Source organism: Sinorhizobium sp. FG01, assembly GCF_002531875.1.
Lineage (GTDB): Bacteria > Pseudomonadota > Alphaproteobacteria > Rhizobiales > Rhizobiaceae > Sinorhizobium > Sinorhizobium fredii_C.
Genome location: NZ_NWTB01000005.1, coordinates 56,263 through 110,823 on the forward strand (window position 1 = coordinate 56,263; position 54,561 = coordinate 110,823).

Genomic DNA, 54,561 nt, shown 5'->3' on the forward strand with positions numbered 1-54,561 from the left:
TAGGCCGGCAACGGTGTGCGGGCCGCGAGCGCCATCAGTCCGGCGCTCGGGGTCAGCCCGCCCACGGCGAGTGCCGAGCAGAGTTCGATGCGGTCGGCGCCGCCCTCGACCGCTGCCGCCAAGCCCCTGGCATCGTCGACGCAAACCTCGAGCAGGATGCCGCTCATCGGCCCAGCCCTCCGAAGCCGAGCAGCGCGGCGCCGATCAGGCCCGGCTCCACCCGGCATTCGCCGCGCACCACCAGCGGCCGGTCGAAGCGACGGAGGATGCGTTGACGTACCGCCTGGTCGATCTCGGCAAGAAGCGCCTCGGAATTGGAGAGGCCGCCGCCGACGGGCACGACCGTCGCGCCGGTGATGTTGACAACGAGCGCCAGAGGCGAACTGACGAGGTCGACGAAAATGGTGATCGTCCGCGCCGCCTCGGCCTCTCCGCTCTGCCAGGCGCCAATGATTTCGTGGCTGGAAAGCGTCCTGCCATGGATCGTCGCGTGCAGACGCTCGAGCCCGCGCGCGCCCCCGATCGTGTCGACGCAGCCGCGTTGGCCGCAGCCGCAGTCGAAGGTGGGAATGGCCATGGGCGGGTGCCCCGCATGGGTCGCGGCGACCGGTCCATGGCCCCATTCACCGGCAAAGCCGCCATCGGCATTGATCAGCCTGCCGTCGACCACCAGGCCGCCGCCGACGCCGGTGCCGAGGATCGCGCCGAAGACGATGCGGTGGCCACGGCCGGCGCCGATCCCCGCTTCCGCGAGCGCGAAGCAGTCGGCGTCATTGGCGATCACCACGGGCAGATGCAGCGCTGCCTCAAGCTCGGCCGCCAGTTCGCGGCCGTCGATGCAGGGTATGTTGGCGCATTTGATCCGCCGCGTTTCAGGGTCGATGACGCCGGTGATCGAGATCGCGACCCGATCGGGAAGGCCGCCCGCCTCGTCGAGCACCGATTCCATCGTTACGACGAAGCGGCGGAAATCGTTGAGCGGCGTCGTTCGGCGGGGCAGCGGGAAGATGCGCTCCGACGAGTGGGTGATCGCGCCCTTGATCGCAGACCCGCCGATATCGAAAGAGACGATCATGCCTCGCTCCGGATCAGCGCCTCGAGCGCCAGCGCGGCGGCAAGGAGCCGGTCGTCCTGGTGGTGCGGTGCAGAGATGAGGAAGCCGACCGGCATGCCGGCGGCGCCGGTGCCGCAGGGAATGGAGATGCCACAGAAGTCGAGGAAATTGCCTATCGACGTGTTGCGCAGCGTCTTCGCGTTCACCTTGAAGAACAGATCGTCGTCGGCAAGCAGCGGGTCGATCGGCGGTGCCACATGCGGCAGCGTCGGATGGGCGATCAGTTCGCCGGGCTTAAGGCTCTCGAGGGTCGCGTGGATCAACCGGTCGCGGGCGTTGAGGAGGGCGATATAGTCGCTGACGGCGATTTTTTCGCCGAGGCGCGTACGGACGACGACGCGCGGGTCCATGCGGGCGGCATCCGGCCCGGCAAGCCGCTCGCGGTGCAGCGCATAGGCTTCGGCGTTCACCAGGGCGCCGTGGCGGGCAGTCAGCTCGAAGATCGCGGCAAAGCTCGGGAAGGCCTGGCGCCGCACCCGGACGCCGGCTGCCTCGAGTCTCTTGATCGCCGCCTCGAAGGCAGCGACCACCTCGGCCTCCGCCTCGTCGAAGACGATCGTCTCCGGGATGACGAGCGAAAGATCGGCAAGCTCGGCGCGGCGGATAACCGGCGCCGTCAGGCCGTGCATGGCCGCATCCGCCCAGACGGCGTCCTGCACGCTGTGGCAGAGGGGTCCCAGCGAATCGAGACTCTGGGCGAGCGGAAAGACGCCCTTCATCACATAGCGTCCGCGCGTCGCCTTGTAGCCGACAATGCCGGTCATTGCCGCCGGAATGCGCACCGAACCGCCGGTGTCGGTGCCGATCGCCAGCGGCACGAGCCCGGCGGCGACCGCCGCGGCCGCGCCGGACGACGAGCCCCCGGGAATGCGGTGCACGTCCGTCGAGGCTGGATTGCGGGGCGTGCCGTAATGCGGATTGATGCCGAGCCCTGAAAAGGCGAACTCGCTCATATTGGTGCGGCCGACGCTCACCATGCCGGCGCTGCCGACCGCGGCGACGACCGCCGCGTCTGAAGAAGCCGGCGCATTGTCCTTGAGCACGACCGAGCCTGCGGCCGTGATGCTGCCGGCAACATCGAAGAGATCCTTCCAGGCGACCGGCAAGCCGTCCAAGAGGCCGCGGGAACGGCCGGCCTTGATCCGCTCGGAGGCCGCGTTCGCCTCGCGCGCCGCGCGGTCTCGCGTCAGCCCGACGAAGATCGACTGGTCCGCATGTCCTTCGATCCGCGTCAGCGTATCCTCTGTGAGCGCGAGGGAATCCAATTGTCCCGACTGTACGAGAACAGCGAGGCTGGCGAGCGTCTTGTGCTGGGTCATGGCTTCCCCCTGGTCGATTCACAGTCCGCCGCAACGGACCTGACTTGCTTCCGCTTTAGAATATCGCCGTCCATGGTGTTTGCCAGCGCCGGCCTGTTGAATCGTAGTGCACCGCGAAGGAGTGCGGCGCAAGTGCCTTGCCGCGGGCGACGCGGCTGCCTACATCGAACCCACTTGTCCTTTATGGAGATCGATCATGATCGTCGACTCGGCGCGGCTCGCCTCCGCCAATCTCTTTGCCGCCGAGACGCGCGCGGTTTTCTGGAAGGTCATCGCGCTCACGCTGCTGGCGCTCGTCGCCCTCTGGTTTGCTATGCGCGAGCTGTTCGTCTGGCTGGCGCTGCCCTGGATCGACGTGCTGATGCCCGGCACGCCCGAATGGGCGGGCTGGATCACGTTCGTCGTCGGCATTTTCGCCAGCCTCGGCCTCGCTCTCGCCTTGGCGCTGCTGCTTGCTCCGGTGACAGCGCTGATCGCCGGCTTCTTTCTCGACGATGTCGCCGAGGTGGTCGAGAAGCGCGATTATCCGGCCGAGCCGCCGGGCACCCCGCTGCCGCTTGCCGAGGCGATGATAAGCTCGGTGAAGTTCCTCGGAGTCGTCATTCTCGGCAACATCGTCGCGCTCTTCCTGCTGCTGGTGCCGGGCATCAATCTCATCGCCTTCTTCCTGGTTAACGGCTATCTGCTCGGCCGCGAATTCTTCGAATTTGCCGCCATGCGCCACCGCTCGCCGGCCGAGGCGCGGCTCTTCCGCGCCAAGCACAGGGCGACGGTGTTCCTTGCCGGCCTCGTGATCGCGGCCTTCCTGGCCGTGCCGTTCATCAACCTGCTGACGCCGCTGTTTGCCGCGGGCATGATGGTGCACCTGCACAAGAGGCTGTCGGCACGCGATCCCGGCTTTTCCGCGGTGAACGCCGTCGCAGCCGGGGCACGGGGCTGACTGCCATGCTTGACGGCGCAGCCAGGTTGGTCAATTTGCCCGTCGATAATAAAGAGATGGAGAAGCGCATGAGCGACATGGAGAGCCGGATCGTTCATTTGGAAGAAACGGTGGCGCATCAGGGAAAAACCATCGAGGAGCTTTCCGACCAGCTTGCCGAGCAATGGAAGGTGGCCGAGCAGATGCGTGCCAAGCTCGACCGGCTGACTGAGCGTTTCCTGACCCTCGAGGAACAGGCGCGCGAGGCGATCCCGGTGACACGGCCGCCGCACTATTGAGACGGGCAGCAAAAAGCCGCCAGCTCTTGCGAACCGGCGGCCTTGCGAATGTCTTGCCGATCAGTACGGGCAGGTCTCGTCCGACATGTAGTCGTGCACCTGTACCTTGCCGGAGATGATATCGGCCTTCACCTTTTCCACCGCATCGAGCATTTCCGGCGTGATCAGCGGCTTGTTGTGCTCGTCGAGCGCGTAGCCGACGCCGTCCTCCTTGAGGCCGAGATTGGAGATGCCGAACTCGAACTTGTCGTCCTTAGCCGCCGTGAAGGCGTCATAGACGGCGACGTCGACTCGCTTCAGCATCGAGGTCAGCACCTTGCCCGGCTGCAGCATGTTCTGGTTGGAGTCGACGCCGATGCCGAGCTTGCCCGCATCCGCCGCCGCCTGAAGCACGCCGACGCCGGTGCCGCCGGCGGCGTGATAGACGACGTCCGCGCCCTGGTCGATCTGCGACTTGGCGATTTCACCGCCCTTGACCGGATCGTTCCAGGCGTCCGGCGTCGTGCCCGTATAGGCTTCGAGCACCTTGACGTCTCCGCCGACAGACTTGGCGCCGCCGACATAGCCGCAGGCGAATTTGTGGATCAGCGGGATATCCATGCCGCCGACGAATCCGACAGTCTTCGACTTGGAGGCGAGCCCGGCGAGCACGCCGACGAGATAGGAGCCTTCCTGTTCCTTGAAGACGATCGATTTGACGTTCGGCTTCTCGACCACCATGTCGATGATGGCGAACTTCGTATCCGGATATTCCGCAGCGATCTTTTCGAGCGATGCGGCCCAGTTGAAGCCGGCCATGACGATCGGGCTATTGCCGTCGCTGGCGAAGCGGCGCAGCGCCTGTTCGCGCTGGGCATCATTGGCGATCTCGAATTCGCGGTATTCGATGCCCGATTCGGCCTTGAACTTTTCTGCGCCGTTGAAGGCCGCTTCGTTGAAGGATTTGTCGAACTTGCCGCCGAGATCGTAGATGAGCGCCGGCTTGACGTCGGCGGCCAGTGCCGTCGCAGACATCATCGAGAAAGCAAAGAGACCGAGAATGGGTTTTTTCATCTTGCAGCCCTGTTGTCGCAATTGGATCTTTTCGGGTTTCCGCGGGCGGCGTGAGCCTTGCCTGCGGAGCCCGCCCCTCTTCTGTTTAAGGCTTGGGTGGGCGCATCCTTGCACGGCTTCTTCAAAAAAACATCCAAAATTTTTCAGATGGTAAAAAAGCCGCCGGCCCGCTTTGGAGCGCTGGCGGCTGGCGCAAGCGGACGGACTTCGCTTCAGCCGAACGGACAGCTGACGCCGGTGCCGCGCAGGCCGCAATAGCCGTCCGGATTCTTGGCGAGATATTGCTGGTGGTAGCCCTCGGCGAAATAGAACGGGCCGGCAATTGCGATTTCCGTGGTGATCTCGCGGTCGTGATTGAAGGCCCTGAGCACCCGCTTGAATGTATTGCGCGCTGCATTCGCTTCGGCAAGCTGTTCCTCGTCGAAGACATAGATGGCCGAGCGGTAGGTGGTGCCGATGTCGTTGCCCTGCCGCATCCCCTGTGTCGGGTCGTGCTCCTCGAAAAAGGTCTTGAGCAGGCGGCGGAGCGACAGTTTTTGCGGATCGTAGACGACCAGCACGACTTCGGCATGGCCGGTCAGCCCCGTCGTCGTCTCCTGATAGGTGGGGTTCGGCGTCAGTCCGCCGGAATAGCCGACGGCCGTCACGTGGACTCCGTGGATCTGCCAGAAGAGCCGCTCGGCGCCCCAGAAGCAACCCATGCCGAAAAGCACCTTCTTCATGCCCTCCGGGTAGGGGCCCTTCAGCGACCGGCCGGAGACGAAGTGCGTCGCAGCCGTCGGAATTTCCTCGGCGCGGCCGGCAAGCGCGGTCTCGGCGTCGGGCAGGATGTTCTTCTTGTTGAACATGTCGATCAGAAACATCTGCGGCTCCTTCCGATGACCGAAAGCGTTGAGCGGCGCGGATTCAGGCCGCAAAGCGCCCGGCGGCCGGCTTCTTCTTGTATCCCGCCATCCACAGGACCAGCGCGACGACGACCATGACGGCGAAGGCCGGCTGCATGAAGATCCAGTGCAGGGCGGTCAGCCAGATGGCCGGCCCCGCATCGGTCCGCTGCAGCGATTGCACCCAGTTGAGCGCATCCGGCCCGAGCAGCCCGATCCCTTCCGCAAGCGGCGTCAGCACTGGCTCGGAGGCGGCCACCGACTGGATCGAATCGATGGTGCCCGCAAGCACCGCGGCCATCAGCGCGACGAAGCTTGCAAAGCGCAGCAAGAGCCGCATTCACCCTCCTTGGCCGGGTTCGCCCCTTAAAGCCTGTCGATCGTTTCCAGCCGCCCCATTCCCGCTCGGCGTGTCTTATGGAAAGAGATAGGCTCGCCGCCGGACGAGCGCAATGGCGGAGCGCGCCACAACATCTCACGCAATGTCAACAATCTGTCAGAAACCAGTTGATCCGCCGCCAATCATCAGTATATATCGCGCCCGTCCGCCGGTTTTGCCGGCAGCACGGTGGAGTTCACTCCCCCATCCAGCCGGAGTGACCAACGGCTGCAGACGGATGGACAGGTGGCCGAGTGGTTGAAGGCGCACGCCTGGAACGCGTGTATACGTGAAAGCGTATCGAGGGTTCGAATCCCTCTCTGTCCGCCATATTTTCCTTTGTGATCCTCGGCGCCTCCGCCCCGCTCGATGTTCGCGTGACAGCGGCACCGACCCGTGGCATAGGGGTGCCCGCAACCCCACCGAGCCGTCCCCCACATGATCCGCATCGAGAATATCAGCAAGTCCAACAGTCACCGCATTCTTTATATCGAAGCCTCCGCCGCCTTGAACCGCGGCGAAAGGATCGGCCTTGTGGGTCCGAACGGGGCGGGGAAGACGACGCTTTTCCGGATGATTACCGGCGAGGAACAGCCCGACGAGGGGCAGGTCTCGGTCGAGAAGGGTGTAACGATCGGCTATTTCGACCAGGATGTCGGCGAGATGGCCGGGCGGTCCGCGGTTGCCGAGGTGATGGAAGGGGCAGGGCCTATCAGCGCCGTGGCGGCGGAGCTGCGTGAGCTCGAGGCGGCCATGTCGGATCCGGAGCGGATGGACGAAATGGACGCGATCATCGAGCGCTACGGGGAAGTGCAGGCGCGCTACGAGGAGCTCGACGGCTATGCGTTGGAGGGGCGTGCCCGCGAGGTCCTTGCCGGCTTGAGCTTCAGCCAGGAGATGATGGACGGCGACGTTTCCAAGCTGTCGGGCGGCTGGAAGATGCGCGTGGCACTCGCCCGCATCCTCTTGATGCGCCCGGACGTCATGCTGCTCGACGAGCCGAGCAACCACCTCGATCTCGAAAGCCTGATCTGGCTGGAAGATTTTCTGAAAAGCTATGACGGCGCCCTGCTGATGACCTCGCACGACCGCGAGTTCATGAACCGGATCGTCACCAGGATCATCGAGATCGACGGCGGCGCTTTGACGAGCTATTCCGGCGACTATGGCTTCTACGAGGAGCAGCGGGCGCTGAACGAGAAGCAGCAGCAGGCCCAGTTCGAGCGCCAGCAGGCCATGCTCGCAAAGGAAATCAAGTTCATCGAACGCTTCAAGGCCCGCGCCTCGCATGCCGCGCAGGTGCAGAGCCGGGTCAAGAAGCTCGAGAAGATCGATCGCGTCGAGCCGCCGCGGCGTCGCCAGACGGTCGCCTTCGATTTCCTGCCGGCGCCGCGTTCCGGCGAAGACGTCGTCAATCTCAGGAACGTCCACAAGGCCTATGGGAGCCGGACGATCTATGGCGGACTCGACTTCATGGTGCGCCGGCGCGAACGCTGGTGCATCATGGGCATCAACGGCGCCGGAAAATCGACGCTGCTGAAGCTCGTCACCGGCTCCGCCCAGCCGGACCAGGGCAGTGTGTCGCTCGGCGCCAGTGTCAAGCTCGGCTATTTCGCCCAGCATGCGATGGATGTGCTCGACGGCGACAGCACCATCCTCCAATGGCTGGAGGAACGCTTTCCCAAGGCCGGTCAGGCGCCGCTCCGGGCGCTGGCCGGCTGTTTCGGCTTTTCCGGCGACGACGTGGAGAAGCGCTGCCGGGTGCTCTCCGGCGGCGAGAAGGCGCGGCTGGTGATGGCGGCAATGCTGTTCGACCCGCCGAACTTCCTCGTCCTCGACGAGCCGACCAACCACCTCGACCTCGATACCAAGGAGATGCTGATCAAGGCGCTCTCGGCCTATGAGGGCACCATGCTGTTCGTCTCGCACGACCGCCGCTTCCTGTCGGCACTGTCCAACCGCGTCCTGGAACTGACGCCGGACGGCATTCATCAATATGGCGGCGGCTATCGGGAATATGTCGAGCGCACCGGCCAGGAGGCGCCGGGCCTGCGCGGGTGAGGTTCGGCTGGCGTCGGGGGGATCGCTGCAGGGCAGCTCACTCCTCTTGCGGCGGCTCGACGGGATCCAGAATGTCCGCCGCATCATATTTCGGCGAGCCGACCTTGCGGTCGATCGGCCACATGGTCATCAGCTCCGCTGGAAACGGCCTCATCAGCTCCGCCGGATCCGCTTCCGGCGAAAGCCAGCGTTCATAGTCTTGTCCGTGCAGGATCACCGGCATGCGGTCGTGGATCTTGGCGATCATCTCGTTTGCCGGACAGGTGATGACGCAGAAGGTGCGGATGTCCTCGTCGGTTTCCGGGTCGCGCCAGGTATCCCAGAGGCCGGCAAGCGCGAAGGGCTCGCCGGATTTCATGGCGGTCGCGTAGGGCTGCTTGTTCTTGCCGGTGCCGTAAATGTCCTTCCACTCGAAGAAGCCGTCGACCGGGATCAGGCAGCGGCGCCGGCGATAGGCGTCTTTGAACAGGCCGACGGTCGAAATACCTTCCGAGCGCGCATTGATCGGCGGCGGCCGGCCCGGCTGCGTTTTCGCAAAGCGCGGGATCAGCCCCCAGCGGGCGCTCGCGAAGCTCGGGCCGAACACGTCGGGGTCGCGTATCACCTCGGTGACGATGATCGGATAGTAAAGCGACGGCGCACCGTTATAACGCGGGAACTGGTTGGCCATCCCCTCGACCGCTTCCCGCTCGGCAAAGGAGAATTCGCGCAACAGACCGTCGAGATTGCTCTTGATATAGACCCGCCCGCACATCGCCTCGCCCTCTCTCAAAGCAAAGGTATCGCGCCGGTCTGCGAGGTCAATGACGATGGCGGCACGCCGTTCAGGGTTCGACGAAGGCCTTGATGTTCTGGGCCTGGATTTCCCATCCCTTCTCGTTGCTGCAGATCACTTCCTCGCGCCGCTCCTGCGGCAGGGAGCCGAAGCCCGATTCGGTGATCGTCAGATGCGTACCCTTTGTCGTCGGTTTGAGGTGGAATTCGACGCGCGTCGAAGGTGCATTCGAAACGTCGGCATTCGGATCCTCTGAATGCGGCCAGCGAAAGGCGAAGAGCTGCGACGGCTCCATTCGCTCTGTCACCGAGGTCCATTTGATGCCCTCGTGGCCGGGATAGGTGATTTCGCCGGTGGTGACCTGACCGACCACGAAGGGCCCGTCGAGCTTGACGCGAAACCATTCGCCGAAGGCCTCGTGATCGGTGAGCGCACGCCACACCCTCTCGACCGGAGCCGCCAGTTCGATGCGCTTTTCGATGCTGTCCTTCATGCTCTGCCCTCCGCGCCCCTTGTGCTGCTCAGCCCGCCGCTTCGCCGGGTCGCGCCGTCAGCCGGTTCTCGACGCTCTGGACGCCGATCACCGAGGCCGCCGCCTCGCCGGCGCAGGCAATGTCCGCTTCGCGCGCCACCGTTCCGGACAGGACAACCATGTTGCCGAGGGCGATCACGTCCATGTCGCTCGTGTCTATGAAAGTCGCGTAGCGGAGGAAGCGCAAGACCTTCTGCGCCAGATCGTCATCGGTCAGATGCGGGTCGTCGTCCTTGTGCGAATAGATCGGATGCTCGCTCGACATTCTTTTGACCCCGTCCTCAAGCGCAACGCTTTGTGACGGCTGAATGTTCCGGGTGTAAATGGTCGCAGCCGGCGGCCTTTTCTTGACGGTGTCGCGCGCCCTAATCCGGTACGGTTGAAGGGAGCATGCACTACAGCGCCGCGCGTCTTATCAGACGCGCAAAGGTCGCTGTAGCACTTTGAATTGCTGCATGGCTTTGTCCTTAAATCGAGGTCGATTTAAGGAGACATGCAGTAGGCCGCTGCCTTGCCTCCACCGTCAAAACGGGTCTATGCGTCGGTCTGTCTGCATGAATCACAAATGCGCGGCTCCGGGCGCGCTCCCCTCCGACCCGCTCTCGGGAACCGATCGCAATCAATCGGTTCAAGCCGAACTGTCGTGATAAGGCTCGCGCATGTCCGAAGTCTTTTTGAATGTGCTCCCGATCTTCGTGCTGATCCTCACCGGCTGGCTGATCGTGAAATTCGGCTATCTGAAGCCGGCCGTTGGCGAGGCGCTGGGCGACTTCGTCTTCCGGGTTGCCGTGCCGGTCCTTCTGTTCCGCACCATCGCCGAGGCGGATTTCAAGGAGGGGTCGCCCTGGCCGCTCTGGGTCGCCTATTTCTCCGGCGTCGCCGTCACCTGGACCATCGGCCATCTGGCCGCGACGCTCGGCTTCGGCCGCGACCAGCGCATGGGCGTGCTGGCCGGCGTCTCCTCGGCCTTTGCCAACACGGTCTTCATCGGCCTGCCCTTGGTGTCCCGGGTGGTGGGGGAGGAGGGGATCGTCGCGCTTTCCATCCTGCTTTCGGTGCATCTGCCGGTGATGATGATCGCCGGGACCGTGATGATGGACCGCGCCGACCAGAAGGTGAGCGGCCGGCCGCGGCAGAGCCTATTCAAGCTTTTAGCCGGGGTGGGCCGCAATCTCGCCCGCAACCCGCTGGTGATCGGGCTTGCCTTAGGAGCGCTCTTCCATCTTCTCGGCCATCCGCTCGGCGGTCCGGCCAAGATCGTGGTCGATCAGCTTGCAGGCGTCGCCGCCCCAGCAGCACTCGTCTCGATCGGCATGGCGCTCGACAAATACGGGCTCGCCGGCAATACCGGCCTCGCCGCCGTCACCAGCACGCTGAAGCTCGTCGTGCTGCCGGGCGCCGTCTTCGCCGCCTGCCATCTCCTGGGCCTGAGCGACAGTTGGACCGCCGCCCTGGTCCTGACGTCTTCCGTGCCGACCGGCGTCAATGCCTGGCTGATCGCCAACCACTTCAATGTCGGCCACGGCCTCGCCTCCTCGACCATCACGCTGACCACCGCCCTCGGCGTCGTGAGCGTTTCGGCCTGGGCCTATCTGTTGATGTAATGTAGGTTTTCGCGCTCGCGCTTGCCGCTCATCCCGCTGCCGCGACCTTCTCCCCGCAGGCTGGGAGAAGGGGTATGCCGCACCGGACGAGCCTACTCCTGCATGCGGCGAGAGGGTTCAAGCCGGCGCGGCATCGTCCCTTCTCCCCGTACAAACGAGAGAAGGTCGCGGCAGCGGGGTGAGGGCTCGGAGCCCCCGTTTCGCTAGAACAGCCGGTCGAGCCAGCCGTGGCGGTCCGGGGCGCGGCCGTTCTGGATGTCGAGCAGCGCGGCCTTCAGCTGGCCGGCCACCGGACCGGCGCCGCCGTCGCCGATCGTGAAGTTGCGGGTGCGGCCCTTCACCTTGCCGATCGGCGTCACCACAGCGGCGGTACCGCAGGCGAAGGCCTCGGCCAGCCGGCCGCTCTCGGCATCCGCCTGCCACTGATCGATCGAATAGGGCTCTTCGCGCACCGTGAGGCCGAGGTCGCGGGCGAGCGTGATCAGCGAATCGCGGGTGATGCCCGGCAGGATCGTGCCGGTGAGCGGCGGCGTCTGCAGCGAGCCGTCCTCGAAGACGAAGAAGACGTTCATGCCGCCGAGCTCCTCGATCCAGCGCTTTTCGACGGCGTCGAGGAAGACCACCTGGTCGCAGCCCTCGCGGGTCGCTTCTGCCTGCGCGGCGAGGCTTGCCGCATAGTTGCCGCCGCATTTCGCCTCACCGGTGCCGCCGGGGGCCGCCCGCGTGTAGTTTTCGGAGGCCCAGAGCGTCACCGCCGGAGCGCCTCCCTTGAAGTAGGAGCCCACCGGCGAGGCGATGACGCAATAGAGGTAGTCGGACGAGGGCTTCACGCCGAGGATCGCCTCCGTGGCGATCATGAACGGCCGGAGATAGAGTGAGGCGCCTTCAGCCGCCGGAATCCAGTCGCGATCCGCCCGCACCAGGGCGCGCACGGATTCGACGAACAGCTCTTCCGGCAAGGGCGCCATGGCCAGGCGATTGGCGGAGTTGGTGAAACGGCGCGCATTGGCGCCCGGGCGGAACAATGTGGCGCCGCCGTCCGGCAGGCGGTAGGCCTTCATGCCTTCGAAGATCTCCTGGGCATAGTGCAGCACCACCGTCGACGGGCTGAGATCGAAAGCCTTCCGCGGCTCGATCCGGGCGTCATGCCAGCCGCGTCCCTCGGAATAGCGGATCGTCGCCATGTGATCGGACAGCACGCGGCCGAAGCCCGGGTTCTTGAGCAGGGCCTCACGCTCGCCCGCTGCCATGGGGTTCGGATGTGTCTCGATGAGGAAAGTTCCGCCGCTGGTCATCTATCGTCCGCTCCTTCGCTCCGAATGCAACCGTCCCGCTCACACGCAGAGGGACCAGGCTCCGATCGGATTGCATTTGGTTACATTGTCAGTTGCACAGATATTAGCATCGCCAAAGAAAAATCCGATAGGCGCGGCATCGGCGCGAAGCTTTCCGGCGCTCACCCGGCGGCGACTGATCGGATAGAAAAAGCCCGGTCGATGACCGGGCTCTTCGAAAAGAAATATCGATCGCTTAATGTGCCGGGGCCGGTGCCGGAGCCGCCGCCTGACCGGCTTCCGCCGGAGCCGGGGCAGGAGCCGCCGTCTGACCACCGTCGGCAGGGGCGGCAGCCGGTGCCGCGTCCGTCGCGCCGGTCGCGTCCGCCGCCGGCAGCGGTGCCGGGCTGTCGGCCTTCTCGCGCAGCCAGGCGATCAGATTCGCCCGCTCGTCCGGCTTCTTCAGGCCGGCAAAGCCCATGGCCGTGCCCGGCACGTGTTTCTTCGGCGCCTCGAGGAAGTAGCTCAGGTGGTCGTAGTCCCAGACGACCTTGCCGCCTTCGGCAAAGGTCTTCATTCCGGCGGAGTAGGCGAAGCCCTCATGCGAGGCGACCGGACGGTTGACGAGGCCCCAGAGATTCGGGCCGACCTTGTTCGGTCCGCCCTTCTCGATGGTGTGACAGCTTGCGCATTTCTTGAACACGGCTTCACCGGCGGAAGCGTCGGCCTTGGCGAGCAACGGGCCGATCGGCTCCGACTTTGCTTCTTCGCCGCCGCCCGCACCGGCCTCGGCGGTCGGCTCCTCGGCGACGATCGCGAAACCTTCCTTCTCGGGAGCTTCGGAATGGAAAATGCCTTCAGAAGCAATGGACACGGTCATCAGCACGAAGACCGTACCCAGCAAGGCACCCACACCCATGTTCACATATGGATTCATCTGCAAACGCTCCCTTTGCCACCGGCGCAAACAAAAACCCGGCCCATCTTGAAATCGCGCGGAACCTATGTCTTTTGGCTCTGCGTTGCAACAGAGATTATCGCCCCCGAAGTGAGACCTTTTGACACTTTCTCAGGGGTTTTTGAAGGCATGACGATGAATCGTGAAAATTCGGGCAAAGCCCTCGTGCTCATCCCCGCGCGCATGGCCTCGACGCGCCTGCCGGGCAAGCCGCTCGCCGACATCTGCGGCCTGCCGATGATCGTCCAGGTCGCCAGGCGCGCGGCGGAAGCAGAGGTCGGCCGGATCGTCGTCGCCGTCGATCATGACGAGGTCTACGAGGCGGTGCGCGACGCCGGCTTCGAAGCGGTCATGACGCGCATCGATCACCAGTCCGGCTCCGACCGGATCTACGAGGCGCTGCAGAAGGCCGACCCTAACGGAGAGGCGGAAATCGTCATCAATGTCCAGGGCGACCTGCCGACAATCGAGCCCGGCCCGATCCGCGCGGCCTTGAAGCCGCTCGAAAACGCTGCGACCGATATCGCCACGCTGACGGTGGAAATCACCGACGAGCACGAGAAAACCAATCCGAACGTCGTCAAGGTGGTCGGGTCGCCGCTGTCGGAGAGCCGGCTGCGCGCGCTCTATTTCACCCGCGCGACCGCACCCCATGGCGCCGGGCCGCTCTATCACCATATCGGCCTTTACGCCTACCGGCGGAGCGCACTTAAGACGTTCGTGTCGCTGAAGCCTTCGACGCTCGAGAAGCGCGAATCGCTCGAGCAGCTGCGGGCCCTCGAGGCGGGCATGCGCATCGACGTCGAGATCGTCAATTCCGTGCCGCTCGGCGTCGACACGCCGGCCGACCTCGAAAAAGCCCGCCGCATGCTCTCGGCTTGAAAGGACAGCCAAAGTGACCGTCAAGACCAACAGGATTGCCTTCCAGGGCGACTTCGGCGCCAATTCCGACATGGCTTGCCGCGACATGTTCCCGTCGATGGACCCGTTGCCCTGCCAGACCTTCGAGGATGCCTTTCTGGCGGTCGAGAACGGCGAGGCGGATCTCGGCATGATCCCGATCGAGAACACGATCGCCGGCCGCGTCGCTGACATCCATCACCTGCTGCCCGAATCGCGCCTGCATATCGTCGGCGAATATTTCATGCCGATCCGCTTCCAGCTGATGGTGCTTCCGGGCGTCAAGCACGACGAAATCCGCACCGTGCACAGCCATATCCATGCGCTCGGCCAATGCCGCAAGATCGTCCGCGCCAATCGCTGGAAACCGATCGTCGCCGGCGATACGGCCGGTGCCGCCAAGCTCGTCGCCGAGACCGGTGACCGCTCGATGGCAGCGCTCGCCCCGCGGCTTGCCGCCGACCTCTACGGGCTGGAGATCATCGCCGAAAACGTCGAAGACACCGACAGCAACGTCACCCGCTTCGTTGTGCTGTCGCGCGAGGAGCAGCGGACGACGCGCAAGTCGGACGACGAGTTGATCATCACCACCTTCGTCTTCAACGTGCGTAACATTCCGGCCGCTCTCTACAAGGCAATGGGGGGCTTTGCCACCAACGGCATCAACATGACGAAGCTCGAAAGCTACCAGCTCGGCGGCAAGTTCGTGGCGACGCAGTTCTATGCCGATATCGAGGGCCATCCGGACGACGAGGGCGTGCGCCACGCCATGGACGAGCTGCGCTTCTTCTCGGAAAACGTGCGGATACTCGGGACGTACAAGGCGCATCCGATGCGTGGGGTGCTCTGAGGGCCAGTCGGGAACGATGCGTGGGCGGACTTTCGACCGCTTGCCAGAGGCGTGCATTTGAGAAATATGCAGCGTCCCAGGCAGGTCGCCTGAGTTCGCCGAATGCGGTGTGCTTCAGGAGCGCTTTTGCCCGGGCCTCCATCCCCGTCGTCATCCTCGGGCTTGACCCGAGGATCCATGTTACGCTGGCCAAATCACCGCCAGAACCGGTGCTTGCGATTGGATCCTCGGGTCAAGCCCGAGGATGACGCCCACGACCCATTGCGGCGTCGACAGTCCGGTCAGGCGGTTGCCGCAGCACCTTGTACGGCGATCTCCGATGCCCGCAATTCTGCTGGCAGCGTGTGCCGGATGGACGTCCCGGACCTTCGAAAAACGGCGAATTATCGTTAACCGGCTACGCGTCCAGCGCATGCCTAATTTGCAATCATGGAACTACTGAAATCTTAGGCAAATGCCTATTTGACCTTCGTCAAGAAAAAGAAAATGGAGTGTCAAAAATGAAGATCCGTCAGAAGATCATGGAATATGCAAAATTGCGCCGTGCGGTACGCGAGCTGAACGCTCTGGACGACCACGCACTGAGCGACATCGGTCTTTCCCGATCCCAGATCCAGGCTGCCGTCTACGGCCGCTAATATACAATTGCCCGCGCGTGCATTCTACCCGCGGCGCGAAAGTCTTCCACACCCCGCCGGCGTTCCCGCGGGGTGTGAGCGAAGCCTGCACTTGCCTTTGCATCATTCGTCGTAGAGGCAGACACGCAGGCGATGCCCGTCCGGATCGAGGGCGACGAAGGTCGGTCCGAAATCCATCCTCGTCAGTTCCTGCGCAATCAACAGCCCCATCGCCTGCCATTCCTCATAGTGAGCGCGGACGGCCTCTTCTCCCTCCACCATGAATGCGACTTCGGCCCGGCTGCCTTCGCCGACAGGCTGGGGCTGCACCTTCTCCAGTGCCCAGAGACCCAAGGTGAAGCCTTCCTTGAACTCGAAGGAGCAGAAGGTCGGAAAGGCGGCCGTCGGTTCCTTGCCGAGCAGCTTGCGATAGAATTCGACGCTTGCCAGCGGATCGGCAACATAGAGGACGATGAGATTGGGATTTGCCATGATGGTCTCCTTCTTTCGGGACCTTCAAGCTAGCGGTGCCTGCTGTCAGTTTTTGTCAGCAGTCCGAGCGTGACGGAAAGGCGAACTTCTCAGTCATTCAGACCCCGACAGGGTCGACGCCATGCGTGGCGCGCCAGTCCTTGAGCAGCGCCTGGCGCCGGCGCGGGTAGCGGCTGTCGAGCAGTGCCGCCTCTGCGATCCGGTCGGTCCGGAAATGGCGGAAGCCCTGACGGAGCTCGCACCAGGCGGCGAGCACCCGTGTCTCCTCGAAAAAGCCAAGCGCAAAAGGCCAGACCGTGCGGCGGCTGTCGCGGCCGTCATTGTCGAGATAGCTGAGCTCGAGCTTGTGCTCGGAGCGGATCGCCTTGCGCAACAGGCCGAGATCGACCCGGTCGGCGACCGGTTGACGTGGGCCCACGAGCAGTGTGGAACCGTCGAGCTTCTCCTTGAGCTCGGCCGGCAGCACCGAGCCGATCTTCGCCAGAGCGTCGCCCGCCGCTGTCGCAAGCCTCTTGTCGCCGCGTTTCGCAACCCAGCGGGAACCGAGCACCAGCGCCTCGATCTCCTCCTCGGAGAACATCATCGGCGGCAGCAAAAAGCCCGGCCTGAGGACATAGCCGACGCCCGCCTCGCCTTCGATCCCGGCGCCCCTGGGCCTGCAGGCTGGCAATATCGCGATAAAGGGTGCGGAGGCTGACGCCGGTCTCCTCGGCGAGTGTCCGGCCACTCACCGGCCGGCGGTGGCGTCTCAGCACCTGAATGAGATCGATGAGCCGTTCCGAGCGCGACACCGATTCCTGTCCCTACTCGCTCAGCTGCGCTCCGGCCAGGACAGCCAGTCGCGCATCAACTGGTGGGCGATCGCCCCCTTCGGCGGCGGGATGTGCTCGTCCGGCGTCGTCGCGACCCCCGTCGAACGCTCCAGCATCGCTTCGGTCTCCGCACGGGTGAACCAGCGCACGTCCTCGAGTTCCTGCTCGTCGCGCTTGATGGCGGTCGATCGCGCCTCGGCATAGCAGCCGATCATCAGCGAGTGCGGCAGCGGCCAGGGCTGCGAGGCGTGATAGCGCACCCGGCCGATGCGGATGCCCGATTCCTCGTGCGTTTCGCGGCGCACGGCGTTCTCGATCGTCTCGCCCGGCTCGACGAAACCGGCAAGGCAGGAATACATGCCCGGCGCGAAATGCGGGCTGCGGCCGAGCAGGCAGAGGTCGCGCTCGATGTCGACCGTCAGCATGATGACGACCGGATCGGTGCGCGGAAACACCATATGGCCGCAGGCGGTGCAGATCCGCCGGTAGCCGCCGGCCGCGCCGTCCATCGGCCCGCCGCAACGGCCGCAGAAGCGGTTGTTGGCGTTCCAGGTGATCAGGCTCGACCCTTGGGCGAACTGCCCGAGGAGCTCCTCCGGCAGCATCTGCTGCCGGTAGAGCATGCGCGCATCGGCGATCTTGAAGGGCCCCGGTACGGTCTCCTCGGTCAGGCCGGAAGGAACGGCGAGGCGCGGCTCGCCGTTCGGCAGGAAACCGAGCAGGATCGCCTCGTCGATCGTCGGTTCGAGACCGGCGAGCTCATAGGGCGCGAAAAGCGGATCGATGATCTTCTCGTCATGCTTGACGATCAGCTTCGCGCCGGAAAAGGCGAGGAAATGCGCGCCCGGATGTTTGAGGGCCTTTTCGACGCAATCGTCGGCGCGATGCTCGGACTGCCGGTCCAGATGGTTTTCCGCGAAGGCGACGAAGGTGCTCGGCTCCGGATGGGGGCTGTGAAGATCGAAGATCGTTTTCGTCATGTTCAAAGATTTTCCAATATACGTGCTGCGAATGCCTGATGCGCGCCCTCCGGCCACGGCTCTGCCTTGCCGAAGCCCCAGACCGGACCCGGCCAGTTCAGATCGCCCTCGCGGCGGGCGATGACATGCACATGAAGCTGCCGGACGATGTTGCCGAGCGCGCCGATATTGATCTTCTCTGCTCCGGTGGCCTTCTTGAGCGCCGCCGCCACCATGTTCGTTTCGAAAGTCAGCATCGCTTGGTCGAGCGGCGTGAGGTCGAAGACCTCCGAAACGTCGGCGCGCTGGGGAATGAGGATCAGCCACGGCCAGCGGCGGTCGTTCATCAGGCGCATCTGGCAGAGGCCGATCGGGGCGATGGGTATGCTGTCGCGCTCGAGGCGCTCGTCGAGCGTGAATTCGGTCAAGAAAATCTCCTCGGGATCAAGCGGATTCGCGTTGTATTCTATACCGATAGCAGTTTTTTGGCGGCTTGGCTTGCATTTGCTTCAGATATTGCCGATATGGAAGCCGGGAGGTTGGTGGTGGACGAGCCACTCGCCAACCGGGTCAGGTCCGGAAGGAAGCAGCCCTAACGAGCCCCGGCACGGGTCATCGTGCCAGCCTCCCACCTTCTCCGTCCTGTCGGGACAAGAGTTCGAACAGCGGCAGGGTCGATGAGCGACGAAGCGCCCATTTCATCCCCAGTTTCACCCGTCGAAAAACCGGCCGCCTACCGCGTTCTGGCGCGCAAATACCGCCCCAAGGATTTCTCCGACCTGATGGTCGGCCAGGAGCCGATGGTGCGCACGCTCACCAACGCCTTCGAGACCGGCCGCATCGCCCAGGCCTATATGCTGACGGGGGTGCGCGGCGTCGGCAAGACGACGACGGCGCGCATTCTGGCGCGGGCGCTGAACTACAAGACCGCCGAGATCGACAAGCCGACGATCGACCTGCGCGTTCCGGGCGAGCACTGCCAGGCGATCATGGACGGCCGCCATGTCGACGTCATCGAGATGGACGCCGCCTCCCATACAGGCATCGACGACATCCGCGAGATCATCGAGCAGGTGCGCTACAGGCCTGTCTCGGCGCGCTACAAGGTCTACATCATCGACGAAGTGCACATGCTCTCGACCCAGGCCTTCAACGGCCTGCTGAAGACGCTCGAGGAGCCGCCGGAGCATGTGAAGTTCATCTTCGCGACGACCGAGATCCGCAAGGTTCCGATCACCGTCCTGTCGCGCTGCCAGCGCTTCGACCTGAGGCGCATCAGCGCCTCGGACTTGGTCGGGCTCTTCTCCACCATCCTCGGCAAGGAGGCCGTGCCCTTCGAGCCGGAGGCGCTCGCCATGGTAGCGCGTGCGGCGGAAGGTTCGGCGCGCGACGGCCTGTCGCTGCTCGACCAGGCGATCGCCCATGGCGGCGGCTCGGTCGAGATGGAAACGGTGCGCTCGATGCTCGGTCTCGCCGACCGGGCACGGATCGTCGATCTCTTCGAGCACATCATCAAGGGCGACGCCGCGGCGGCACTCGCCGAATTCGCGGCGCAATACGAGGCCGGCGCCAATCCGACGATCGTGCTTACCGATCTTGCCGACTTCACCCATCTCGTGACGCGCATGAAATATGTGCCCGAGGCGGCGAACGATCAGTCCTTGAGCGAGGTCGAGCGCCGTCGCGGTGCCGAATTCGCCGGCAGCGTCGCGGTCACCACCCTGTCGCGCATCTGGCAGATGCTCCTGAAGGGCATTCCCGAGGCGGAAAGCTCGGCGCGTCCCGCCGGCGCCGCCGAGATGGTGCTGATCCGGCTCGCCCATGCAGCTCACCTTCCCTCGCCGGAAGAGGCTGCGCGGCGTTTGCTCGAGCTTTCGGGCGGCGAGGCAGGCGAGGGGCGCCCTGCGCCGGCCCGCAATGGCAGCGGTACCCAAGCTCAGGCCGCCCAGCCCCCCGTTCAGGCCCGTTCCGTCGAGGCGGCGCCCGTGCAGCGGCCGTCCGGCAACGGCGCGACCATGCTGCGCGCCGTGCCGGATGCCGCTCCCCAGCCGATCGCCGTCGGCCGCATCGAGGAGAAACCGGCGCCGGCAGCCGCCGCCAGGCCGGAGCCGAAGGTCCCGGTCAATTCGGTAAGCGACATCGCCGACCTCTGCGCGAAGAACCGCGACATCAAGCTGAAGACGCTGGTGCGCGGCTTCCTGCGGCTCGTCCATATCGAGCCCGGCCGGCTCGACGTCAACCTCCCCGACGATGCGCCGAAGACGCTGCTCAATGAGCTGGCCGTCAAGCTCAAGGAGTGGACCGGCATCCACTGGGTCGTCAGCTACAGCCGCGAGCCGGGCGAGCCGACGCTGGTCGAGGCCGAGCAGCGTGCCCAGGAACAGCGCGTCAACGACGCCCGCCAGGATCCGGACGTCGCCGCGATCTTGGCGCGCTTTCCGGGCGCGCGGATTACCGACGTACGCATCCGCGCCGCGGAGGAAGAGGCCGAAATGCTCGCCCCGGCGGCCGCCGAATCCGCGGACGGCGATATCGTACCCGGCGACGACATCGAGTAGGCGCCGAGACACGGGGCGCCTTCGAATTCAGGCAGACATAGCAACCGACAGGAGACGACGATGCGCGACATCATCGGCATGATGGGCAAGGTCAAGGAAATGCAGGCCAAGATGGAGAAGCTGCAGGCGGAGATCGCCGCGCTCGAAGTCGACGGCACCGCCGGCGGCGGCCTCGTCACTGTCCGGCTCGACGGCAAGGGCCATATGAAGAGCCTGAAGATCGACCCTTCGCTCTTCAAGGAGGACGATGTCGAAATCCTCGAGGACCTGATCGTCGCCGCCCACAAGGACGCCAAGGAAAAGGCGGACGCGGTGCAGGCGGAAAAGACCCGCGAACTCACTGCCGGCCTGCCGATCCCACCCGGCATGAAGCTGCCCTTCTGATTGGCGGAGATCGCCGTCAAAGCGATTCCGTTTATCGGGGAGATGCGCTAAAAGCCGGCCATGGCAAAGCGAGTCACCGGTCCCGAAATCGAAAAGCTCATTCAGCTCCTGGCAAAGGTGCCGGGGCTCGGCCCCCGTTCTGCGCGCCGCGCCGCGCTGCATCTCGTCAAGAAGAAGGAGCAATTGCTCGGTCCGCTGGCCGAGGCGATGGGCGAGGCGCATCGCAAGGTGAAGATCTGCTCCTGCTGCGGCAATGTCGATACAATCGATCCCTGCACCGTCTGCACCGACGAGCGGCGCGACCAGGCGGTGATCATCGTCGTCGAGGACGTTGCCGATCTCTGGGCGCTGGAGCGCGCCGGGGCGCTGAACGCCGCCTATCATGTGCTCGGCGGCACGCTGTCGCCGCTCGACGGCATCGGCCCGGATGATTTGAACATCAAGGGGCTCGTCGATCGCGTCGCCAAGGGCGGCGTGCGCGAGCTGGTCATCGCCGTCAATGCGACCGTCGAAGGCCAGACGACGGCTCACTACATCACCGACCAGCTCGAGGGCATAGAGGTGAAGATCACCCGCCTCGCCCATGGCGTCCCCGTCGGCGGCGAGCTCGACTATCTCGACGAAGGCACGCTGACCGCCGCGCTTCGGGCGCGTACGACGATCTGAAGGAATGCCGATGCGTTTGAAGTCTCGTATTCGCTCGTGGTTTGCCGGTCCTGCAGGGTCCACCCCCCTCTGCCCTGCCGGGCATCTCCCCCACAAGGGGGGAGATCAGTTTGGAACGAGCGCACAAATTCACAACACCGCCGCCGCACACGCGTCTCTTTCCGCAGGGGGAAGCCCTTGCCGCCCGGCAATCTCCACCCTTGTGGGGGAGATGCCCGGCAGGGCAGAGGGGGGTAAGCCTCGCGCACGCCTAATCCTCGCGACCATCGCCGCACTCCTCGCCCTCAACCTTCCCGCCCACGCCGCCACCAAGGCCGATGTCGAAGCAAAGTTCCGTCAGTGGCTTGCGAAGGATCTCTGGCCGGAGGCGAGACAGGCCGGGATTTCCGCTTCTGCTTTCAAGGCCGCCTTCGCCGATGTGAAGCTCAATTGGGACCTGCCCGATCTGGCGCCGCCGGGCTTTCCGAAGGCGAAGGAGCGCAAGCAGAGCCAGGCGGAGTTCTCGTCGCCCGGTTCCTATTTTTCCGAGAAGAGGCTGCAGGGCCTCGCGGCGACCGGCCGCAGCCTCGCCTCAGCGCATGCCTCGACCTTGAAGCGGATCGAGCGGAGCTACGGCGTTCCGGGACAGGTCGTGCTGGCCATCTGGGGGCGCGAATCCGGCTTCGGCCGGGCGAAGATCCCGCATCCGATCATGGACGTGCTGGCCACCAAAGCCTTCATGTCGACGCGGCCGGAGCTTTTTCGGCGCGAATTGATCGCGGCGCTCACCATCCTTGAGAGCGGCGACGTCAAGGAAAGTGAAATGCGCGGTTCCTGGGCTGGCGCCATGGGCCAACCGCAGTTCCTGCCGTCGAGCTTCCTGAAATATGCGGTGGACTTCGATGGTGACGGCCGCCGCGACATCTGGAATTCCGTGCCGGACAGCCTCGCCTCGATCGCCAACTATCTGTCTGAAAAGGGTTGGCAGAGCGGCCGCGACTGGGGCTTCGAAGTATCGATCCCTAACGGCGTCTCCTGCGCCCAGGAAGGCCCCGACCTGGCGCGGCCGATTGCCGATTGGGCCGGCATGGGAATCGCCCGCGTTTCCGGCAAGGCCTTTCCGTCCGCTGAGCGGTCGGCTTCCGGCATGATGCTGGTGCCGGCCGGCACCCACGGGCCGGGCTTTGTCGTCACGCCGAATTTCTACGTCATCAAGGAATACAACAATTCCGACCTCTACGCCCTCTTCATCGGCAACCTTGCCGACCGCATCGCCTCGGGCGGCGGCGCCTTCCGAGGCGAATGGGGCGATGTCGGCAAGATGCTGCGCTCCGACGTGCTCGGCATGCAGAAGGCGCTGGTCGCAATCGGCTACGATGTCGGCAAGGTCGACGGCTTGCCGGGCTACAAGACCCGCCGCTCGCTCGGCGACTGGCAGGCGAAGAACGGCCTGGCGCCGACTTGCTTTCCCGATCCGTCGCTGAAGGCGAAGCTGCGCTGACTTTGGGTCTGGCCGCAAAAGGCTGAATTCCTCGGGAAAGGCCAAAGAGCCGTTCCGCCAGGAAGCGCAGCTCATCGCGCACAGGGTCTGGTGTTTGATACGGTCCTTGAAACGTCCGCGAACCCCGACGTCGTGGCCGCCGGCCACGGCGCTAGCGATCATCGGTCTGGCCTCTATCCTGAATGGACTACAGTGGACGTGTCGCCGTTCCGTGCCGCATTTTAGCCAGATCTGATACACTACAGCGCCGCGCGTCTTATCGGATGCGCAAAGGTCGCTGTAGCATTTTGAATTGCTGCATGTCTTGGGTCCTTAAATCGAGGTCGATTTAAGGAGACATGCATTAGCAATTGCAGGAGCATGCCAACAATCAAAGGAGGAATGTCATGTTACGCTATGATTGTATCGCCATGCTTGTAGCATACTTCATCTCCATGGCGCCAATGGAAGCTCGGGCCGGTCCTATGGAAGATGTGAAGGCCGCATATACAGCTTGGGACGAGGCCTTTGGAAAGCGGGATGCCAAGGCGGTTGCCACCTTCTATGCGGAGGACGCGCTTCTTCTTCCTCCTAGCCATGATTTGATCGAGGGACCTGCTGGCGTTGAAAAGTTCTTCAGCGGCATATTCGGCATGGGCGCCACCGATCACAGACTTGAGGTGATCAGGGTGGATGGCGACGGAAAGTTGATTTACGGCGCAGCTAAATGGTCTGCCAAGGGCAAGGATGCCCAGGGCAAAGACCAGCCTTGGGGTGGGATTGCCACGCATGTCTTTGAGCGCCAAGCCGATGGCAGTTTGAAAATCAAGCTCCATACGTTCAATTGACTTCAGTTCTGCCGATGAGTGTTCGCAGAATTGAGCATGATCGCACCTGGGCCGTATTGACCACCTGCCTACTCTCGACGGCGATCGTGATCGGCCCGGCGACCTTTCCAGTCGCCAAGCGTGCTCATCGCCAACGGACTCACGGAGCCAATTTTTGCCGTTTCGGCTCCGGTGCTCGGCGTCAGATTTTCGCATCTGTCCCCTCAATGCATCTCCGCCGGCTGCTTGTAGCGCTCGTAATGCCCGGGAACGATCGTCTGGCGCTCGATCAGCCGGTGGACGCGCGGCGGCTGGTCGCCGCGGTGGAGCGCCGTCAGCTTGTCGCCGACGGCCGCGTCCGCCTGCGTGCGCCGCTGGTTGTGGCGGACATATTCGACCCAGGTCGGCACGTGATAGGTCTCGGTCCAGATGATCGGGTTTTCGAGGTCGCGCATCAGCGCCCAATGGCCAGCGCCGTCGCGGATGCGGATGCGCCGCCGCTCCGCCATGGTCGTCAGGAATTCGGGGATGTCCGGCTCGTCGATCTCATAGTCGATCATCACGACGATCGGTCCGCTGCGGGGTTTCAGGTCGAGAGCGAGCAGCGGTTCGTTGAAGCGGTTGAGCGGGTCGAGGTTCAGCGACGTGAACTCCGGCAGCGCGAAGCGCAGGCCGATGGCGATGCCGGTAAGCATCAGAAGACAGGAGCCGATCAGCGCATTCGCGGCGCCGTATTCTTCGGCGGCGACGCCCCAGAGCCAGCTGCCGGCGGCAATACCGCCGAAGGTCGTCGTCTGGTAGAGCGAGAGAGCCCGTCCTACCACCCAGCGCGGCGTCGAGAGCTGCACCGTGGTGTTGAACAGCGACAGCGCCAGCACCCAGCAGGCGCCTGAGACGGTGAGGGCGAGCGAGGTCAGCCATGCCTGCGGGCTGAGCGCAGTGACGATCGCGCTTGCGGCGAAGCCTGCGAAGGCCAGCCGCACGATCGCTTCGCTCGACAGGCGCTCCCGGAGGCGCGCGCTGAGCAACGCGCCGCCGATCGCCCCGAGGCCGAAGGCGCCAAGCATGATGCCGTAGGTGAGCGGTCCACCCTTGACGAGGTCGCGGGCGACAAGCGGCAGCAGCGCCAGGATCGCGCTTGCCGAAAGGCCGAAGGCGAAGCCGCGCAGGAGCACCTTGCCGATATTGGGCGACATCGCCACATAGCGCAGCCCGGCCGAAACCGCTCGGCCCAGCCGCTCGCGCGGCAAGGCGCTTTGTGGGATGCTCGGCCGCCAGCGGGAAATCGCGAACAGGATGGCGAAATAGCTGAGCGCGTTGACGGCGAAGGCCGCGGCCGCTCCGGCGGCGGCGACGACGGCGCCGCCGATCGCCGGGCCGACGCTGCGGGTGATGTTGAAGCCCATGCTGTTCAGCGCGACGGCCGCCGGCAGGTCGTCGCGCGGCACCATGTCGCCGACCGAAGCCTGCCAGGACGGGTTGTTGAGCGCCGTGCCGCAGCCGATCAGAAAGGTGAAGAGCAAGAGCAGCCACGGGGTGATCAGCCCGTAATAGGCAAAGACGGTCAAGAGCGCCGAAACGGCAAGCATGAAGGCCTGGGCGACCAGCATGATCCGCCGCCGGTCGAAATTGTCGGCGAGCGCGCCGGAGACCAGCGAGAAGAGCATGATCGGCAGCGAGGTCGAGGCCTGCACCAGCGCCACCATGTTGACCGATTGGGAGATGGACGTCATCAGCCAGGCGGCACCCACCGCCTGAATGAGGCCGCCGAAGTTGGAAGCGAGGCTGGCGATCCAGATGATCCGGAACGTGTCGTGCCGGAAGGGCGCCAGCGGCGATATGCGGTTCGTCACCTCGTGTCTCTCTCATTTGCCGATGATGCGGGGTGTGGTCTCGTTATAAACCTCGAAATGCGGCACGCCAGCCGCTTAAACTTGCCATTAGACGGGATTTGCCTCATCTGCCGGCCGGGTCTGCCGCAAGCCTTGCAATTTCCGGCGATGCAGCGTATATGAGCGTCAAATTCTTGATCGGTAGATGAAGAGTGGGCCCGTCAGGACCCGCTCTTTTTTATTAGCCGGTCCGACGAGGAGATGATCGTTTGTCCGAACCGACAACGGCTGGAACTGAAAATGAACCGCGGCTGATCACCGAGACCGGCCTCGACCGGCGCATTGCCGACATCATCGAGCCCGTGCTGGTGCAGATGGGTTTCCGCCTTGTGCGCGTGCGCATGTCCGGTCAGAACGGCCTGACGCTGCAGATCATGACCGAGCGCAACGATGGCACCATGACCGTCGAGGATTGCGAGGACGTCTCCAAGGCCATTTCGCCGGTCCTCGATGTGGAAGATCCGATCGACAAGGCGTATCATCTCGAAGTGTCGTCGCCGGGCATCGATCGCCCGATGGTTCGCAAGTCCGATTTCTTCCGCTGGCAGGGCCATCTGATGAAGTGCGAGACTTCGATCATGGTCGACGGGCGCAAGCGCTTCCGCGGCAAGATCGTGTCGGTGGACGACGACGGTTTCCGCCTCGAGCGCGACCAGCCCGCCTATGGCGAAGAGGCCGTCGTCGCCATCCCGTTCACCGCCCTTTCGGAAGCACGGCTGATCCTGACCGACGATCTGATCCGCGACGCGCTGGCGGCCGACAAGAAGGCGAAGGCGGCGCGTGCCGCCAATGAGAATTTCGAAGACGAAGACAGAGATATCGAATGAGGCAGGGCGCGCTTGTGAGGCCCCTGTAACCAGACGGAGACAAGACATGGCAGTCAGTGCTAACCGGCTCGAGCTTCTGCAGATCGCGGACGCTGTGGCACGCGAAAAGGTGATCGACCGCGAGATCGTTCTGGCCGCGATGGCAGACGCGATCCAGAAGGCGGCCCGCTCGCGCTATGGTTCGGAAACGAACATCCGGGCGGACATCAATTCGAAGACCGGTGAAATCCGTCTCCAGCGTCTTCTCGAAGTAGTCGAGAAGGCCGAGGACTACTCGACGCAGATCCCGCTCGAGCTCGCCCGAGACCGCAACCCGGACGCCAAGCTCGGCGACTTCATCGCCGATCCGCTGCCGCCGATGGATTTCGGCCGCATCGCCGCGCAGTCCGCCAAGCAGGTGATCGTGCAGAAGGTTCGCGAGGCCGAGCGCGACCGCCAGTTTGAGGAGTTCAAGGACCGTGTCGGCGAGATCGTCAACGGCACCGTCAAGCGCGTCGAATACGGCAACGTCATCGTCGACCTCGGCCGCGGCGAGGGCATCATTCGCCGCGACGAGATGATCCCGCGCGAGAACATGCGCTACGGCGATCGCGTCCGTTCCTTCGTCTACGACGTGCGCCGCGAGCAGCGCGGTCCGCAGATCTTCCTGTCGCGCACCCATCCGCAGTTCATGGTCAAGCTCTTCACCATGGAAGTGCCGGAAATCTACGACGGCATCATCCAGATCAAGTCCGTCGCCCGCGACCCGGGCTCGCGCGCCAAGATCGCCGTCGTCTCCAACGATTCGTCGATCGACCCGGTCGGCGCCTGTGTCGGTATGCGCGGCTCGCGCGTCCAGGCGGTCGTCGGCGAACTCCAGGGCGAGAAGATCGACATCATCCCGTGGTCGCCCGATCCCGCCTCCTTCATCGTCAACGCCCTGCAGCCGGCCGAAGTGACCAAGGTCGTGCTCGACGAGGACGCGGAGCGCATCGAGGTCGTCGTGCCGGACGAGCAGCTGTCGCTGGCGATCGGCCGCCGCGGCCAGAACGTTCGCCTTGCCTCGCAGCTGACCGGCTGGGATATCGACATCCTCACCGAACAGGAGGAGAGCGAGCGCCGCCAGAAGGAATTCAACGAGCGCACCCAGCTGTTCATGGAAGCGCTGGACGTCGACGAGATGGTCGGCCAGGTGCTTGCCTCCGAGGGCTTCGCCCAGGTCGAGGAGCTTGCCTATGTCGAGCTCGACGAGATTTCCTCGATCGATGGTTTCGACGACGAAACCGCGACGGAAATCCAGACGCGCGCCCGCGAATATCTGGACAAGATCGAGGCCGAAATGGACGCCCGGCGCAAGGAGCTCGGCGTCTCGGACGACCTGCGTCAGATCGAGGGCCTGACCAGCCAGATGCTGGTCGCGCTCGGCGAGGAAGGCATCAAGACGATCGAGGACTTCGCCGGCTGCGCCGCCGACGACCTCGTCGGCTGGACGGAGCGCAAGGACGGCGAGACCAAGCGCTTCGAGGGCACCTTCTCCAAGCTCGACGTCAGCCGCGAAGAGGCCGAGGCGATGATCGTCCAGGCGCGTCTGGCGGCTGGCTGGATCACCGAGGAAGACCTCGCGAGCGATCAGGACGAGCCGATCGAAGTTGCCGAGGGTTCGGAGCAGGACGCCTGATCCAGGATGACAGCCGCCACCGAAATCCTGCTCTCGGAGATTCTGCCTTCAGACAAGGGCCCGAAGGACCGGAGCGGCAGCAGCCGGACCTGCATCGTCACGCGCGAGAGCGGATTGCCGGATGAACTGATCCGCTTCGTGGCCGGGCCGGACGGCCGCGTCGTGCCCGACCTGAAGCGGCAGCTTCCGGGGCGCGGTTGCTGGGTAAGGGCGGAGCGGCGCCTCGTCGAGAAGGCGGTGGCGAAGAAGCTCTTCGCCCGCGCTCTGCGTGCCGAGGTGAAGGCCGAGCCGGCATTGGCCGACGAGGTCGACAGGCTGCTCGCCGAGCAGCTTGCCGGAATGATGAATATGGCGCGCAAGGCCGGCCAGTTCGTCTCCGGCGCCACCAAGACCGAGCAGGCGGTGCGCGGACTCGCGGCGCTTGCAGTGTTCCATGCGACCGAAGCGGCCGCCGACGGTGTCCGCAAGATCGATCAGGCCCGCAAGGCGATGAGCTTCGTCGCCGAGGATGAAACGGAAATACCTGCGTTCCGCCCCTTTGCGGCGGCGGAAATGGAGGAGCTTTTGGGAAGTAATGCTTTTATCCATGCCGCAGCGCTTGCAGGGCAGGCGGGTGAGGGTGTAGTGAAGCGCGCAATCATGCTCGAAAAGTACCGAGGATCCGTCCCGGTCCGGGCCGAAGGCGGCGCTGATAAGCCACAGCAATGACACGCGTCACCGGCAGAGGCCGGCATCGCGAACGCTGCTTGAGACAAATTGGAAGACGGGGTCAGGTGTTACGCATCCGGCCCTGATCGCTAGGAACGGAACGGAATGACCGACAACAAAGACGACAAGACACTCAGCGTAGCGGGCAAGAAGACGCTGACCCTGAAGCCCGCCGGGGTGACGCAGGGGACTGTGCGCCAGGACATGGGCCGCGGTCGCTCGAAGGCGGTCGTGGTCGAAACCAAGAAGAAGTTCGGCCTGACGCGCCACAAGGACGAGCGTCCGATCACGCCGGTGAGCGCGACGCCCGTTGCGCGGCCGGCCGAGCCGCGCCCCGTTCAGCCGCACCCGGCTGGCCGCCCGGCCCCGCAGCCGCAGCCCCATCAGCCGCGCGCGGAGCAGAACCGTCCCCGGGTCGGCGTCGTGTTGAACGACCTCTCGGCCGGCGAGATGGAAGCCCGTCGTCGTGCGCTGGCTGAAGCCCAGGTGCGTGATGCCGAGGAAGCCAAGCGTCGCGCCGAAGAGGAAGTGCGTCGTCGCGCAGAAGAAGAAGCGCGCCTCGCCCGCGAAAAGGAAGAGGCCGCCCGACGCGCCGCCGAGGAAGCTGCTCGCCCGGCGGTCGTCGCCGAAAAGACCGATGAGGTCGCGGAGGAGCGCCCGGTCGCCGAGCGTCGCGCCGAGGCACCTCCTCAGCCCGTCCGCCCGGCGCCTGCCGCGCCTCAGGCGCCCGGTGTCCCCGGGGCAGCTCTTCGCGGTCGCCGGCCAAGCAGTGACGACGAGGATGAACGCCCGCGCAGCGGTGCCGGACCGGCCCGCGGCAAGGTCGTACGTCCCGAGCCGGCAAAGCCCGCTCCGCGCGCCAAGGGCGACGAGGGCCGTCGCCAGGGCAAGCTGACGCTGACCGCTGCCGTCGACGAGGACGGCGGCCAGCGCGGCCGTTCGCTTTCGGCGATGCGCCGCCGCCAGGAAAAGTTCCGGCGCAGCCAGATGCAGGAAACCCGCGAGAAGATTTCGCGCGAGGTCGTCCTGCCGGAGACCATCACGATTCAGGAGCTGTCGCAGCGCATGTCGGAGCGCGCCGTCGATGTCATCAAGTTCCTGATGAAGGAAGGCCAGATGATGAAGCCTGGCGACCTGATCGATGCGGATCTCGCCGAACTCATCGCCGGCGAATTCGGCCACACGGTGAAGCGGGTTTCCGAGTCGGACGTCGAGGAAGGCATCTTCAACGTTGCCGACCTGGATGAGACCATGATCTCCCGCCCGCCGATCGTGACGATCATGGGCCACGTCGACCACGGCAAGACGTCGCTGCTCGACGCGATCCGGCACGCCAATGTGGTCGCCGGTGAAGCGGGCGGCATCACCCAGCATATCGGCGCCTACCAGGTCGAACAGAACGGTCAGAAGATCACCTTCATCGACACCCCCGGCCACGCTGCCTTCACGGCGATGCGTGCCCGCGGCGCCCAGGCGACGGACATTGCCGTCCTCGTCGTCGCGGCCGATGACAGCGTGATGCCGCAGACGATCGAATCGATCAACCACGCCAAGGCGGCGGGCGTGCCGATCATCGTTGCGATCAACAAGATCGACAAGCCGACGGCGAACCCGCAGAAGGTTCGCACCGAGCTCCTGCAGCACGAGGTCTTCGTTGAATCGATGGGCGGTGAGGTGCTCGATGTCGAGGTCTCGGCGAAGAACCAGACCAATCTCGACAAGCTGCTCGAAGCGATCCTGCTGCAGGCGGAAATCCTCGACCTCAAGGCCAATCCGAACCGGACGGCTGAGGGTACGGTGGTGGAAGCCGAGCTCGACCGCGGCCGCGGTGCGGTTGCCACCGTCCTCGTGCAGAAGGGCACGCTGACGCCTGGCCAGATCATCGTCGCCGGCGATCAGTGGGGCCGTGTGCGTGCGCTCGTCAACGACAAGGGCGAACACGTCAAGGAAGCAGGTCCTTCGATGCCGGTCGAGGTCCTCGGCCTTTCCGGCACGCCGGCGGCCGGGGATAAGTTTGCCGTCGTCGAGAACGAGAGCCGTGCGCGCGAGATCTCCGAATATCGCCAGCGGCTTGCCCGCGAGAAGATGGTTGCCCGCCAGTCCGGCTCGCGCGGCTCGCTCGAGCAGATGATGAGCCAGCTCCAGGCTTCCGGCCTGAAGGAGTTCCCGCTGGTCATCAAGGGCGACGTGCAGGGCTCGATCGAGGCGATCGCCGGTGCTCTCGACAAGCTCGGAACCGACGAAGTACGGGCGCGCATCGTGCATTCCGGCGCCGGCGGCATCACCGAGTCGGATATCTCGCTCGCCGAGGCATCGAATGCCGCGATCATCGGCTTCAACGTCCGCGCCAACAAGCAGGCGCGCGATGCGGCCGAGCGGTCCGGTATCGAGATCCGCTACTACAACATCATCTACGATCTGGTGGATGACGTGAAGGCGGCGATGTCCGGCCTGCTCTCGCCCGAGCGGCGCGAGACCTTCCTCGGCAATGCGGAGATCCTGGAGGTGTTCAACATCACCAAGGTCGGCAAGGTCGCGGGCTGCCGCGTCACCGAGGGCAAGGTCGAGCGTGGCGTCGGTGTCCGTCTGGTGCGCGACAACGTCGTCATCCACGAAGGCAAGCTCAAGACGCTCAAGCGCTTTAAGGACGAGGTCTCCGAGGTCCAGTCCGGCCAGGAATGCGGCATGGCCTTCGAGAACTACGAAGACATCCGCGCCGGCGACACGATCGAGTGCTTCCGCGTCGAGCACATCACGCGGACGCTCTAAGTCGATCCGGCAACAGATTGTAGGGGCGCCGGATCATCTCCGGCGCTCCTGTTTTTTGCGGAACGAGACGAGATGCTGGCGAGATGCCGATCATGGCCGTCTCGTCTCTATTGAACCGATCGCGGCTCGAGTCCGGTCGATGTGACCGCAATCGCCGTGATCCAGGATAAGCACAATGACCAGATCCACATCCTCTGCTCCGTCCCAGCGCATGCTGCGCGTCGGCGAACAGGTGCGCGCCGCGATCACCCAGGTCCTGCAGCGCGGCGAAGTCCGCGACCCGCTGATCGAGAAGACGGTGATTTCGATTTCCGAAGTGCGGATGTCGCCCGACCTCAAGATAGCGACGGCCTATGTTACGCCGCTCGGTGTCGCCGATCATGCGGCGGTCATCGAGGCGCTCAACAAGCATGCGAAATTCATCCGAGGCCGGCTCGGGCCGCAGCTCAGGCAGATGAAATACATGCCGGACGTCCGCTTCAGGGACGACACCAGCTTCGACAACTACCAGAAGATCGACGCGCTGCTGCGCTCGCCGGAAGTCAGCCGCGACCTCGATCCCGACACCGACGACGAAGAATAGAAGATCCATGTCCAAGCCGCGCAAACCCAAGGGCCGCCCGATTTCGGGCTGGCTGATCCTCGACAAGCCGCTCGATTTCGGCTCCACCGAGGCTGTGTCCAAGATCAAGTGGCTGTTCAAGGCGCAGAAGGCCGGCCATGCCGGCACGCTCGATCCGCTGGCCTCCGGCATGCTGCCGATCGCGCTCGGCGATGCCACGAAGACCGTTCCCTATGTCATGGACGGCCGCAAGATCTACGAGTTCACCGTCGCCTGGGGCGAGGAACGCTCGACCGACGACCTCGAAGGGGATGTCGTCAGCTCGTCTTCCGAGCGTCCGAGCGAAGAGTCAATCCGTGCCCTGCTGCCGAAATATACCGGCGTGATTAGCCAGGTACCGCCGCAGTTTTCGGCGATCAAGATCGACGGCGAGCGCGCCTACGACCTTGCGCGGGACGGCGAAACCGTAGAAATCCCACCCCGCGAGGTGGAGGTTTTCCGCCTCTCGCTGATCGGCTCGACGCCGCATCTCGCCCATTTCGAGATCGAGTGCGGCAAGGGCACCTATGTCCGCTCGCTCGCCCGCGACATGGGCCGCGATCTCGGCTGCTTCGGCCACATCGCCTCCTTGCGCCGCACCTTCGTCGCGCCCTTCGGCGAGGAGGACATGGTCTCGCTCGCCGATCTCGTGGCGCTGGAAAAGATCGAGGACGATGCGGAACGACTTGCCGCGCTCGACGATTATCTGATCGACACCGGCGAGGCGCTTTCCGATCTGCCGCATGTGGCGGTAAGCGAGGATCAGGCGCACCGGTTGAGAATGGGCAACCCGATCATCCTGCGTGGTCGGGACGCGCCGTTGCCGGCTCCGGAGGCCTACGCAACCGCACGCGGCAAGCTCGTTGCGATCGGTGAAGTCGCCGAAGGTGAATTTCGACCGAAGCGTGTGTTCGCCAGCCATTGACCGGCAGCCGGTGCCCGGCCAACAATTGCGCCGCTTTGCGTGCGGCGTATAGGCGCGCAACGGGGTTGAGAAGCCCGGGCGAAAGGCGGTACGGATGCTCAAGGCGCCAGAGAAAAGCGAGAGCGAGGTCTCATCCGGCGGACTGCAAGCGGTCGCGGCCTTTGTTCGCACCTATCTTCGCAGGCCCTTCAGCTTCTATCTGCTTTCGCTGCTGCTGATCGCCATCATCCCTTCCTTCATCTTCTCCTTCGTGATCGTGAAGCGCAGCGTCGATGCGCAGGAGCAGGTCGTCACCTCGCTGCTGAGGGCCTCGACCGGCTCCGTTACCCGGATCGTCGAGCGCGAGGTCGAGGGCATGATGACCACGCTTCGGGTCCTGTCGACCTCTGGGGCGGTCGATCTTCGCGATCTGCGCGGTTTCTACCACCGCGCTTCGAGTGCTTTGGCGGGCACCCATTCCAATCTGATCGTCGTCGATAGCGATCACAATTTGCGGATGAGCACCGGCGTTCCCTTCGGGACGCTGTTGGGGCGGGGATCCGATCCGGACCTCGACCTGGCCCTGAAAAGCAGCGGACCGCTCGTTTCCGGCGCCTTCTTCGCGAACACCTCCAGGAGCTGGGTCTTCAACGTCTATCTGCCGATAAACGGGCCGGACGGCGAACGGTATCTGTTGGGCCTGACCCAGGATGCGGCTCGGATGGCCAAGGCGGTCAATCGGGACACGCTTTCACCGGGGTGGAATGCCGCGCTCGTCGACGGCAAAGGCAAGGTGATCGCCTCCTCCGATCCCGCGGCCCGTCCCGGGGAAGCGTTCTTTCTGGACAAGCTCCCTCAGATCAGCATCGGCGTCAGCGACATCAACGAGCATGGGGTGGATTACCGCGTCGTCTCGGAATTCTCGGTCATCACCGGCTGGCGCATCGTCGCCTGGGCTCCGCGGGAGGTAGTCGATGCGCCGATCCTGTGGTCGTTTCTCTGGCTGTCGCTCGGCGGCATCATTTTCGCCAGCATCGCCGTTGCCGGATCCCTGACCATCGCGCGGCTGTTGACGCAGGGGGTCAAGCTCTTGGCGCTCGACGCACGGCGTCTCGGCGCCGGCGAAGTGATCGAGCCGCGCCGCTACGTCATCACCGAAGTCGAGGCCGTCTCGACAGCGCTTGCCCGCGCGGCGGCGGCCCGTACCAAGGCCGAGGCGGAAATCCGCCTCCTCATGCGCGAGGTCGCGCATCGCTCGAAGAACCAGCTGACTGTCATCCAGTCGATGCTTGCCCAATCCGCGGCGTCGAGCGAGGACACCGCGGAGTTCGTCGACGCGTTCCGCAAGCGGCTTGCTGGGCTTGCCCGCTCGACCGACCTGATGATCGCCAATGCGGCAATGGGTGTCGATTTCCGCGAGCTTGCCGAGGACCAGCTTCAGCCCTTTGCGCCGGACGATCCGGACCGCATCGTGCTTGCCGGGCCAAGTTTGCGGCTGGACACCCAAATGGCGCAGACGCTCGGCATGGTCCTTCACGAACTGGCGACCAATGCGATCAAGCATGGGGCGCTTGCCAATGCGACGGGCGCGGTCAAGCTCGAGTGGTCGGTGTCGTCCGGAACGATCACCATTCGCTGGCGCGAGAGCGGCGCGGATCTTGCCGAGCCGGGCCAGGCGCCCCGCCGGGGGTTCGGCTCGGTTGTGATCGAGCGCATGCTCGGCATCGCACTGCGCGCCGAACTCGACAGAAAGATGCATGCCGACGGCATCGAATGGCACATCCGCATCCCCCGCGGCGAGCCCCGAGGCGGGGCGGACAGTTGATGCCGGTGCCTGCCGGCGTCAATGCTCGCGGCGGCTTGATGCGGAAGAAAAATGCGGCGCAGCGGGGTACCCGCAGCCGGCTCGATCACCCTTTCCTTTTGTGTCCGTTTCGGTTATAGCCACGCCAGCGAAAAGGCGTCGCCTCTTCGTGTGAACGGCCGCGGCTGGACGACATCCCGGCTGCCGGCGACCTCAAATCCTCGAAAACGAAAGGATCAGCCGATGTCGATCACTGCAGAGCGCAAGGCTCAGCTCATCAAGGAATTCGCAACCGCCGAAGGCGATACCGGTTCTCCGGAAGTCCAGGTTGCGCTCCTGACGGAACGGATCAACAACCTGACCGACCACTTCAAGGACCACAAGAAGGACAACCATTCCCGCCGTGGTCTTCTCGCGATGGTTTCCAGCCGTCGTTCGCTCCTCGACTATCTGAAGAAGAAAGACGAAGCGCGCTACAGCAAGCTGATCGGTGCCCTGGGCATCCGTCGCTAATCGACTGTCCGGCGGGTCGCTCGGCGATCCGCCGGATTTTTTTGGGCGCTGAACCGCCCACTGCGGCCTTTGTGCGTCGAAAGGGATGCACGGCGCTGTAGAATTCTCTCTCCACGGGCGCCGTAGGCGCAGTCTGGAGATGTCCAGCGAGCCGGATGGGCCGGTATCGCGGATCAACCGATGGCCCGTCATGGGGCAGGATTGCAGGATGCTTCGGCGCCTGCTTGCCGAAGCGCTTCCATACGAGTGAGCGCGGCAAAGCGGTGAGCGGCCGGTACTGTTTGAAGCCTCCCGTTGTCTTGCCCGTGATGCGCCACACCAAGCGGCAACAAGATCGTCTGCGCTGCAACAGCCGCGGACGGTCTCCCGCACACGAAGGACAGAACATGTTCGAGACCCACAAGGTAGAAATCGAATGGGCTGGGCGTCCGCTCAAGCTCGAAACCGGCAAGATCGCCCGCCAGGCGGACGGCGCCGTTCTCGCCATCTACGGCGAAACCGTCGTCTTGGCCACGGTTGTTTCCGCCAAGGCGCCGAAGCCCGGTCAGGACTTCTTCCCGCTGACCGTCAACTACCAGGAAAAGACCTATGCCGCCGGCAAAATCCCCGGCGGTTACTTTAAGCGTGAAGGCCGTCCGAGCGAAAACGAGACGCTCGTCTCGCGCCTGATCGACCGTCCGATCCGCCCGCTCTTCCCGGAAGGCTACAAGAACGACACCCAGGTGATCGTCACGGTCATGCAGCATGACCTTGAAAACAACCCGGACGTTGTCTCGATGGTGGCCGCCTCTGCGGCGCTGACACTCTCCGGCATTCCCTTCATGGGCCCGATCGGCGGCGCCCGCGTCGGCTACATCAACGGCCAGTACGTGCTCAATCCCCACCTCGACGAGATGGAGGAATCGACGCTCGATCTCGTCGTCGCCGGCACCCAGGAAGCCGTGCTGATGGTCGAGTCCGAAGCCAAGGAGCTGCCGGAAGACGTCATGCTCGGCGCCGTGGTTTTCGGCCAGAAGGGCTTCCAGCCGGTCATCGACGCGATCATCAAGCTCGCCGAAGTGGCCGCCAAGGAGCCGCGCGAGTTCGAGCCGGAAGACCATTCCGCGCTTGAAAACGCCATGCTTTCAATTGCCGAGGACGAGCTGCGCAACGCCTACAAGATCACCGAGAAGGCCGCACGCTATGCCGCCGTCGACGCCGTCAAGGCCAAGGTGAAGGAGCACTTCCTGCCGGAAGGCATCGAGAACCCGGCCCACTCGGCCGAGGAAATCGCCTCTGTCTTCAAGCACCTGCAGGCCAAGATCGTCCGCTGGAACATCCTCGACACCCAGAGCCGCATCGATGGCCGCGACCTCGTCACGGTTCGCCCGATCGTCGCCGAAGTCGGCCTCCTGCCGCGTACCCACGGCTCGGCGATCTTCACCCGCGGTGAAACGCAGGCGATCGTCGTCGCCACGCTCGGCACCGGCGAAGACGAGCAGTATGTCGATTCCTTGACCGGCATGTACAAGGAAAATTTCATGCTGCACTACAACTTCCCGCCCTTCTCGGTCGGCGAGACGGGCCGCATGGGTTCTCCGGGCCGCCGCGAAATCGGCCACGGCAAGCTCGCCTGGCGCGCCATCCACCCGATGCTGCCGACGGCGGAGCAGTTCCCCTATACGCTGCGCGTCGTTTCCGAAATCACCGAGTCGAACGGCTCCTCCTCGATGGCAACCGTCTGCGGCACCTCGCTGGCACTGATGGATGCGGGCGTGCCGCTCGCCAAGCCGGTCGCCGGCATCGCCATGGGCCTGATCAAGGAAGATGACCGCTTCGCCGTTCTCTCCGACATTCTCGGTGACGAGGACCATCTCGGCGACATGGACTTCAAGGTGGCCGGTACCGAAGCCGGTATCACCTCGCTGCAGATGGACATCAAGATCGAGGGCATCACCGAAGAGATCATGGGCGTTGCGCTCAACCAGGCCAAGGGTGGCCGCCTGCACATTCTCGGCGAAATGGCCAAGGCCATTTCCGAGAGCCGCGGCCAGCTCGGGGAATTCGCGCCGCGCATCGAGGTGATGAACATTCCGGTCGACAAGATCCGCGAAGTCATCGGCTCGGGCGGCAAGGTCATCCGCGAAATCGTCGAGAAAACCGGCGCCAAGATCAACATCGAGGACGACGGCACCGTCAAGATCGCTTCGTCGTCGGGCAAGGAGATCGAGGCGGCGCGCAAGTGGATCCACTCGATCGTCGCCGAGCCGGAGGTCGGCCAGATCTATGAGGGCACGGTCGTCAAGACCGCCGATTTCGGCGCCTTCGTCAACTTCTTCGGCGCCCGTGACGGCCTCGTCCACATTTCGCAGCTCGCCTCCGAGCGCGTCGCCAAGACGACCGATGTCGTCAAGGAAGGCGACAAGGTCTGGGTCAAGCTGATGGGCTTTGACGAGCGCGGCAAGGTCCGCCTCTCCATGAAGGTCGTCGACCAGGCGACCGGCAAGGAGATCGTCGCCGAAAAGGGCGACAAGTCCGACAAGAAGGACGGCGGCGAAGCGGCCGAATAAGCCGGCTTCAGTTCAATCCAACTCGGGGCGCGGAGCAGATCGCTTCGCGCCCTTTCTCGTAAGCGCGGGACAAGACTCTCCCTGTGAGGCGGCCCGCACTCGACCGACAGATTTGCTAACGGAAACATCCATGAGCCGCGACGCGCTGAAAACCCTGTTCTATCCCTTCGAGACCGGCGTCATCGATCCGCCGGGGGAGGGCGAGCGCGTCCTGTTTCTCGGTGCGGAAGCGGGCTACAGGCTGCCGGAAGGCTTTGCCGCATCGATGCTGGCCGTCCAGCCGCTCAAATCCCTGTATCGCGCTCTGGAAGCTGCACGGGCCGAAGCGGCGCCGGTCGCCTCGGGCGAGGACTACGACGCAGCACTGGTGCTCTGCGGCAAGCACAAGGGCGAGAACGAGGACCGCATTGCCGAGGCGCTGAAACGCACCCGGGACGGCGCCCTCATCGTCGTCGCCGGCGGCAAGGAGGACGGTATCCAGCCGCTGCGCAAGAAGATCGACAAGTTCGGCTGGGAAGGCGATTCGATGCCGAAATATCACGGCGTCGCCTTCTGGTTCACGCGGCCGGAGGACGCCTCCGAGGCCGTGTCGAAGCTCGCCAAGGTCCCCGTGCGCGTCGACGGCCTGTTCGAGGCGGCGCCGGGCATGTTCTCGCACGACCGCGTCGATGCCGGCTCGGAACTGCTCGCCTCCCGCCTGCCGCGCGAGTTCAGCGGCCATGCTGCGGATTTCGGCGCCGGCTGGGGTTATCTCTCGGTAAAGCTTGCCGAGGCCTCGCCGGGCCTCAAGGGCATCGACCTGTTCGAGGCGGATCACAATTCCCTGGAGGCGGCGCGGGCCAACATGGCGGCGAACGCTTCGTCGACGCCGGCGCGCTTCTACTGGCACGATCTGACGAGCGAAGAAACACGCGACAAATACGACCTGATCGTCATGAACCCGCCCTTCCACGAGGGCCACGCGGCGGAGCCCGCTCTCGGCGCGGCGATGATCAAGGCAGCCGCCAAGGCCCTGAAGCAGGGTGGCCGGCTGATGCTGGTCGCCAATCGCGGCCTGCCTTATGAACAGGTCCTGGCGGAAGCCTTCAAGGAAAGCGGTGAAACCTGCCGGAATGCGCGCTTCAAGGTGCTTTGGGCGAAGCGCTGACGGCGCATTTGCCCGCGTCACCGCATCGGCAGGCGGGCTTCAAATCGACAGCTCGAGCGCCTTTTCCTTTTCGATATAGGCGCGCTGCTGGTCGGTGATGTAATCGCGCACGATCGGCGCCGCGTCGCGCGAGCGCGACAGCTGCATGTGGAAGACGAGCTGGCTGCCGGTGCGGAACATCATCTCTGCGCTGATCAGGTAGAACTCCCACATCCTTGCGAAGCGCTCGTCATACATGGCGATCACCTTGTCGCGATTTTCTTCGAAGCGCGCGCCCCAATGGGCAAGCGTCGTCGCGTAGTGAACGCGCAGGAATTCGAGGTCGCTCACCCACAGGCTGTTGCGCTCGACCACCTCGAAGACTTCCGATAAAGCGGGCGAATAGGCGCCCGGGAAGATGTACTTCCTGAGCCACGGGCTCGCCATGCCGGGCGGGCTCATATGGCCGATCGAATGCAGCACCGCGAGACCGTCGTCTCGCATCAGCGCGTTCAGCTTCTTGAAGAATTCGTCGTAGTGATGAACGCCGACATGCTCGAACATGCCGACCGAAACGATGCGGTCGAAGGGACCTTCGACATCGCGATAGTCCTTCAGCTCGAAACGCACCCGGTCGGCAAGGCCGGCGGCGCGAGCCCGCTCGGAGGCGAGCGCCTGCTGCTCCTTTGACAGTGTGACGCCGAGGACCTCGACATTCTCGAGCGCAGCGAGATAGAGCGCTAGGTCGCCCCAGCCGCAGCCGATGTCGAGCACTTTCATGCCGGGCTTCAGGCAGAGTTTCGCGGCGAGCAGCCTGAGCTTGTTGCGCTGTGCCGCCTCCAGCGTCTCGTCCGGCGCGCGGAAATAGGCGCAGGAATAGAGCATGTTCTCGTCGAGGAAGAGCTTGTAGAACGCGTTGCCGAGATCGTAGTGATGGGCGACGTTCTGCTGCGCCTTGCCCTTTGGGTTTGCCTGCTGGCGCTTGCGAAACCGCATCTTGATCGCCCGCAGCAGCTTCTGGATCGGGTAGGAGCCGAGCGACAGCCGGTTTATCGAGAAGAGGGTGAGGAAGTCTCGAAGCGTCGATCCCTCCTCGAAGCGCATCGTCCCGTCCATATAGGCCTCGCCGGCGGCGAGTTCGGCATTGAGGACGAGGCTGCGGTAGAGCCGCTTGTCGGTGAGTCGCATCGTGACGCTCGGCCCCGGCTCGCCCGAAAAGACGTGCCTTTTGCCGTCGGCATCGATCACGGTCAGCGTGCCCTTGCGGATGAAGGCTTTCATCATATGCGACAGTGGAAACATGCAATCCCTCGATCTCGTCCCGCCTACAGCGCCGCGCGTCCTTTCAGACGCGCAAAAGGACGCTGTACCGCTTTGAACCTATGCATCGTGCTTTCCGAAAATCGATCCCGATTTTCGCGCCGATGCACTACAGCGCCGCGCGTCTTATCAGACGCGCAAAGGTCGCTGTAGCACTTTGAATTGCTGCATGTCTTTGTCCTTAAATCGAGGTCGATTTAAGGAGACATGCAGTAGGCGGGCGGCAGTTGACCCTAAACAGCGCGCCTCCAAAATGCACGCTCAATTTTGCAGGTCTTGCTCACTCGCATCCTGAGTTGTGAGTCACGACAAAAAAGGCGGCAGGTAACCCGCCGCCCCTGTTATACAGCGCTCTCAGGACGTGCCTCAGTCCTTGGCGCGCTCGACGTAGGAGCCGTCTTCCGTCGCGATGACGACGCGGGTGCCGGCCTGGATATGCGGCGGCACCGAGGTGCGGACGCCGTTAGAAAGCAGGGCCGGCTTATAGGAGGAAGAGGCCGTCTGGCCCTTGACCACCGGTTCGGTCTCGGTGATCTCGAGGATGACGTGGCGCGGCAGGTCGATGGCGATCGCAATGCCCTCGTGGATCGACAGCATTACCGCCATGCCTTCCTGGAGGTAAGCCTTCAGGTCGCCGATGTCCTCGGCCGACATGACGAGCTGGTCGTAGCTCTCCGGATTCATGAAATGGAAGCCTTCGGCGTCTTCATAGAGGAAGGTGTGCTCGCGGTCCTCAACGAAAGCGCGCTCGACCTGTTCGGTGGTGCGGTAGCGCTCCGAGACCTTCACACCGTCGGAGATGCGGCGCATGTCGACCTGGGTGACCGGCGTGCCCTTGCCCGGATGGAAGTTCTGGGCGGTGAGCACGACATAGAGCTTGCCGTCGACGTCGAGAACGTTGCCCTTGCGGACCGAAGAAGCGATGACCTTGACCATTAGTCTTCCTTGTAACAGAGGTATCAGCGACACGCGCGGGCCGAAATCGGCCCGGAAGGAGCGAAAATTTTAGATTTCGCGCCGCCACTACCCTAATTCCACGCAAATAGCCAGCCTGAGCGGCATTCGCGCGGAAGAAAGCTTGGACCGAACCGATCATGCCGCATGCTTCTCCCTGGTGGACACCGGATGTCCACGCCGACCGGCGTCCCTTTCTGATCGGCCGCAACCGCATCCAGTCGGCACTCCGCCGCTTCTTTGGCGAGCGTGACTTCATGGACGTCGATACGGCAACGCTGCAGCTGTCGCCGGGCAACGAGGCGCATCTCCACGCCTTCGCAACTGAGGCGCTCGGGCCGGATGGATCGGTGCAGCCGCTCTATCTGCACACCTCGCCGGAGTTCGCCTGCAAGAAGCTGCTGGCCGCGGGCGAACGCCGCATCGCCTGCTTCGCCCATGTCTATCGCAACCGCGAGCGCGGCCCGTTGCACCATCCGGAATTCACCATGCTCGAATGGTACCGCGCCGAGGAGAGCTACGAGACGCTGATGCGCGATTGCGCCGAAGTCCTCGCGCTTGCCGCCGAGACGACGGGCACGCGGTCCTTCGCCTATCAGGGCCGCATTTGTGACCCGTTTCTCGAACCGGAGCGGCTTTCGGTCGCCGAGGCCTTCGCGCGTTTCGCCGGAATCGAGCTTCTCGCCTCGATCGCCGAGGACGGGACGACCGATCGCGAGGGGCTGGCGGCGGCCATGCGGAAGGCCGGCCTGCGGGTCGCCGATGACGACACCTGGGCCGACCTCTTCAGCCGTGTGCTCGTCGAAAAGATCGAGCCGAACCTCGGCTTCGGGCGGGCCACGATCCTGGACGAATACCCCGTCGCCGAGGCCGCGCTCGCCCGCCCGACGCCACGCGACCCTCGCGTTGCCGAGCGCTTCGAGCTCTATGCCTGCGGCGTCGAGCTGGCGAACGCTTTCGGCGAACTGACGGACGCCAAGGAACAGCGCCGCCGCTTCCGGCTCGAAATGGCGGAAAAGGCGCGGGTCTATGGCGAAACCTATCCGCTCGACGAGGACTTCCTGGCGGCGCTTGCCATTATGCCCGAGGCGAGCGGCATCGCGCTCGGCTTCGACCGTCTGGTGATGCTGGCGACCGGCGCCGCGCGCATCGATCAGGTGCTCTGGGCGCCGGTGGCGGAGGCCGGGGCATGACAGTACATCGTTCCCTCAGGACGGCGGGCCATCTCGTCGAAGCCGGCCTTGTCGACGCCTCGGCCGAGGAGGCGATTTCCCGCGTCGCCTCCCGCTACGCGATCGCCATCAGCCCCGCCGTTGCAGACCTTATCGACCGCGCCGATCCGCATGACCCGATCGCCAGGCAGTTCGTACCCGACACGGCGGAGCTGACTTCGACGCGGGAGGAACGCACCGACCCGACAGGCGACGGCGCCCACAGCCCCGTCGCGGGCATCGTCCACCGCTATCCGGACCGGGTGCTGCTCAAGGCCGTCCACGTCTGCCCGGTCTATTGCCGCTTCTGCTTCCGCCGCGAAATGGTCGGCCCGCAGGGGCTCGGCACGCTGACGCCCGCCGAACTCGACGCGGCGATCGCCTATATCGCCGAGCATCCGGAGATCTGGGAGGTGATCCTGACCGGTGGCGACCCGCTGGTGCTGTCGCCGCGGCGGCTTCAGGAAATCCTCGAGCGTCTCGGCGCGATCGAGCACGTCAAGGTCGTCCGCTTCCACACGCGCGTACCGGTCGTCGAGCCGCACCGCGTCGATGCGGATCTCATCGCGGCCCTCAAGTGCAGCGGCAAGGCGACCTATGTGGCGCTTCATGCCAATCATCCGCGCGAACTGACGGGCGAAGCGCGCGGCGCCGCGGCCCGGCTGATCGATGCTGGGATCGTCATGCTCAGCCAATCGGTGCTGCTGAAGGGCGTCAACGACGATCCGGACGTGCTTGCCGAACTGATGCGCGCCTTCGTCGAGACGCGGATCAAGCCCTATTACCTGCACCATCCGGACCTCGCGCCCGGCACCGGCCATTTCCGACTGACGATCGAAGAGGGCCAGGCGCTCGTCGCCTCGCTGCGCGGCCGCGTCTCGGGCCTCTGCCAGCCGACCTATATCCTTGATATCCCCGGCGGTTACGGCAAGGCCGTCATCAGCGCCAGCGCGATAGAGGCGGAAGGCGGCGGCTGCTACACCGTCACCGATTTCCGCGGGAATGAGCACATCTATCCGCCGCAAGGCTGAGGAGCCGCGGGCGGCGCTGCACTTTCGATAACCGGGACCGCGCCTCCCTCAAGCCGTCATCCTCGGGCTTGACCCGAGGATCCACACGCAAGGCGTTCCGAAAATCTCAGCTTGAGTGATTGGCAAATGGATCCTCGGGTCAAGCCCGAGGATGACGACCGTAGGGGAGGTGTGCGTCGCCGGAGAACCCGCGCGGCCCTCGCGAAATATCGAAAAGCTCTCAGCCCTGCTTGATCGGCGCGATCGAGATTTCGACGCGGCGGTTCTGGGCGCGGCCTGCCTCGCTGGCGTTCGACGCGATCGGCCGTTCCATGCCGTAGCCCATCGTCGAAATGCGACGCTGGTCGATGCCGCGGCTGCCGAGATAATTGGCGACCGAGGCGGCGCGGCGTTCGGAAAGGCCCTGGTTGTGGGAGGCGCTGCCGGTCGAATCGGTGTGGCCGTCGACGTCGATCAGCGTCTTGTTGAACTTGCGCAAGACGACCGCGACCGAATCGAGCGTCGGGTAGAAGGGCGGGATCACCTGGTCGCGGTCGGTCGCAAAGGTTATGTTCGACGGCATGTTGAGGATGATCCGGTCGCCCTGGCGCGTGACGGAGACGCCGGTGCCCTGCAACTGGGCGCGCAACTCCGATTCCTGCTGATCCATGTAGTTGCCGATCAGGCCGCCGCCGAGCGCACCGATGCCGGCGCCGACGAGTGCGGCGTCACGCCGTCCCGCCGCACTGCCGCCGACCAGGAGGCCGGTTGCGGCGCCGAGACCCGCACCGAGCAATGCGCCGCCGGCCGTGTTCGACATCTTCTGTTCTCCCGTATAGGGATCGGTGGTCGTGCATCCGGAAAGATAGATGGCCGCGACAGCCAGGATGGCGCATTTCTTGATCATCGAATCAATTGTCCCCATTGGTGCTAAAGCTGCTTCATACTATCGATTGCGGCAGGAAGATGAAGGGGCGCGGCGCTTTCCACACAGACCGGCAGCTGTAATGTTTCGGCACTGCAGCATTTCACCTTGCTTCGCCACATTGCCGTCCAGAGGGGACGATAACCGAAGCTTCACAGGCCCGCGCTACGGTGCCAATGCCGGGCCGAGACGCAGACGAGAGGGATATGAATGGCGATCGAGTTCGATGATACAGAGCGCAGCCTCAGCGATACGCTGACCGGGATGATCGCTTCGATCCGAGGCAATACGGTCACGCTGCGCGAACTGATGATCGAGATCGGCGAGCACGGTTTCCTGCTTCTCTGCGCACTGTTGACGCTGCCTTTCCTGATTCCGGTTTCTATCCCCGGGGTCAGCACCGTCTTCGGCGCGGCGATCATTCTCATTTCGCTGGCGATCACCCTCAATCGTCTGCCCTGGCTGCCGCGGCGCATTCTCGACCGGCAGATCGAGACCGAAAAACTCGTACCGACCCTGCAGAAGGGCGCGGCGCTGGTTTCGAAACTCGACCGCTATGTGCGCCCGAGGCTGCACTTCCTCACCCATGGCGCCGTCATGAACCGCTTCAACGGCCTGATGATAATGGCGGGCGGCGTGTTGCTGATGTTCCCGCTCGGGCTGATCCCGCTGTCGAACACGCTGCCGGGCATTGCCATCCTGCTTCTGTCGCTCGGCATCATCCAGCGCGACGGGCTGATGGTGGCCGGCGGCTACCTCTTCCTCGTCGCCACTACCATCTATTTCGCCGTGCTCGCCTATCTCGCCTTCGCCGCCGGCCAAGGGCTGTCGCAGTTCTTCGTGTCCTAGACGGCTGAGGCCGATCAGCCGGCGATGCCCTTCAGGACATTGGCGACGTTGAGGCCGATCTCCGGCACGCCGTAGCCGCCCTCCATGCAGACGACGACCGGCAGGCCGGCCTTCCGCAAGCGCGCGCCCATGCTAAGAAAATCTTCCGATTTCAGCTTGAAGAAGCTGATCGGGTCGCGCTCGAACGAATCGACGCCGAGCGAGAGCACGAGCGCCTCGGTCCCGAAACCGGCAATGCGCGCGAGCGCGTCATCCATCGCCGCTACCCAGGTCTCGAAGGTGGTGCCGCGCGGCATGGGATAGTTCCTTGTCGTGCCGAGTCCCGCTCCGGCCCCTTCCTCGTCGGCGAAGCCGAGGAAATGCGGGAAGGCATCGACCGGATCTCCGTGCAGCGAGGCGAAGAAGACGTCGCCGCGCTCGTAGAAGATATCCTGGGTACCGTTGCCGTGGTGGAAATCGACATCCAGGACGGCAACTTTTGCCGCGCCGCGGTCGCGCAGCCGCTGGGCGGCGCAGGCGGCATTGTTGATGAAGGAGTAGCCGCCGAAGAGGTCGATCGCCGCATGATGGCCGGGCGGACGGCAGAGCGCGAAAGCGGCAGGGTTGCTGGCAGCGACGTGGTCCGCCGCCGAAATCGCGCAATCCATCGCGGCGCGCGCGGCGGCGAAAGTGCCTTCGGTGATCGCCGTCTCGGCGGCAAAGGAATAGTAGCCGAGGGCGCCGTCGATATCCTTCGGCGGATGCTGGCGCATGCGCCGCGCCGGAAAGCAGGCGGGGATAGCCTCGCCGCGGTAGCCGTCGGCGACCCAGCGCGGCCAGGCGGTTTCGAGGAACTCGAGGTAATCCGCCGAATGCAGCTTCAGCGCAGTCTCCATGCCATGCTGTTCGGGTGCGACCACGTCGGAGAAACCCGCTTCCTTGACGGCGGCGAGAATCCATTCGACCCGAAATGGCGCCTCGAAGGGCGGTACGAGCTCGCCGCCATGCAGCTCTGTCTTCGCGTCTCGGAGCTTGTGATCTTCGGAGAAGTAAACGCGCATTCTGGGTGTCCTGATTTTAGGCAATGCTATTGGAATTTACCTTGATAGGTTCGGTCGGGGATGCGGGGCAATTCCGAGTTCCACTTAAGCCGCCAGATGCTTGTAGAAAAACGTCGTCGCGCAGTAGCGCCCGTCCGGCATCAGCGCATAGTCGGGAACGACGCCGGCCCGCAGCCAGCCGAAGCGCTCGTAGATCGCCTCCGCCGGCTCGCCGGTCGCGGTATCGAGCACCAGCACGCGCCGGCCACGCTTTTGCGCCTCGGCCTCGGCTTTGTCCATCAGCCGCCGAGCAAGACCCAGGCCGCGCGCGTCCTGATGCACCAGCAGTTTCTTGATGTCGGCGCGGTGCGGCTGGTTCGGCATCGTCGCGACCCCAAGCTGCACGGTGCCGACAGCGCGTCCGTCGAGCTCGGCAACAAGGAGCACCGTCTCTTGCCGGCCGACGGCGGCGGCGACCCCCTGCCAATAGGGCACCGCGTCTTCCGGTCCAAAGGGCTGCATGAAGCCCACCGAGGCGCCGCCCTCGACGCAGTCGGAGAGGATTTCGGCGAGCGTCGGCAGCGCGGCGCGGGTTTCTGCTTCGGTAAGCACGCGGATCGTTACGTCGGGCATGATTACACCTTGGTGCGGCAGAGGATCACGGCGTAGTGTGCCGGCTCGTCGTAGGGATTGTGGAAGATGTGCGCCTCTTCGAGGCCCATGAACAGGCAGTCGCCGGCCTCCAGCACCTGCGGTCCGCTCTCCATCGTCAGTTCCAGTCGCCCGGAGAAAAGCCAGAGGTGCTGGGTGATGCCGCGGTCGGCCGGCTGGCGTTCGAAGACGACGCGGGCTCCGGGCGGGAACTCGACCTCGACGATATCGACCGGCGAGCCGAGGCCCTCCGGCGACACCGAGCGGCGCAGATAGCCGCTTTCCGGATCGCGCCAGAGCCGCTGCTCCGCCCGCCGCGCGATCGGCGAGGGGTTGTCCGCGGCAGAGGCGAAAAGCGCCGAGAGCGTCGTGCCGAGGGCGCTGCACAGTTTTGCCAGTAGCTGTGCCGTCGGGCTCGCCTCGCCGCGTTCGACCCGGGAGATCATCGCCCGGCTGACGCCGGAGCGGATCGCCAATTCGTCGAGCGTCAGGGTCTGGAGCGTCCGCATCTCACGCACGCGCTCGCCGATCGTCCGTTCGAGGGAGTTGATTGCCTGTTCCATTATTTGAGATTGCATTTCTCATATAGTGGAGTCAAGCGGCCCCCGTTGGCCCAAAATAAATTTCTTCCATGCCGCTCCGGCGACAATGCGACAGGCCGCGCCGCGTTAGTTTGCGTCGGAGAAGCGGCTGCGAGAGGACAAGCACATGGGCAGCGATCGTTCGTCTCTCCTGTCGATTGCCAGCATCGTCACCTCGATGACCGCCGTCGCCATCGGCAATGGCATGATGCTTGCCTATGTTCCCTTCGTGCTGACGCGCTCCGCAGCACCGGAGTGGGTACCGGGCGCGGCGGTCACCGCAATCGCCTTCGGCGGCCTGATCGGCTGCGTGATGGCTGGTCCGCTGATCCACCGCGTCGGCCATGCGCGGGCGTTTTCCTGTTCGATGGCGCTCGTCATCCTAGCGGCCGTGCTGATCAGCCTCGGCGTCCATCCCCTTCTCTGGATCTTCGCTCGCGCGCTCTACGGCGCAGCCGCCAACACCAACTTCATCATCACCCAGAGCTGGCTGAACCACGCGAGCGACAACCACTGGCGCGGCAAGGCCATGGCGCTTTTCTACATGGCCTATGTGATCGGGCTTGGGGCCGGCGCCTGGCTTTTCGGCCGCATCCCGGTCGACGGCAACATCGCACCGATCGTCACGATCTTCTTCACGGCGCTCGCCATATTGCCGATCGGCCTCACACGCCTGCCGACGCCGCCCGCGCCCGCCAAGGTCAGCATCGACATCGCCATGGCTTGGCGCAGCTCCCCCGTCGCCCTCATCGGCGTGCTCGCCTCCGGCGGCCTCTCGATGCTGGTGCAGGGCTTCACGCCGATCTATGCCGCCGCCAATGCGATGAGCCAAGAGGACGTGGCGACGCTGATGTTCGTCATGCAGTTCGGCCTGCTCCTCATCCAGTATCCGATGGGCTCGCTTTCCGACCGGATCGACCGCCGCATCGTTCTCATCGCCACCTGCGGCCTGATCGTGGCGGCGGGGCTCGCAGCGCTCGTCGTCTCCTTTGAAAGCCTTCCGCTGCTGATGCTCGTCTTCGCGCTCTTCGCCGGCGCCGTCGAGACGGTCTATTCGATCGCCAATGCCCATGCCAACGACCGCACCGATCCCGCCGATTACGTGCCGCTCGCCAGCACCATGCTGGTCGCCTGGTCGGCGGCGGCGACGCTGGTGCCGATGCTCGTGACGCTGCTGACGCCGGTCTTCGGCGCACAGCTGTTCATCCATGCGACGATCGCCGTCGCCGTCCTCTATGCGGCCTTCGTGCTCATCCGCCTGCGGCTGCGCGAGCGCGTGCCGCCGCAGCTCTGCGAGAGCTTCGAACTGAAGAGCGCGCAGGTGCCGAATGCGGGCGCGCTTGCCGAGGCGGAGGCGAGGGCGAAATAGCCGCGCCACGCCCGGATTTATAGTGAACGAAGCCTTCATTTCCCGCTTTGCGCCGCCTGATCGCGCTGCTATATGCGCCCCATGAGCACACCATCTTCCAAGACGCCCCTGTCGCATATCCGCAACTTCTCGATCGTGGCCCATATCGACCACGGCAAATCGACGCTGGCCGACCGGCTGATCCAGCTGACCGGCGGGCTTGCCGAGCGCGAGATGTCCGAGCAGGTGCTGGACAGCATGGATATCGAGCGCGAGCGCGGCATCACCATCAAGGCCCAGACGGTGCGCCTGCACTACAAGGCGAATGACGGCGACACCTATGTGCTGAACCTGATCGACACGCCCGGCCATGTCGACTTTGCCTACGAAGTCTCACGCTCGCTTTCGGCCTGCGAGGGCTCGCTGCTCGTCGTCGACGCCAGCCAGGGCGTCGAGGCCCAGACGCTCGCCAATGTCTACCAGGCGATCGACAACAATCACGAGCTCGTCACCGTGCTCAACAAGATCGACCTGCCGGCCGCCGAGCCCGACCGCATCAAGGAGCAGATCGAGGAGGTGATCGGCATCGACGCTTCCGACGCGGTGCTGATCTCGGCCAAGACCGGTCTCGGCATTCCGGATGTGCTCGAAGCGATCGTCCACAAGCTGCCGGCGCCGAAGAGCACGGGCGGGGAGAAGGCGCCGCTCAAGGCCTTGCTCGTCGACAGCTGGTACGACACCTATCTCGGCGTCATGGTTCTGGTGCGCATCATCGACGGCGTGCTGGTGAAGGGCCAGACGATCCGGATGATGGGCACCGGCGCCAAATACACGATCGAGCGCGTCGGCGTGCTGACGCCGAAGATGGTGGCGATGGATTCGCTCGGCCCCGGCGAGATCGGCTTCATCACCGCCTCGATCAAGGAAGTGGCTGACACCCGCGTCGGCGATACGATCACCGACGACAGGCGCCCGACGGAGACGGCGCTGCCCGGCTTCAAGCCGGCGCAGCCGGTGGTCTTCTGCGGCCTCTTCCCAGTCGACGCGGCCGACTTCGAGGAATTGCGCAGCGCCATGGGCAAGCTCCGCCTCAACGACGCGTCGTTCTCCTTCGAGATGGAATCCTCCGCGGCTCTGGGATTCGGCTTCCGCTGCGGCTTCCTCGGGCTGCTGCATCTAGAAATCATCCAGGAGCGCCTGTCGCGCGAGTTCGACCTCGACCTGATCGCCACTGCCCCGTCGGTCGTCTATCAGCTCACCATGACCGACGGCACCGAGAAGGAACTGCACAACCCGGCCGACATGCCGGACGTCGTCAAGATCACCGAATTTCGCGAGCCGTGGATCCGCGCGACGATCATAACGCCCGACGAATATCTCGGCGGCATCCTAAAACTCTGCCAGGATCGGCGCGGCATCCAGATCGAACTCACCTATGTCGGCAGCCGGGCGATGCTGACCTACGACCTGCCGCTCAACGAAGTCGTCTTCGACTTCTACGACCGGCTGAAATCGATCTCCAAGGGCTATGCCTCCTTCGACTATCACCTCTCGGACTACCGCGAGAGCGACCTCGTCAAGATGTCGATCCTCGTCAATGCCGAGCCGGTCGACGCGCTGTCGATGCTGGTCCACCGCTCGGCGGCGGAAAAGCGCGGCCGCGTCATGTGCGAGAAGTTAAAGGACCTGATCCCGCAGCACATGTTCCAGATCCCGATCCAGGCGGCGATCGGCGGCCGCATCATCGCCCGCGAGACGGTCAGGGCGCTGCGCAAGGACGTGACCGCCAAGTGCTACGGCGGCGACGCCACCCGCAAGCGCAAGCTTCTGGAAAAGCAGAAGGAAGGCAAGAAGCGCATGCGCCAGTTCGGCAAGGTGGAGATCCCGCAGGAGGCGTTCATCGCGGCGTTGAAGATGGGCGATGAGTGATTGTTCCATGAGTTTGCTGCGATTTTCGTTCACCGAACTCGGCGACTTGGCGAGCGATCCTTCAAACCACCGCGGGAAGATTGTTGCCGCCACGGATTTCGCGTTTCGGGGGTTCGAAAGTCGAGGGCTCGCGCATGGATACTCGGGTCAAGCCCGAGTATGACCGAGAGGAAAAGGAGCGACTTCCGACTCTCAGCACGGCCGGGTGAATTTCGCCCATAGTCGATCGAGTGAATTTGCGACGAGAGCATTGACGGCTACCGCGTCCAGACGTAGCGGAATTGTCGGCCACACCCACTCCCGCGTCATCCTCGGGCTTGACCCGAGGATCCATGCACAAGCACCATCGTCGGCATGGCCGGATACGTCTACATCGTTACGAATCAAATGCGCGGAACGCTCTGTATCGGCGTCACGTCAGATCTTGAGCGCCGCATCTTCGAGCATCGAGAAGGGCTAACACCGGGCTTCGCATCGAAATACGGCTGCAACCGACTCGTCTGGTACGAAGAACATCTGCAGATCGGCACCGCTATCCAGCGCGAGAAATCTCTCAAGCGCTGGTACCGACAATGGAAGGTCGAATTGATCGAGAAGATGAATCCGGGCTGGCGCGACCTCTATTTTGAGCTTTGGTGAGAGCTTGTGCGTGGATCCTCGGGTCAAGCCCGAGGATGACGGGTGGGGAGGTCGGCGCACTGAAGCTGCGTAGCGACTGCCCAAGCCGCCGACCGCCTGAGTTGGTGCCAACCAAAAAGCAGCCCCCGCATGACTAAGCGTGGCGGGGTCAATTGCGGTCCCTCGTCCTTCGCCATCCGCGGGCTTGATCCGAGGATCCATGCACACGCCTCAAAACAAATATCGCTTCGAAATCCGATCGACCGCCCGTCCGTCCTTCAGCGGCACCGCCTTGTCGATCTTGTAGTCGACGAAGCCCATCTTGCTGTAGTAGGCGAGGCCGCCGACATTGTCGGCGCGGATCGTGGCATTGATTGCGGTAAGCCCGGAATCGCGGGCATGCGCTTTCGTCGCGGCGAATAGCGCCGTGCCGGCGCCGGGAAGCTTCGCGTGCGGCCGGGCGAAGGTGCCGATGTCTGCCCAGCCTTCGGGGAGGCTGTCAAAACGCTCTAGGGCCTGAAAGGCGCAGGGCTGGCCTGAACCATCCTCGGCGACGAAGCAACTGACGAAGCCCGGGCCTGCCAGAAAATGGTCGACGAAGCTCTCATGCGTGAATGGCGCTTTATGCGCCGTGGTGCCGCCGATCCTGATGATCTCGTTCAGGAAGGCGCAAAGCGCCGGCACATCCGCGAAGCGCGCCGGGCGAACTTTGATCGCTATTTCGGCCATTGTGACTCGTCCTTACCTTTGTCAGCGCAAAACCCGCGCCGGATTCCCCACAACCCTCGCGCCCGCCGCCACGTCCCGCGTCACCACCGCGCCCGCCCCGACGATCGCGCCGTCGCCGATCGTCACGCCGGCCAGGACAATCGCACCGCCGCCGATCCAGACGTCCTTGCCGATCGTCACCGGCTGGGCGATTTCCAGGCCGGCGCGGCGCAGCGCCACGTCCTTGTGATGCTCGGCGCAGTAGATATGGACGCCGGGACCCAGCATCGAGCCATCGCCGATCGCGACCGGGGCGCTGTCGAGAATGGTGCAGCCGGCATTGAGGTAGGCGCCGGCGCCAAGCGTGATGTTGATGCCGTAGGAGCAATGGAACGGCGCCTCGATGAAGACGTCCGCCGCGACGGCTGCGAAGATCGCCTCGAGCGCCGACGCCATGCGGCCGCGCTCGTCCGGTGCCATCGTGTTGTGCTCGTGAACCGCTCGGCGGGCGGAGGCGCGCAGTGCGTCGAGTTCCGGGTCGAGGCAGGTGTACCACTCGCCCGCCGCCATCTTCTTGCGCTCGCTTTTCGTCATGGCCTCGCCTGCCCTTTTGCCTTGGTGCGTGCCTCATTGAGGCGATCGAGGCTCTCTTGCGGCCATTCCGCCTGCGTATCGTAATAGGCTTCGAAGACCCTGGCGCCCGCCGGCAGCGGCACCCAATCGAGTTTCGAGCGCGTGTAGATGTGCACGTCCGGCGGAAATTCGGACGGCCGGTCGAGCGTCGCGAGACGCAGGAAGGAGAGCCACTTGCGCCGGCCGTAGTCGCTCCAGAGCGCCGACTGGCAATCGGTGCAGCGATAGACGTCATGCGGCCGGCCGCTGTCGGTCGATAGCGAAACCATGACCGGCTCGCCTTGAAGAAGCTCGAGGTTTTCCGCCTCGACGAGGCCGTTGAGGACGAAGGCGCTGCCGAGCTGGCGCTGGCAATCGCGGCAATGGCAGCAATGGACGAACATCGGCCGACGTTTCAGACGGTAGCGGATGCGGCCGCAAAAGCAGCCGCCTTCGATCGCTTCACTCATGCTTCGCTCCTCCCGCCGTCAGATGACCACGGGCGAAGCTGCCGTTCAAGTAGGCTGAGATGCGGCCGGAACACTTCGGCCGCGTCTCGGTACAAGGTTCAGAATTGCTTGCCGAGCTTGGCGTCGACCGACTGGCCGTTGGCGCCGCGGATGGCGAAGAAGAAGGTGATCGCGGCCCAAAGGATCGACTTCTCGGCGCCGCCGAGGCCCTCACCCTGGACGATGCCGTGGAAATAGACGGTGACGAGCAGCACGATGGTGGCCGCAAAGGCGGCGGGTCGGGTTAGGAAGCCGATGGCGAGGAAGATGCCGCCGAAGAATTCGGTGGCCGAAAGCAGCGGCGACCAGAAGACGCCCGGATAGAAGCCGAGCCCTTCGACCATGCCGGCGGCGCCGAACGGATCGAGGATCTTGCCGTAGCCATGGGTGACGAGCAGCGCGCCGGCGAGAACGCGCAGCAGCGTCTCGGCGAAAGTATCGAGCGGCAGGTAGATCTTTTCGAGCGCCGGCAGGATCGTCCGCGGGCGGCTTTTGGTTGCAGTGGTCATGCTATCCCTCTCGCAAAGTGTTGCAATGCGAAGTCTCTTGCCGCACATGTCTTCAAAAACAAGGACCGCGCGATAAAAACATGATTGCTCGAGTTGACAATTGTGTGAAGAGCCAGTGAGGCGCCGGTTGTTCCGCGCCAACCACAAAGCTATGGTGGCCGAAACAGGATATTGTCAGATGAGTGAGAAGCCGCGCGTCACGATCCTTTATTGCACCCAGTGCAACTGGCTACTGCGCGCCGGCTGGATGGCGCAGGAGCTGCTGTCGACCTTTGCCGACACGCTCGGCGAGGTGGCGCTGATCCCCGGCACCGGCGGCAATTTCGAGATCCGCGTCGATGGCGAGCTCGTCTGGGAGCGCAAGCGCGACGGCGGCTTTCCGGGGCCAAAGGAATTGAAGCAGCGAATCCGCGACGTCATCGAGCCGGAGCGCGATCTCGGCCACGTCGACAGGAGCTGAACTCCTGGATCTCGCCACGCTTGCCGGCGTCTTCGGCGCAGCCTTTCTCTCCGCGACCTTGCTGTTCGGCCTGTCGGAAGCGGCGGTGGTTGCTGCGGCTCTTTCAGCCGAGACGACCCGGGCCGCGCTGTTTCTCGCAGCGACGGCGGGCAATGTGCTCGGCGCGCTGGTGAATTACGCCCTCGGCCGCTTCGCGATCCGCTTCGAGGGCCGGCGCTGGTTTCCGGTCTCGCCGCAGGCGCGGCAAAAGGCCGAAACGCTCTTCGCGCGATACGGCCAGCCGGTGCTGCTTTTCTCCTGGCT

At 64.3% G+C, this 54,561-nt stretch carries 55 protein-coding genes, 1 tRNA gene, 1 other RNA gene and 1 pseudogene (2 of these 58 cut by a window edge); 32 read left to right on the forward strand and 26 right to left on the reverse strand.

Going from position 1 to position 54,561, the window contains the following annotated elements; genetic code table 11:
• The 3 genes in view from CO656_RS08350 to CO656_RS08360 are tightly spaced (each overlapping or abutting the next) and all read right to left on the reverse strand, a layout consistent with a single transcriptional unit that may run on beyond the window.
• A protein-coding gene (locus CO656_RS08350) for a copper homeostasis protein CutC (RefSeq protein ID WP_097525436.1) crosses the window boundary here: on the reverse strand, positions 1 to 167 show its 5' end (the start). 571 nt of this gene lie to the left of the window's left edge; the window shows 167 of its 738 coding nt (coding positions 1–167); the start codon lies at positions 165 to 167; its stop codon lies beyond the left edge, outside the window.
• Positions 164 to 1,075: an ROK family protein gene (locus CO656_RS08355; RefSeq protein WP_097525437.1), complete on the reverse strand. Its 912-nt coding sequence runs from the start codon at positions 1,073 to 1,075 to the stop codon at positions 164 to 166. Before CO656_RS08355 ends, CO656_RS08350 begins: the two co-directional genes overlap by 4 nt.
• Positions 1,072 to 2,433: an amidase gene (locus tag CO656_RS08360; protein WP_097525438.1), complete on the reverse strand. Its 1,362-nt coding sequence runs from the start codon at positions 2,431 to 2,433 to the stop codon at positions 1,072 to 1,074. The genes CO656_RS08355 and CO656_RS08360 overlap by 4 nt, the downstream gene beginning before the upstream one ends.
• Before the next feature lie 196 nt (positions 2,434 to 2,629).
• Here CO656_RS08360 and CO656_RS08365 point away from each other — a divergent pair, with 196 nt between their 5' ends.
• A complete protein-coding gene (locus CO656_RS08365) occupies positions 2,630 to 3,373 on the forward strand; it encodes a sulfate transporter family protein (protein ID WP_037422502.1) in 744 nt (247 codons plus the stop codon).
• Between the two features lie 68 nt (positions 3,374 to 3,441).
• On the forward strand, positions 3,442 to 3,651 hold the full coding sequence (locus tag CO656_RS08370; protein WP_179864731.1) for a SlyX family protein: 210 nt from the start codon (positions 3,442 to 3,444) through the stop codon (positions 3,649 to 3,651).
• Positions 3,652 to 3,711: 60 nt separating this feature from the next.
• Here CO656_RS08370 and CO656_RS08375 read toward each other — a convergent pair whose 3' ends face one another.
• The 3 genes from CO656_RS08375 to CO656_RS08385 all read right to left on the reverse strand — a co-directional run bounded on the left by CO656_RS08375 (position 3,712) and on the right by CO656_RS08385 (position 5,928).
• Positions 3,712 to 4,704 (reverse strand): BMP family ABC transporter substrate-binding protein, encoded by a 993-nt coding sequence (locus tag CO656_RS08375; protein ID WP_097525440.1) that lies wholly within the window; start codon positions 4,702 to 4,704, stop codon positions 3,712 to 3,714.
• A gap of 212 nt (positions 4,705 to 4,916) precedes the next feature.
• Complete coding sequence (gene msrA, locus CO656_RS08380; RefSeq protein WP_097525441.1) at positions 4,917 to 5,567, reverse strand: peptide-methionine (S)-S-oxide reductase MsrA; 651 nt, start codon at positions 5,565 to 5,567, stop codon at positions 4,917 to 4,919.
• Between the two features lie 43 nt (positions 5,568 to 5,610).
• The gene (locus tag CO656_RS08385; RefSeq protein ID WP_097525442.1) at positions 5,611 to 5,928 is read right to left on the reverse strand and encodes a hypothetical protein; all 318 of its coding nucleotides are present in this window, start codon (positions 5,926 to 5,928) and stop codon (positions 5,611 to 5,613) included.
• Between the two features lie 279 nt (positions 5,929 to 6,207).
• On the opposite strand from CO656_RS08385, the gene CO656_RS08390 reads away from it, so the two are divergent.
• Both CO656_RS08390 and CO656_RS08395 read left to right on the forward strand, forming a co-directional pair.
• Positions 6,208 to 6,297 (forward strand) — tRNA-Ser (locus CO656_RS08390).
• 108 nt (positions 6,298 to 6,405) lie between these two features.
• Entirely contained in the window at positions 6,406 to 8,028 is a 1,623-nt protein-coding gene (locus CO656_RS08395; protein WP_097525443.1) for an ABC-F family ATP-binding cassette domain-containing protein, read from the forward strand.
• A 37-nt stretch (positions 8,029 to 8,065) separates the two neighbouring features.
• Here the strand turns inward: CO656_RS08395 and CO656_RS08400 are convergent, their stop codons facing one another.
• From CO656_RS08400 to CO656_RS08410, 3 genes are all read right to left on the reverse strand, one after another.
• Entirely contained in the window at positions 8,066 to 8,782 is a 717-nt protein-coding gene (locus CO656_RS08400) for an SOS response-associated peptidase (RefSeq protein WP_097525444.1), read from the reverse strand.
• A gap of 70 nt (positions 8,783 to 8,852) precedes the next feature.
• Complete coding sequence (locus CO656_RS08405) at positions 8,853 to 9,296, reverse strand: SRPBCC family protein (protein ID WP_037422474.1); 444 nt, start codon at positions 9,294 to 9,296, stop codon at positions 8,853 to 8,855.
• A gap of 28 nt (positions 9,297 to 9,324) precedes the next feature.
• Positions 9,325 to 9,600: a BON domain-containing protein gene (locus tag CO656_RS08410; RefSeq protein WP_037422472.1), complete on the reverse strand. Its 276-nt coding sequence runs from the start codon at positions 9,598 to 9,600 to the stop codon at positions 9,325 to 9,327.
• 394 nt (positions 9,601 to 9,994) lie between these two features.
• On the opposite strand from CO656_RS08410, the gene CO656_RS08420 reads away from it, so the two are divergent.
• Positions 9,995 to 10,939, forward strand: a complete 945-nt coding sequence (locus CO656_RS08420; RefSeq protein WP_097525446.1) for an AEC family transporter — start codon at positions 9,995 to 9,997, stop codon at positions 10,937 to 10,939.
• Between the two features lie 203 nt (positions 10,940 to 11,142).
• Here CO656_RS08420 and CO656_RS08425 read toward each other — a convergent pair whose 3' ends face one another.
• Positions 11,143 to 12,234 (reverse strand): branched-chain amino acid aminotransferase, encoded by a 1,092-nt coding sequence (locus CO656_RS08425; protein ID WP_037422467.1) that lies wholly within the window; start codon positions 12,232 to 12,234, stop codon positions 11,143 to 11,145.
• 235 nt (positions 12,235 to 12,469) lie between these two features.
• Positions 12,470 to 13,150 (reverse strand): cytochrome c family protein, encoded by a 681-nt coding sequence (locus tag CO656_RS08430; RefSeq protein WP_097525447.1) that lies wholly within the window; start codon positions 13,148 to 13,150, stop codon positions 12,470 to 12,472.
• A 156-nt stretch (positions 13,151 to 13,306) separates the two neighbouring features.
• On the opposite strand from CO656_RS08430, the gene CO656_RS08435 reads away from it, so the two are divergent.
• From CO656_RS08435 to CO656_RS08445, 3 genes are all read left to right on the forward strand, one after another.
• Positions 13,307 to 14,053 carry a 3-deoxy-manno-octulosonate cytidylyltransferase gene (locus CO656_RS08435; RefSeq protein ID WP_097525651.1) on the forward strand — a complete coding sequence of 249 codons (747 nt, stop codon included), beginning with the start codon at positions 13,307 to 13,309 and terminating at the stop codon, positions 14,051 to 14,053.
• A 13-nt stretch (positions 14,054 to 14,066) separates the two neighbouring features.
• Positions 14,067 to 14,921, forward strand: a complete 855-nt coding sequence (locus CO656_RS08440; RefSeq protein ID WP_037422463.1) for a prephenate dehydratase — start codon at positions 14,067 to 14,069, stop codon at positions 14,919 to 14,921.
• Positions 14,922 to 15,421: 500 nt separating this feature from the next.
• Entirely contained in the window at positions 15,422 to 15,559 is a 138-nt protein-coding gene (locus CO656_RS08445; RefSeq protein WP_012710021.1) for a DUF1127 domain-containing protein, read from the forward strand.
• Between the two features lie 102 nt (positions 15,560 to 15,661).
• On the opposite strand, the gene CO656_RS08450 is transcribed toward CO656_RS08445, so the two are convergent.
• From CO656_RS08450 to CO656_RS08465, 4 genes and pseudogenes are all read right to left on the reverse strand, one after another.
• On the reverse strand, positions 15,662 to 16,030 hold the full coding sequence (locus CO656_RS08450) for a VOC family protein (protein WP_097525448.1): 369 nt from the start codon (positions 16,028 to 16,030) through the stop codon (positions 15,662 to 15,664).
• A 97-nt stretch (positions 16,031 to 16,127) separates the two neighbouring features.
• A pseudogene (locus CO656_RS08455) lies at positions 16,128 to 16,821 on the reverse strand (YafY family protein).
• Between the two features lie 20 nt (positions 16,822 to 16,841).
• Positions 16,842 to 17,822 carry an NAD(+) diphosphatase gene (nudC, locus tag CO656_RS08460; RefSeq protein WP_097525449.1) on the reverse strand — a complete coding sequence of 327 codons (981 nt, stop codon included), beginning with the start codon at positions 17,820 to 17,822 and terminating at the stop codon, positions 16,842 to 16,844.
• Positions 17,823 to 17,824: 2 nt separating this feature from the next.
• Positions 17,825 to 18,229 (reverse strand): HIT family protein, encoded by a 405-nt coding sequence (locus CO656_RS08465; RefSeq protein ID WP_037390632.1) that lies wholly within the window; start codon positions 18,227 to 18,229, stop codon positions 17,825 to 17,827.
• 106 nt (positions 18,230 to 18,335) lie between these two features.
• Between CO656_RS08465 and ffs the strand changes: the two genes are divergently transcribed.
• From ffs to CO656_RS08500, 6 genes are all read left to right on the forward strand, one after another.
• Positions 18,336 to 18,433, forward strand: an RNA gene (gene ffs / locus CO656_RS08470) — signal recognition particle sRNA small type.
• Between the two features lie 45 nt (positions 18,434 to 18,478).
• Positions 18,479 to 20,359, forward strand: coding sequence for a DNA polymerase III subunit gamma/tau (locus tag CO656_RS08475; RefSeq protein WP_097525450.1), 1,881 nt, complete (start codon positions 18,479 to 18,481; stop codon positions 20,357 to 20,359).
• A gap of 60 nt (positions 20,360 to 20,419) precedes the next feature.
• Positions 20,420 to 20,743 carry a YbaB/EbfC family nucleoid-associated protein gene (locus CO656_RS08480; RefSeq protein WP_037390630.1) on the forward strand — a complete coding sequence of 108 codons (324 nt, stop codon included), beginning with the start codon at positions 20,420 to 20,422 and terminating at the stop codon, positions 20,741 to 20,743.
• A 60-nt stretch (positions 20,744 to 20,803) separates the two neighbouring features.
• A complete protein-coding gene (gene recR, locus CO656_RS08485; protein WP_097525451.1) occupies positions 20,804 to 21,409 on the forward strand; it encodes a recombination mediator RecR in 606 nt (201 codons plus the stop codon).
• Positions 21,410 to 21,611: 202 nt separating this feature from the next.
• Entirely contained in the window at positions 21,612 to 22,889 is a 1,278-nt protein-coding gene (locus tag CO656_RS08490; RefSeq protein WP_234819741.1) for a lytic murein transglycosylase, read from the forward strand.
• Positions 22,890 to 23,275: 386 nt separating this feature from the next.
• Positions 23,276 to 23,716 carry a nuclear transport factor 2 family protein gene (locus tag CO656_RS08500; protein WP_234819742.1) on the forward strand — a complete coding sequence of 147 codons (441 nt, stop codon included), beginning with the start codon at positions 23,276 to 23,278 and terminating at the stop codon, positions 23,714 to 23,716.
• A gap of 203 nt (positions 23,717 to 23,919) precedes the next feature.
• On the opposite strand, the gene CO656_RS08505 is transcribed toward CO656_RS08500, so the two are convergent.
• Positions 23,920 to 25,548, reverse strand: coding sequence for an MFS transporter (locus CO656_RS08505; RefSeq protein WP_037422427.1), 1,629 nt, complete (start codon positions 25,546 to 25,548; stop codon positions 23,920 to 23,922).
• Positions 25,549 to 25,796: 248 nt separating this feature from the next.
• Between CO656_RS08505 and rimP the strand changes: the two genes are divergently transcribed.
• From rimP to CO656_RS08555, 10 genes are all read left to right on the forward strand, one after another.
• Positions 25,797 to 26,414: a ribosome maturation factor RimP gene (rimP, locus tag CO656_RS08510; protein WP_037422424.1), complete on the forward strand. Its 618-nt coding sequence runs from the start codon at positions 25,797 to 25,799 to the stop codon at positions 26,412 to 26,414.
• 46 nt (positions 26,415 to 26,460) lie between these two features.
• Positions 26,461 to 28,071: a transcription termination factor NusA gene (nusA, locus tag CO656_RS08515; RefSeq protein WP_037422421.1), complete on the forward strand. Its 1,611-nt coding sequence runs from the start codon at positions 26,461 to 26,463 to the stop codon at positions 28,069 to 28,071.
• Positions 28,072 to 28,077: 6 nt separating this feature from the next.
• Complete coding sequence (locus CO656_RS08520) at positions 28,078 to 28,779, forward strand: RNA-binding protein (protein WP_097525452.1); 702 nt, start codon at positions 28,078 to 28,080, stop codon at positions 28,777 to 28,779.
• 105 nt (positions 28,780 to 28,884) lie between these two features.
• Positions 28,885 to 31,548, forward strand: coding sequence for a translation initiation factor IF-2 (gene infB / locus CO656_RS08525; RefSeq protein WP_097525453.1), 2,664 nt, complete (start codon positions 28,885 to 28,887; stop codon positions 31,546 to 31,548).
• A 175-nt stretch (positions 31,549 to 31,723) separates the two neighbouring features.
• Positions 31,724 to 32,131, forward strand: a complete 408-nt coding sequence (gene rbfA / locus CO656_RS08530; protein WP_037422404.1) for a 30S ribosome-binding factor RbfA — start codon at positions 31,724 to 31,726, stop codon at positions 32,129 to 32,131.
• Between the two features lie 7 nt (positions 32,132 to 32,138).
• On the forward strand, positions 32,139 to 33,074 hold the full coding sequence (gene truB, locus CO656_RS08535) for a tRNA pseudouridine(55) synthase TruB (protein WP_037422401.1): 936 nt from the start codon (positions 32,139 to 32,141) through the stop codon (positions 33,072 to 33,074).
• Positions 33,075 to 33,168: 94 nt separating this feature from the next.
• Complete coding sequence (locus CO656_RS08540; protein WP_097525454.1) at positions 33,169 to 34,878, forward strand: sensor histidine kinase; 1,710 nt, start codon at positions 33,169 to 33,171, stop codon at positions 34,876 to 34,878.
• Between the two features lie 222 nt (positions 34,879 to 35,100).
• Positions 35,101 to 35,370, forward strand: a complete 270-nt coding sequence (gene rpsO / locus CO656_RS08545; RefSeq protein ID WP_097525654.1) for a 30S ribosomal protein S15 — start codon at positions 35,101 to 35,103, stop codon at positions 35,368 to 35,370.
• 386 nt (positions 35,371 to 35,756) lie between these two features.
• Positions 35,757 to 37,919, forward strand: coding sequence for a polyribonucleotide nucleotidyltransferase (gene pnp, locus CO656_RS08550; RefSeq protein WP_037422393.1), 2,163 nt, complete (start codon positions 35,757 to 35,759; stop codon positions 37,917 to 37,919).
• A 130-nt stretch (positions 37,920 to 38,049) separates the two neighbouring features.
• Complete coding sequence (locus tag CO656_RS08555; protein ID WP_097525455.1) at positions 38,050 to 39,066, forward strand: class I SAM-dependent methyltransferase; 1,017 nt, start codon at positions 38,050 to 38,052, stop codon at positions 39,064 to 39,066.
• Positions 39,067 to 39,105: 39 nt separating this feature from the next.
• On the opposite strand, the gene cfa1 is transcribed toward CO656_RS08555, so the two are convergent.
• Positions 39,106 to 40,347 (reverse strand): cyclopropane-fatty-acyl-phospholipid synthase, encoded by a 1,242-nt coding sequence (cfa1, locus tag CO656_RS08560; RefSeq protein ID WP_037422389.1) that lies wholly within the window; start codon positions 40,345 to 40,347, stop codon positions 39,106 to 39,108.
• 384 nt (positions 40,348 to 40,731) lie between these two features.
• A complete protein-coding gene (gene efp, locus CO656_RS08565) occupies positions 40,732 to 41,301 on the reverse strand; it encodes an elongation factor P (RefSeq protein ID WP_037377751.1) in 570 nt (189 codons plus the stop codon).
• 158 nt (positions 41,302 to 41,459) lie between these two features.
• Here efp and epmA point away from each other — a divergent pair, with 158 nt between their 5' ends.
• Positions 41,460 to 42,512, forward strand: coding sequence for an EF-P lysine aminoacylase EpmA (gene epmA / locus CO656_RS08570; RefSeq protein ID WP_097525456.1), 1,053 nt, complete (start codon positions 41,460 to 41,462; stop codon positions 42,510 to 42,512).
• Positions 42,509 to 43,561: a lysine-2,3-aminomutase-like protein gene (locus tag CO656_RS08575; RefSeq protein WP_097525457.1), complete on the forward strand. Its 1,053-nt coding sequence runs from the start codon at positions 42,509 to 42,511 to the stop codon at positions 43,559 to 43,561. Before epmA ends, CO656_RS08575 begins: the two co-directional genes overlap by 4 nt.
• A gap of 220 nt (positions 43,562 to 43,781) precedes the next feature.
• Here CO656_RS08575 and CO656_RS08580 read toward each other — a convergent pair whose 3' ends face one another.
• Positions 43,782 to 44,447 (reverse strand): OmpA family protein, encoded by a 666-nt coding sequence (locus CO656_RS08580; RefSeq protein ID WP_037422450.1) that lies wholly within the window; start codon positions 44,445 to 44,447, stop codon positions 43,782 to 43,784.
• Between the two features lie 228 nt (positions 44,448 to 44,675).
• Between CO656_RS08580 and CO656_RS08585 the strand changes: the two genes are divergently transcribed.
• Positions 44,676 to 45,314 carry an exopolysaccharide biosynthesis protein gene (locus CO656_RS08585; protein ID WP_037422385.1) on the forward strand — a complete coding sequence of 213 codons (639 nt, stop codon included), beginning with the start codon at positions 44,676 to 44,678 and terminating at the stop codon, positions 45,312 to 45,314.
• 14 nt (positions 45,315 to 45,328) lie between these two features.
• On the opposite strand, the gene CO656_RS08590 is transcribed toward CO656_RS08585, so the two are convergent.
• From CO656_RS08590 to CO656_RS08600, 3 genes are all read right to left on the reverse strand, one after another.
• Positions 45,329 to 46,354, reverse strand: coding sequence for a histone deacetylase family protein (locus CO656_RS08590; protein WP_097525458.1), 1,026 nt, complete (start codon positions 46,352 to 46,354; stop codon positions 45,329 to 45,331).
• 84 nt (positions 46,355 to 46,438) lie between these two features.
• Positions 46,439 to 46,966 carry a GNAT family N-acetyltransferase gene (locus tag CO656_RS08595; protein WP_097525459.1) on the reverse strand — a complete coding sequence of 176 codons (528 nt, stop codon included), beginning with the start codon at positions 46,964 to 46,966 and terminating at the stop codon, positions 46,439 to 46,441.
• A gap of 2 nt (positions 46,967 to 46,968) precedes the next feature.
• Positions 46,969 to 47,547 carry an XRE family transcriptional regulator gene (locus CO656_RS08600; RefSeq protein ID WP_172900182.1) on the reverse strand — a complete coding sequence of 193 codons (579 nt, stop codon included), beginning with the start codon at positions 47,545 to 47,547 and terminating at the stop codon, positions 46,969 to 46,971.
• A 145-nt stretch (positions 47,548 to 47,692) separates the two neighbouring features.
• Between CO656_RS08600 and CO656_RS08605 the strand changes: the two genes are divergently transcribed.
• The 3 genes from CO656_RS08605 to CO656_RS08615 all read left to right on the forward strand — a co-directional run bounded on the left by CO656_RS08605 (position 47,693) and on the right by CO656_RS08615 (position 51,481).
• Complete coding sequence (locus tag CO656_RS08605; protein WP_037422374.1) at positions 47,693 to 48,934, forward strand: MFS transporter; 1,242 nt, start codon at positions 47,693 to 47,695, stop codon at positions 48,932 to 48,934.
• A 72-nt stretch (positions 48,935 to 49,006) separates the two neighbouring features.
• A complete protein-coding gene (gene lepA / locus CO656_RS08610; protein ID WP_097525460.1) occupies positions 49,007 to 50,842 on the forward strand; it encodes a translation elongation factor 4 in 1,836 nt (611 codons plus the stop codon).
• 354 nt (positions 50,843 to 51,196) lie between these two features.
• Entirely contained in the window at positions 51,197 to 51,481 is a 285-nt protein-coding gene (locus CO656_RS08615; protein ID WP_097525461.1) for a GIY-YIG nuclease family protein, read from the forward strand.
• 210 nt (positions 51,482 to 51,691) lie between these two features.
• Here CO656_RS08615 and CO656_RS08625 read toward each other — a convergent pair whose 3' ends face one another.
• From CO656_RS08625 to CO656_RS08640, 4 genes are all read right to left on the reverse strand, one after another.
• The gene (locus CO656_RS08625) at positions 51,692 to 52,189 is read right to left on the reverse strand and encodes a GNAT family protein (protein ID WP_037422355.1); all 498 of its coding nucleotides are present in this window, start codon (positions 52,187 to 52,189) and stop codon (positions 51,692 to 51,694) included.
• Between the two features lie 21 nt (positions 52,190 to 52,210).
• Complete coding sequence (locus CO656_RS08630) at positions 52,211 to 52,762, reverse strand: sugar O-acetyltransferase (RefSeq protein WP_097525463.1); 552 nt, start codon at positions 52,760 to 52,762, stop codon at positions 52,211 to 52,213.
• Complete coding sequence (locus CO656_RS08635) at positions 52,759 to 53,250, reverse strand: GFA family protein (protein ID WP_097525464.1); 492 nt, start codon at positions 53,248 to 53,250, stop codon at positions 52,759 to 52,761. The genes CO656_RS08630 and CO656_RS08635 overlap by 4 nt, the downstream gene beginning before the upstream one ends.
• Before the next feature lie 98 nt (positions 53,251 to 53,348).
• A complete protein-coding gene (locus CO656_RS08640; protein WP_097525465.1) occupies positions 53,349 to 53,798 on the reverse strand; it encodes a DoxX family protein in 450 nt (149 codons plus the stop codon).
• A gap of 178 nt (positions 53,799 to 53,976) precedes the next feature.
• Here CO656_RS08640 and CO656_RS08645 point away from each other — a divergent pair, with 178 nt between their 5' ends.
• Positions 53,977 to 54,258 (forward strand): SelT/SelW/SelH family protein, encoded by a 282-nt coding sequence (locus CO656_RS08645; RefSeq protein ID WP_026622927.1) that lies wholly within the window; start codon positions 53,977 to 53,979, stop codon positions 54,256 to 54,258.
• Between the two features lie 85 nt (positions 54,259 to 54,343).
• Positions 54,344 to 54,561 carry the 5' portion of a VTT domain-containing protein gene (locus CO656_RS08650; RefSeq protein ID WP_097525655.1) on the forward strand. The gene runs 127 nt beyond the window's last position, so 218 of the gene's 345 nt are visible here — the first part of the coding sequence; the start codon lies at positions 54,344 to 54,346; its stop codon lies off the right edge, out of view.

Excerpts from the sequence above, each read along its gene's own strand:
- CO656_RS08355 (WP_097525437.1), bottom strand. The coding sequence starts at position 1,075 with ATGATCGTCTCTTTCGATATCGGCGGGTCTGCGATCAAGGGCGCGATC.
- CO656_RS08360 (WP_097525438.1), bottom strand. The coding sequence starts at position 2,433 with ATGACCCAGCACAAGACGCTCGCCAGCCTCGCTGTTCTCGTACAGTCG.
- CO656_RS08365 (WP_037422502.1), top strand. The coding sequence starts at position 2,630 with ATGATCGTCGACTCGGCGCGGCTCGCCTCCGCCAATCTCTTTGCCGCC.
- CO656_RS08370 (WP_179864731.1), top strand. The coding sequence starts at position 3,442 with ATGAGCGACATGGAGAGCCGGATCGTTCATTTGGAAGAAACGGTGGCG.
- CO656_RS08375 (WP_097525440.1), bottom strand. The coding sequence starts at position 4,704 with ATGAAAAAACCCATTCTCGGTCTCTTTGCTTTCTCGATGATGTCTGCG.
- msrA (WP_097525441.1), bottom strand. The coding sequence starts at position 5,567 with ATGTTTCTGATCGACATGTTCAACAAGAAGAACATCCTGCCCGACGCC.
- CO656_RS08385 (WP_097525442.1), bottom strand. The coding sequence starts at position 5,928 with ATGCGGCTCTTGCTGCGCTTTGCAAGCTTCGTCGCGCTGATGGCCGCG.
- CO656_RS08395 (WP_097525443.1), top strand. The coding sequence starts at position 6,406 with ATGATCCGCATCGAGAATATCAGCAAGTCCAACAGTCACCGCATTCTT.
- CO656_RS08400 (WP_097525444.1), bottom strand. The coding sequence starts at position 8,782 with ATGTGCGGGCGGGTCTATATCAAGAGCAATCTCGACGGTCTGTTGCGC.
- CO656_RS08405 (WP_037422474.1), bottom strand. The coding sequence starts at position 9,296 with ATGAAGGACAGCATCGAAAAGCGCATCGAACTGGCGGCTCCGGTCGAG.
- CO656_RS08410 (WP_037422472.1), bottom strand. The coding sequence starts at position 9,600 with ATGTCGAGCGAGCATCCGATCTATTCGCACAAGGACGACGACCCGCAT.
- CO656_RS08420 (WP_097525446.1), top strand. The coding sequence starts at position 9,995 with ATGTCCGAAGTCTTTTTGAATGTGCTCCCGATCTTCGTGCTGATCCTC.
- CO656_RS08425 (WP_037422467.1), bottom strand. The coding sequence starts at position 12,234 with ATGACCAGCGGCGGAACTTTCCTCATCGAGACACATCCGAACCCCATG.
- CO656_RS08430 (WP_097525447.1), bottom strand. The coding sequence starts at position 13,150 with ATGAATCCATATGTGAACATGGGTGTGGGTGCCTTGCTGGGTACGGTC.
- CO656_RS08435 (WP_097525651.1), top strand. The coding sequence starts at position 13,307 with ATGAATCGTGAAAATTCGGGCAAAGCCCTCGTGCTCATCCCCGCGCGC.
- CO656_RS08445 (WP_012710021.1), top strand. The coding sequence starts at position 15,422 with ATGAAGATCCGTCAGAAGATCATGGAATATGCAAAATTGCGCCGTGCG.
- CO656_RS08450 (WP_097525448.1), bottom strand. The coding sequence starts at position 16,030 with ATGGCAAATCCCAATCTCATCGTCCTCTATGTTGCCGATCCGCTGGCA.
- nudC (WP_097525449.1), bottom strand. The coding sequence starts at position 17,822 with ATGACGAAAACGATCTTCGATCTTCACAGCCCCCATCCGGAGCCGAGC.
- CO656_RS08475 (WP_097525450.1), top strand. The coding sequence starts at position 18,479 with ATGAGCGACGAAGCGCCCATTTCATCCCCAGTTTCACCCGTCGAAAAA.
- CO656_RS08480 (WP_037390630.1), top strand. The coding sequence starts at position 20,420 with ATGCGCGACATCATCGGCATGATGGGCAAGGTCAAGGAAATGCAGGCC.
- recR (WP_097525451.1), top strand. The coding sequence starts at position 20,804 with ATGGCAAAGCGAGTCACCGGTCCCGAAATCGAAAAGCTCATTCAGCTC.
- CO656_RS08500 (WP_234819742.1), top strand. The coding sequence starts at position 23,276 with ATGTTACGCTATGATTGTATCGCCATGCTTGTAGCATACTTCATCTCC.
- nusA (WP_037422421.1), top strand. The coding sequence starts at position 26,461 with ATGGCAGTCAGTGCTAACCGGCTCGAGCTTCTGCAGATCGCGGACGCT.
- CO656_RS08520 (WP_097525452.1), top strand. The coding sequence starts at position 28,078 with ATGACAGCCGCCACCGAAATCCTGCTCTCGGAGATTCTGCCTTCAGAC.
- infB (WP_097525453.1), top strand. The coding sequence starts at position 28,885 with ATGACCGACAACAAAGACGACAAGACACTCAGCGTAGCGGGCAAGAAG.
- rbfA (WP_037422404.1), top strand. The coding sequence starts at position 31,724 with ATGACCAGATCCACATCCTCTGCTCCGTCCCAGCGCATGCTGCGCGTC.
- truB (WP_037422401.1), top strand. The coding sequence starts at position 32,139 with ATGTCCAAGCCGCGCAAACCCAAGGGCCGCCCGATTTCGGGCTGGCTG.
- CO656_RS08540 (WP_097525454.1), top strand. The coding sequence starts at position 33,169 with ATGCTCAAGGCGCCAGAGAAAAGCGAGAGCGAGGTCTCATCCGGCGGA.
- rpsO (WP_097525654.1), top strand. The coding sequence starts at position 35,101 with ATGTCGATCACTGCAGAGCGCAAGGCTCAGCTCATCAAGGAATTCGCA.
- pnp (WP_037422393.1), top strand. The coding sequence starts at position 35,757 with ATGTTCGAGACCCACAAGGTAGAAATCGAATGGGCTGGGCGTCCGCTC.
- CO656_RS08555 (WP_097525455.1), top strand. The coding sequence starts at position 38,050 with ATGAGCCGCGACGCGCTGAAAACCCTGTTCTATCCCTTCGAGACCGGC.
- cfa1 (WP_037422389.1), bottom strand. The coding sequence starts at position 40,347 with ATGTTTCCACTGTCGCATATGATGAAAGCCTTCATCCGCAAGGGCACG.
- efp (WP_037377751.1), bottom strand. The coding sequence starts at position 41,301 with ATGGTCAAGGTCATCGCTTCTTCGGTCCGCAAGGGCAACGTTCTCGAC.
- epmA (WP_097525456.1), top strand. The coding sequence starts at position 41,460 with ATGCCGCATGCTTCTCCCTGGTGGACACCGGATGTCCACGCCGACCGG.
- CO656_RS08575 (WP_097525457.1), top strand. The coding sequence starts at position 42,509 with ATGACAGTACATCGTTCCCTCAGGACGGCGGGCCATCTCGTCGAAGCC.
- CO656_RS08580 (WP_037422450.1), bottom strand. The coding sequence starts at position 44,447 with ATGATCAAGAAATGCGCCATCCTGGCTGTCGCGGCCATCTATCTTTCC.
- CO656_RS08585 (WP_037422385.1), top strand. The coding sequence starts at position 44,676 with ATGGCGATCGAGTTCGATGATACAGAGCGCAGCCTCAGCGATACGCTG.
- CO656_RS08590 (WP_097525458.1), bottom strand. The coding sequence starts at position 46,354 with ATGCGCGTTTACTTCTCCGAAGATCACAAGCTCCGAGACGCGAAGACA.
- CO656_RS08595 (WP_097525459.1), bottom strand. The coding sequence starts at position 46,966 with ATGCCCGACGTAACGATCCGCGTGCTTACCGAAGCAGAAACCCGCGCC.
- CO656_RS08600 (WP_172900182.1), bottom strand. The coding sequence starts at position 47,547 with ATGGAACAGGCAATCAACTCCCTCGAACGGACGATCGGCGAGCGCGTG.
- CO656_RS08605 (WP_037422374.1), top strand. The coding sequence starts at position 47,693 with ATGGGCAGCGATCGTTCGTCTCTCCTGTCGATTGCCAGCATCGTCACC.
- lepA (WP_097525460.1), top strand. The coding sequence starts at position 49,007 with ATGCGCCCCATGAGCACACCATCTTCCAAGACGCCCCTGTCGCATATC.
- CO656_RS08615 (WP_097525461.1), top strand. The coding sequence starts at position 51,197 with ATGGCCGGATACGTCTACATCGTTACGAATCAAATGCGCGGAACGCTC.
- CO656_RS08625 (WP_037422355.1), bottom strand. The coding sequence starts at position 52,189 with ATGGCCGAAATAGCGATCAAAGTTCGCCCGGCGCGCTTCGCGGATGTG.
- CO656_RS08630 (WP_097525463.1), bottom strand. The coding sequence starts at position 52,762 with ATGACGAAAAGCGAGCGCAAGAAGATGGCGGCGGGCGAGTGGTACACC.
- CO656_RS08635 (WP_097525464.1), bottom strand. The coding sequence starts at position 53,250 with ATGAGTGAAGCGATCGAAGGCGGCTGCTTTTGCGGCCGCATCCGCTAC.
- CO656_RS08640 (WP_097525465.1), bottom strand. The coding sequence starts at position 53,798 with ATGACCACTGCAACCAAAAGCCGCCCGCGGACGATCCTGCCGGCGCTC.
- CO656_RS08645 (WP_026622927.1), top strand. The coding sequence starts at position 53,977 with ATGAGTGAGAAGCCGCGCGTCACGATCCTTTATTGCACCCAGTGCAAC.